Source organism: Serratia sp. Nf2 (assembly GCF_003028435.1).
In the GTDB taxonomy this organism is placed as follows: Bacteria; Pseudomonadota; Gammaproteobacteria; order Enterobacterales; family Enterobacteriaceae; genus Serratia; species Serratia marcescens_L.
Map to the genome: position 1 here is coordinate 512,318 of NZ_PYTW01000001.1, position 55,019 is coordinate 567,336.

The 55,019-nt window shown below is 60.3% G+C and carries 60 protein-coding genes and 1 riboswitch (2 of these 61 running past the window's edge); of the genes, 16 read left to right on the plus strand and 44 right to left on the minus strand.

Annotated elements, in window-relative coordinates; all coding sequences use genetic code 11:
- The 4 genes from C9411_RS02415 to mntP form a co-directional block, all read left to right on the plus strand.
- Positions 1-305 carry the 3' end of a PTS mannose/fructose/sorbose transporter subunit IIC gene (locus C9411_RS02415; RefSeq protein WP_033634888.1) on the plus strand. The gene continues 496 nt to the left of window position 1, outside the view, so 305 of the gene's 801 nt are visible here — the last part of the coding sequence; its start codon lies beyond the left edge, outside the window; the stop codon is at positions 303-305.
- A 15-nt stretch (positions 306-320) separates the two neighbouring features.
- Complete coding sequence (locus C9411_RS02420) at positions 321-1,163, plus strand: PTS mannose transporter subunit IID (RefSeq protein WP_033634889.1); 843 nt, start codon at positions 321-323, stop codon at positions 1,161-1,163.
- Positions 1,164-1,217: 54 nt separating this feature from the next.
- Entirely contained in the window at positions 1,218-1,676 is a 459-nt protein-coding gene (locus C9411_RS02425; protein WP_107226340.1) for a DUF986 family protein, read from the plus strand.
- 218 nt (positions 1,677-1,894) lie between these two features.
- Positions 1,895-2,082, plus strand: a riboswitch (yybP-ykoY riboswitch).
- A gap of 7 nt (positions 2,083-2,089) precedes the next feature.
- Positions 2,090-2,659: a manganese efflux pump MntP gene (gene mntP / locus C9411_RS02430; RefSeq protein WP_063990183.1), complete on the plus strand. Its 570-nt coding sequence runs from the start codon at positions 2,090-2,092 to the stop codon at positions 2,657-2,659.
- A 64-nt stretch (positions 2,660-2,723) separates the two neighbouring features.
- Here mntP and rlmA read toward each other — a convergent pair whose 3' ends face one another.
- Entirely contained in the window at positions 2,724-3,542 is an 819-nt protein-coding gene (gene rlmA / locus C9411_RS02435) for a 23S rRNA (guanine(745)-N(1))-methyltransferase (protein ID WP_107226341.1), read from the minus strand.
- Positions 3,543-3,703: 161 nt separating this feature from the next.
- Here rlmA and pgeF point away from each other — a divergent pair, with 161 nt between their 5' ends.
- Positions 3,704-4,420 carry a peptidoglycan editing factor PgeF gene (gene pgeF / locus C9411_RS02440; RefSeq protein WP_063990185.1) on the plus strand — a complete coding sequence of 239 codons (717 nt, stop codon included), beginning with the start codon at positions 3,704-3,706 and terminating at the stop codon, positions 4,418-4,420.
- A 52-nt stretch (positions 4,421-4,472) separates the two neighbouring features.
- On the opposite strand, the gene cspE is transcribed toward pgeF, so the two are convergent.
- The 3 genes from cspE to C9411_RS02455 form a co-directional block, all read right to left on the minus strand.
- A complete protein-coding gene (cspE, locus tag C9411_RS02445; RefSeq protein WP_002221949.1) occupies positions 4,473-4,682 on the minus strand; it encodes a transcription antiterminator/RNA stability regulator CspE in 210 nt (69 codons plus the stop codon).
- A gap of 41 nt (positions 4,683-4,723) precedes the next feature.
- Positions 4,724-4,840: a DUF2627 domain-containing protein gene (locus C9411_RS02450; RefSeq protein WP_002211058.1), complete on the minus strand. Its 117-nt coding sequence runs from the start codon at positions 4,838-4,840 to the stop codon at positions 4,724-4,726.
- 682 nt (positions 4,841-5,522) lie between these two features.
- Positions 5,523-6,557 (minus strand): MBL fold metallo-hydrolase, encoded by a 1,035-nt coding sequence (locus C9411_RS02455; protein WP_107226342.1) that lies wholly within the window; start codon positions 6,555-6,557, stop codon positions 5,523-5,525.
- Positions 6,558-6,777: 220 nt separating this feature from the next.
- On the opposite strand from C9411_RS02455, the gene C9411_RS02460 reads away from it, so the two are divergent.
- A complete protein-coding gene (locus tag C9411_RS02460; RefSeq protein WP_107226343.1) occupies positions 6,778-7,068 on the plus strand; it encodes a hypothetical protein in 291 nt (96 codons plus the stop codon).
- Between the two features lie 46 nt (positions 7,069-7,114).
- Here C9411_RS02460 and C9411_RS02465 read toward each other — a convergent pair whose 3' ends face one another.
- The 3 genes from C9411_RS02465 to C9411_RS02475 form a co-directional block, all read right to left on the minus strand.
- Positions 7,115-8,476: an amino acid permease gene (locus tag C9411_RS02465; protein ID WP_107226344.1), complete on the minus strand. Its 1,362-nt coding sequence runs from the start codon at positions 8,474-8,476 to the stop codon at positions 7,115-7,117.
- Between the two features lie 175 nt (positions 8,477-8,651).
- The gene (locus tag C9411_RS02470) at positions 8,652-8,888 is read right to left on the minus strand and encodes a DUF4060 family protein (protein WP_004927680.1); all 237 of its coding nucleotides are present in this window, start codon (positions 8,886-8,888) and stop codon (positions 8,652-8,654) included.
- Between the two features lie 74 nt (positions 8,889-8,962).
- Positions 8,963-9,265 carry a phage protein NinX family protein gene (locus tag C9411_RS02475; RefSeq protein WP_004927682.1) on the minus strand — a complete coding sequence of 101 codons (303 nt, stop codon included), beginning with the start codon at positions 9,263-9,265 and terminating at the stop codon, positions 8,963-8,965.
- A gap of 170 nt (positions 9,266-9,435) precedes the next feature.
- On the opposite strand from C9411_RS02475, the gene fos reads away from it, so the two are divergent.
- Positions 9,436-9,843, plus strand: coding sequence for a fosfomycin resistance glutathione transferase (gene fos / locus C9411_RS02480; RefSeq protein WP_063990189.1), 408 nt, complete (start codon positions 9,436-9,438; stop codon positions 9,841-9,843).
- Between the two features lie 39 nt (positions 9,844-9,882).
- Here fos and C9411_RS02485 read toward each other — a convergent pair whose 3' ends face one another.
- On the minus strand, positions 9,883-10,161 hold the full coding sequence (locus C9411_RS02485; RefSeq protein WP_107226345.1) for a YebO family protein: 279 nt from the start codon (positions 10,159-10,161) through the stop codon (positions 9,883-9,885).
- 81 nt (positions 10,162-10,242) lie between these two features.
- The gene (locus C9411_RS02490; RefSeq protein WP_004927688.1) at positions 10,243-10,401 is read right to left on the minus strand and encodes a PhoP/PhoQ regulator MgrB; all 159 of its coding nucleotides are present in this window, start codon (positions 10,399-10,401) and stop codon (positions 10,243-10,245) included.
- A 162-nt stretch (positions 10,402-10,563) separates the two neighbouring features.
- Here C9411_RS02490 and C9411_RS02495 point away from each other — a divergent pair, with 162 nt between their 5' ends.
- On the plus strand, positions 10,564-10,797 hold the full coding sequence (locus C9411_RS02495; RefSeq protein WP_038877047.1) for a YobH family protein: 234 nt from the start codon (positions 10,564-10,566) through the stop codon (positions 10,795-10,797).
- 40 nt (positions 10,798-10,837) lie between these two features.
- On the opposite strand, the gene C9411_RS02500 is transcribed toward C9411_RS02495, so the two are convergent.
- Positions 10,838-11,077 (minus strand): DUF2766 family protein, encoded by a 240-nt coding sequence (locus C9411_RS02500; RefSeq protein ID WP_004927692.1) that lies wholly within the window; start codon positions 11,075-11,077, stop codon positions 10,838-10,840.
- 182 nt (positions 11,078-11,259) lie between these two features.
- On the opposite strand from C9411_RS02500, the gene C9411_RS02505 reads away from it, so the two are divergent.
- Together C9411_RS02505 and C9411_RS02510 are read left to right on the plus strand one after the other, a co-directional pair.
- Complete coding sequence (locus C9411_RS02505; RefSeq protein WP_004927694.1) at positions 11,260-11,472, plus strand: YccJ family protein; 213 nt, start codon at positions 11,260-11,262, stop codon at positions 11,470-11,472.
- A 448-nt stretch (positions 11,473-11,920) separates the two neighbouring features.
- A complete protein-coding gene (locus C9411_RS02510; RefSeq protein WP_063990191.1) occupies positions 11,921-12,307 on the plus strand; it encodes a helix-turn-helix domain-containing protein in 387 nt (128 codons plus the stop codon).
- A 21-nt stretch (positions 12,308-12,328) separates the two neighbouring features.
- Here C9411_RS02510 and C9411_RS02515 read toward each other — a convergent pair whose 3' ends face one another.
- From C9411_RS02515 to lysM, 5 genes are all read right to left on the minus strand, one after another.
- Positions 12,329-12,676 carry a DUF1304 domain-containing protein gene (locus C9411_RS02515; protein WP_233221877.1) on the minus strand — a complete coding sequence of 116 codons (348 nt, stop codon included), beginning with the start codon at positions 12,674-12,676 and terminating at the stop codon, positions 12,329-12,331.
- Between the two features lie 435 nt (positions 12,677-13,111).
- On the minus strand, positions 13,112-14,053 hold the full coding sequence (locus tag C9411_RS02520; RefSeq protein WP_063990193.1) for a pirin family protein: 942 nt from the start codon (positions 14,051-14,053) through the stop codon (positions 13,112-13,114).
- Positions 14,054-14,158: 105 nt separating this feature from the next.
- A complete protein-coding gene (locus tag C9411_RS25775) occupies positions 14,159-14,323 on the minus strand; it encodes a hypothetical protein (RefSeq protein ID WP_162837923.1) in 165 nt (54 codons plus the stop codon).
- A 23-nt stretch (positions 14,324-14,346) separates the two neighbouring features.
- Positions 14,347-14,502, minus strand: coding sequence for a hypothetical protein (locus tag C9411_RS25780; RefSeq protein ID WP_016927390.1), 156 nt, complete (start codon positions 14,500-14,502; stop codon positions 14,347-14,349).
- Between the two features lie 265 nt (positions 14,503-14,767).
- Entirely contained in the window at positions 14,768-15,214 is a 447-nt protein-coding gene (lysM, locus tag C9411_RS02525) for a peptidoglycan-binding protein LysM (protein WP_107226346.1), read from the minus strand.
- A 228-nt stretch (positions 15,215-15,442) separates the two neighbouring features.
- On the opposite strand from lysM, the gene C9411_RS02530 reads away from it, so the two are divergent.
- Both C9411_RS02530 and C9411_RS02535 read left to right on the plus strand, forming a co-directional pair.
- Entirely contained in the window at positions 15,443-15,634 is a 192-nt protein-coding gene (locus tag C9411_RS02530; RefSeq protein ID WP_004934567.1) for a YebW family protein, read from the plus strand.
- A gap of 123 nt (positions 15,635-15,757) precedes the next feature.
- Positions 15,758-15,982 carry a biofilm development regulator YmgB/AriR family protein gene (locus tag C9411_RS02535; RefSeq protein ID WP_063990195.1) on the plus strand — a complete coding sequence of 75 codons (225 nt, stop codon included), beginning with the start codon at positions 15,758-15,760 and terminating at the stop codon, positions 15,980-15,982.
- 240 nt (positions 15,983-16,222) lie between these two features.
- On the opposite strand, the gene ompC is transcribed toward C9411_RS02535, so the two are convergent.
- The 6 genes from ompC to C9411_RS02565 all read right to left on the minus strand — a co-directional run bounded on the left by ompC (position 16,223) and on the right by C9411_RS02565 (position 24,034).
- Entirely contained in the window at positions 16,223-17,305 is a 1,083-nt protein-coding gene (gene ompC / locus C9411_RS02540; RefSeq protein WP_046687263.1) for a porin OmpC, read from the minus strand.
- Positions 17,306-17,873: 568 nt separating this feature from the next.
- A complete protein-coding gene (astE, locus tag C9411_RS02545) occupies positions 17,874-18,857 on the minus strand; it encodes a succinylglutamate desuccinylase (RefSeq protein ID WP_107226347.1) in 984 nt (327 codons plus the stop codon).
- A gap of 10 nt (positions 18,858-18,867) precedes the next feature.
- Positions 18,868-20,208 carry an N-succinylarginine dihydrolase gene (gene astB, locus C9411_RS02550; RefSeq protein WP_107226587.1) on the minus strand — a complete coding sequence of 447 codons (1,341 nt, stop codon included), beginning with the start codon at positions 20,206-20,208 and terminating at the stop codon, positions 18,868-18,870.
- A 52-nt stretch (positions 20,209-20,260) separates the two neighbouring features.
- Complete coding sequence (gene astD, locus C9411_RS02555) at positions 20,261-21,733, minus strand: succinylglutamate-semialdehyde dehydrogenase (RefSeq protein WP_107226588.1); 1,473 nt, start codon at positions 21,731-21,733, stop codon at positions 20,261-20,263.
- Entirely contained in the window at positions 21,733-22,767 is a 1,035-nt protein-coding gene (astA, locus tag C9411_RS02560; RefSeq protein WP_060421424.1) for an arginine N-succinyltransferase, read from the minus strand. The genes astD and astA overlap by 1 nt, the downstream gene beginning before the upstream one ends.
- A gap of 52 nt (positions 22,768-22,819) precedes the next feature.
- Positions 22,820-24,034, minus strand: coding sequence for an aspartate aminotransferase family protein (locus tag C9411_RS02565; protein WP_063990198.1), 1,215 nt, complete (start codon positions 24,032-24,034; stop codon positions 22,820-22,822).
- Positions 24,035-24,699: 665 nt separating this feature from the next.
- Here C9411_RS02565 and C9411_RS02570 point away from each other — a divergent pair.
- The gene (locus tag C9411_RS02570) at positions 24,700-25,674 is read left to right on the plus strand and encodes an alpha/beta hydrolase (protein WP_107226348.1); all 975 of its coding nucleotides are present in this window, start codon (positions 24,700-24,702) and stop codon (positions 25,672-25,674) included.
- 2 nt (positions 25,675-25,676) lie between these two features.
- Here the strand turns inward: C9411_RS02570 and C9411_RS02575 are convergent, their stop codons facing one another.
- The 6 genes from C9411_RS02575 to C9411_RS02600 form a co-directional block, all read right to left on the minus strand.
- Entirely contained in the window at positions 25,677-26,645 is a 969-nt protein-coding gene (locus C9411_RS02575; RefSeq protein ID WP_107226349.1) for an ABC transporter ATP-binding protein, read from the minus strand.
- A complete protein-coding gene (locus C9411_RS02580; protein ID WP_063990201.1) occupies positions 26,635-27,621 on the minus strand; it encodes an ABC transporter ATP-binding protein in 987 nt (328 codons plus the stop codon). Before C9411_RS02580 ends, C9411_RS02575 begins: the two co-directional genes overlap by 11 nt.
- Positions 27,618-28,568, minus strand: coding sequence for an oligopeptide ABC transporter permease (opp4C, locus tag C9411_RS02585; protein WP_063990202.1), 951 nt, complete (start codon positions 28,566-28,568; stop codon positions 27,618-27,620). Before opp4C ends, C9411_RS02580 begins: the two co-directional genes overlap by 4 nt.
- Before the next feature lie 4 nt (positions 28,569-28,572).
- Positions 28,573-29,529 carry an ABC transporter permease gene (locus C9411_RS02590; protein ID WP_048234726.1) on the minus strand — a complete coding sequence of 319 codons (957 nt, stop codon included), beginning with the start codon at positions 29,527-29,529 and terminating at the stop codon, positions 28,573-28,575.
- Between the two features lie 48 nt (positions 29,530-29,577).
- Positions 29,578-31,233 (minus strand): ABC transporter substrate-binding protein, encoded by a 1,656-nt coding sequence (locus C9411_RS02595; RefSeq protein WP_063990203.1) that lies wholly within the window; start codon positions 31,231-31,233, stop codon positions 29,578-29,580.
- 187 nt (positions 31,234-31,420) lie between these two features.
- On the minus strand, positions 31,421-32,839 hold the full coding sequence (locus tag C9411_RS02600) for a PLP-dependent aminotransferase family protein (RefSeq protein ID WP_107226590.1): 1,419 nt from the start codon (positions 32,837-32,839) through the stop codon (positions 31,421-31,423).
- A 144-nt stretch (positions 32,840-32,983) separates the two neighbouring features.
- Between C9411_RS02600 and C9411_RS02605 the strand changes: the two genes are divergently transcribed.
- Genes C9411_RS02605 through C9411_RS02615 form a run of 3 tightly spaced genes read left to right on the plus strand, consistent with a single transcriptional unit; the run spans position 32,984 to position 35,561 of the window.
- A complete protein-coding gene (locus C9411_RS02605) occupies positions 32,984-34,384 on the plus strand; it encodes a cytochrome ubiquinol oxidase subunit I (RefSeq protein WP_004934615.1) in 1,401 nt (466 codons plus the stop codon).
- 2 nt (positions 34,385-34,386) lie between these two features.
- Complete coding sequence (gene cydB / locus C9411_RS02610; protein ID WP_049202081.1) at positions 34,387-35,394, plus strand: cytochrome d ubiquinol oxidase subunit II; 1,008 nt, start codon at positions 34,387-34,389, stop codon at positions 35,392-35,394.
- Positions 35,395-35,408: 14 nt separating this feature from the next.
- Positions 35,409-35,561 (plus strand): DUF2474 domain-containing protein, encoded by a 153-nt coding sequence (locus tag C9411_RS02615; RefSeq protein ID WP_071605360.1) that lies wholly within the window; start codon positions 35,409-35,411, stop codon positions 35,559-35,561.
- Between the two features lie 9 nt (positions 35,562-35,570).
- Here C9411_RS02615 and C9411_RS02620 read toward each other — a convergent pair whose 3' ends face one another.
- The 17 genes from C9411_RS02620 to C9411_RS02700 form a co-directional block, all read right to left on the minus strand.
- A complete protein-coding gene (locus tag C9411_RS02620) occupies positions 35,571-35,837 on the minus strand; it encodes a hypothetical protein (RefSeq protein WP_055313318.1) in 267 nt (88 codons plus the stop codon).
- Positions 35,834-36,058 (minus strand): hypothetical protein, encoded by a 225-nt coding sequence (locus C9411_RS02625; RefSeq protein ID WP_025303190.1) that lies wholly within the window; start codon positions 36,056-36,058, stop codon positions 35,834-35,836. The genes C9411_RS02620 and C9411_RS02625 overlap by 4 nt, the downstream gene beginning before the upstream one ends.
- Positions 36,059-36,164: 106 nt before the next feature.
- Complete coding sequence (locus C9411_RS02630) at positions 36,165-37,250, minus strand: acyl-CoA desaturase (RefSeq protein ID WP_060424024.1); 1,086 nt, start codon at positions 37,248-37,250, stop codon at positions 36,165-36,167.
- On the minus strand, positions 37,247-38,329 hold the full coding sequence (locus tag C9411_RS02635; protein WP_107226350.1) for an acyl-CoA desaturase: 1,083 nt from the start codon (positions 38,327-38,329) through the stop codon (positions 37,247-37,249). The genes C9411_RS02630 and C9411_RS02635 overlap by 4 nt, the downstream gene beginning before the upstream one ends.
- Positions 38,322-39,455 carry a sterol desaturase family protein gene (locus C9411_RS02640; RefSeq protein WP_107226351.1) on the minus strand — a complete coding sequence of 378 codons (1,134 nt, stop codon included), beginning with the start codon at positions 39,453-39,455 and terminating at the stop codon, positions 38,322-38,324. Before C9411_RS02640 ends, C9411_RS02635 begins: the two co-directional genes overlap by 8 nt.
- On the minus strand, positions 39,452-40,069 hold the full coding sequence (locus C9411_RS02645; RefSeq protein WP_063990207.1) for a phosphatase PAP2 family protein: 618 nt from the start codon (positions 40,067-40,069) through the stop codon (positions 39,452-39,454). The genes C9411_RS02640 and C9411_RS02645 overlap by 4 nt, the downstream gene beginning before the upstream one ends.
- A complete protein-coding gene (locus tag C9411_RS02650; RefSeq protein ID WP_107226352.1) occupies positions 40,066-41,352 on the minus strand; it encodes a F390 synthetase-related protein in 1,287 nt (428 codons plus the stop codon). The genes C9411_RS02645 and C9411_RS02650 overlap by 4 nt, the downstream gene beginning before the upstream one ends.
- Entirely contained in the window at positions 41,349-42,155 is an 807-nt protein-coding gene (locus C9411_RS02655) for an MBL fold metallo-hydrolase (protein ID WP_107226353.1), read from the minus strand. The genes C9411_RS02650 and C9411_RS02655 overlap by 4 nt, the downstream gene beginning before the upstream one ends.
- A complete protein-coding gene (locus C9411_RS02660) occupies positions 42,148-43,164 on the minus strand; it encodes an NAD(P)-dependent oxidoreductase (protein WP_107226354.1) in 1,017 nt (338 codons plus the stop codon). The genes C9411_RS02655 and C9411_RS02660 overlap by 8 nt, the downstream gene beginning before the upstream one ends.
- Positions 43,161-44,168: a 3-oxoacyl-[acyl-carrier-protein] synthase III C-terminal domain-containing protein gene (locus tag C9411_RS02665; protein WP_107226355.1), complete on the minus strand. Its 1,008-nt coding sequence runs from the start codon at positions 44,166-44,168 to the stop codon at positions 43,161-43,163. Before C9411_RS02665 ends, C9411_RS02660 begins: the two co-directional genes overlap by 4 nt.
- A 273-nt stretch (positions 44,169-44,441) precedes the next feature.
- Positions 44,442-45,119 (minus strand): respiratory nitrate reductase subunit gamma, encoded by a 678-nt coding sequence (narI, locus tag C9411_RS02670; protein WP_025303199.1) that lies wholly within the window; start codon positions 45,117-45,119, stop codon positions 44,442-44,444.
- A 2-nt stretch (positions 45,120-45,121) separates the two neighbouring features.
- On the minus strand, positions 45,122-45,844 hold the full coding sequence (gene narJ / locus C9411_RS02675) for a nitrate reductase molybdenum cofactor assembly chaperone (protein WP_063990212.1): 723 nt from the start codon (positions 45,842-45,844) through the stop codon (positions 45,122-45,124).
- Entirely contained in the window at positions 45,841-47,385 is a 1,545-nt protein-coding gene (narH, locus tag C9411_RS02680; protein ID WP_033634924.1) for a nitrate reductase subunit beta, read from the minus strand. The genes narJ and narH overlap by 4 nt, the downstream gene beginning before the upstream one ends.
- Entirely contained in the window at positions 47,382-51,143 is a 3,762-nt protein-coding gene (locus C9411_RS02685) for a nitrate reductase subunit alpha (RefSeq protein ID WP_107226356.1), read from the minus strand. Before C9411_RS02685 ends, narH begins: the two co-directional genes overlap by 4 nt.
- Before the next feature lie 292 nt (positions 51,144-51,435).
- Entirely contained in the window at positions 51,436-53,295 is a 1,860-nt protein-coding gene (locus C9411_RS02690) for a carbohydrate binding domain-containing protein (RefSeq protein WP_107226357.1), read from the minus strand.
- A gap of 11 nt (positions 53,296-53,306) precedes the next feature.
- Positions 53,307-54,050, minus strand: coding sequence for a glycosyltransferase family 2 protein (locus tag C9411_RS02695; protein WP_063990215.1), 744 nt, complete (start codon positions 54,048-54,050; stop codon positions 53,307-53,309).
- Between the two features lie 7 nt (positions 54,051-54,057).
- Positions 54,058-55,019: the 3' portion of a glycosyltransferase family 4 protein gene (locus C9411_RS02700; protein ID WP_063990216.1), read on the minus strand. Its footprint extends 94 nt past the window's final position; the window shows 962 of its 1,056 coding nt (coding positions 95-1,056); the start codon falls outside the window, past its right edge; the stop codon is at positions 54,058-54,060.

A 55,019-nucleotide genomic window follows, 5' to 3' on the forward strand; every position in this document is an offset into this window, starting at 1 on the left:
GGGTACACGCCCTGCTCAACTCGATCCCGGAAGTGGTCACCAGCGGCCTGAACATCGCCGGCGGCATGATCGTGGTGGTCGGTTACGCGATGGTGATTAACATGATGCGTGCCGGCTACCTAATGCCGTTCTTCTACCTGGGTTTCGTGACCGCCGCCTTCACCAACTTCAACCTGGTGGCGCTCGGCGTCATCGGCGTGGTGATGGCCGTGCTGTACATCCAGCTTAGCCCGAAATACAACAAGTCTCAGGTTGTCCAGGCCGGCCCGGCTAATGCGAACGATCTCGATAACGAACTCGACTAGGAATAGGTGAGAGAAATGGTTGATACAACTGCTCAAAAGAAACTCACGCCGGCCGATATTCGCGGCGTATTCCTGCGCTCGAACCTGTTCCAGGGTTCGTGGAACTTCGAGCGCATGCAGGCGCTGGGTTTTTGCTTCTCGATGGTCCCGGTGATCCGTCGCCTGTATCCGGAAAACAATGACGATCGCAAACAGGCGATCAAGCGCCACCTCGAGTTCTTCAACACCCACCCTTACGTGGCGGCGCCGGTGCTCGGCGTAACCATGGCGATGGAAGAGCAACGCGCCAACGGCGCGCCGATCGACGACGGCGCGATCAACGGCATCAAGGTCGGTCTGATGGGGCCTTTGGCGGGCGTCGGTGACCCGATCTTCTGGGGCACCGTGCGGCCGGTATTCGCCGCGCTCGGCGCCGGCATCGCCATGAGCGGCAGCCTGCTCGGGCCGATCCTGTTCTTCGTGCTGTTCAACCTGGTGCGCCTGTTGACCCGCTACTACGGCGTGGCCTACGGTTACCGTAAAGGGGTGGATATCGTCAACGACATGGGCGGCGGCTTCCTGCAGAAATTGACGGAAGGGGCGTCCATTCTCGGCCTGTTTGTCATGGGCGCGTTGGTCAACAAGTGGACGCACGTGAATATCCCGCTGGTGGTGTCCAAGATCACCGACCAGACCGGGCATACCAACGTCACCACGGTGCAGACCATCCTCGACCAGCTGATGCCGGGCCTGGTGCCGTTGCTGCTGACCTTCGCCTGTATGTGGCTGCTGCGTAAAAAAGTCAATGCGCTGTGGATCATCATCGGCTTCTTCGTCATCGGTATCTTTGGCTATTGGATTGGCCTGCTGGGCCTGTAATCGTTCGAAACGGCCGGGGGGCAACCCCCGGCTTTTTTATGTGTGGAGCAAGAGATGTCACTGACCGACGCCGTACTGATGCTGTTTATCGCCCTGCTGTTGCTGTATTCGCTGTACGACGAATTCGGCATGGATCTGCTGAAAGGCAAAACGCGGCTCAAAGTGCCGCTCAAACGCCGTAACCGCCTCGACAGCCTGATTTTCGTCGGCCTGATCGTCATTCTGATTTACCGCAATGTCACCGACAGTGGTGCGGTATTAACCACCTATCTGCTTATTTCTTTGGCGCTGCTCGCTATCTATGTTTCTTATATTCGCGTGCCCAAGATGGTGTTTAAAACGCACGGATTTTTCTTCGCCAATGTGTTTGTCGAATATAACCGCATTAAAGCCATGAATTTATCGGAGGATGGCATTCTGGCCGTCGACCTGGAACAGCGCCGGCTGTTGGTTCAGGTGACGCACCTGGACGACCTGGAGAAGATTTACCACTTTTTCATTGATAATCAATAAATAAAGAAAAAATCATTTTACTTTCGCTCAAACCTTGCGCTGCCTGTGGATAATTAATCGGCAGCGCCATTTCCTTTCTGACTATTATTTCCGCAACATTGTTACCCACGTCTACATTATATTCCCATATCAACTTTGATTAATGAAAACGAGTCTCAATTAAGAGCGAACATGACTCCAGAATAAAGTTGTCGGTGGCGGAAATAATATGGTATGGTTGCGCCGTCATTGGGGAGTAGCCGGTTTCTGGAGAATAAAACGCCAGAAACGCCCGTATCAACATACTCGTTTCGCCGTATGAAACGTGGTGCGGGCAGCCAGGTAAGGTTGGCGAGACCATAGACACGTAACTCCGTCGTTAGGTTGGGGGTGGGTTACGTGTATATGGAGCCACCCGGCCGAGGCTATTTCACATGAACCTTTCAGCTACACTCATTCTCGCTTTCGGCATGTCCATGGATGCTTTTGCCGCTTCGATCGGCAAAGGTGCCAGCCTGCATCAACCCCGTTTCCGCGAAGCGATCCGTACCGGCCTGATCTTCGGCGTGGTTGAAGCGATCACCCCGCTCATCGGTTGGGCCATCGGTCTGTTCGCCAGCCAATACATCATGGAATGGGACCACTGGGTCGCCTTTTCCCTGCTGTTCATTCTCGGCATGCGCATGATCGTCGAAGGGGTGCGCAACAGGCCCGATGAGGAAGAGAAGGTCAAACGCCACGGCTTCTGGATCTTGGTGGCCACCGCTATCGCCACCAGCCTCGACGCCATGGCTATCGGCGTCGGTCTGGCCTTCCTGCAGGTCAATATCGTGCATACCGCCATGGCCATCGGCTGTGCCACCATGATCATGGCGACGCTGGGCATGATGATTGGCCGCTTTATCGGCCCGCTGCTGGGCAAACGCGCCGAGATCCTCGGCGGCGTGGTGCTGATAGGTATCGGCTTCAACATTCTGCTGGAGCATCTCGGCTACCTGGCCTGAGGCGCTCGCTCTGCAAAAAAACCTGCCGCGGCAGGTTTTTTTGTTTCTGGGCTCAGTGCGCCCGTTAAGCGCGGCGTCGGTACAGCGCCAACACGAAATCCGTTTCGCACACGAACTCGGCGCCATCCGCCAACCCCTGTTGCACCTCCGGCGTAGCGCGCCAGGCGAACGGCGTCATCTGCAGCAGGTTGGCGGCCTGCGCGCCCGGCAGGGTCATCGTGTAGGCTAACGCCTCTTTACGCTCACACTCAAATCCGGCGAACTGCTCGTCCTGTTCGGTATGCAGCTGCACCTGCTGGTAGACCTGTTCTTTCAACTGGTACAGATGACGCGGGCCCGGCGAGACCGTCACCACTACGCCACCCGGCTTCACCACCCGCGCCAGCTCCTGCGCCTTGCAAGGCGCATAAATGCGCAAGACTGCATCCAGCGCCCCATCGGCGAACGGCAGACGGTGGCTGGAGGCGACGCAGAACGAGACCGCAGGATAACGTTTGGCGGCGTAGCGGATCGCTACCTTGGCGACGTCCAGCCCATAGACCGCCATATTGCGTGCCTGCGCCAGCCGTGCGGCCACGGCGGCGGTGTAATACCCTTCCCCACAGCCTATATCCAACAACGCGCCTGCATCGGCCGCCAGCGCCAAATCCAGCCACTCGGCCACCTGCTGCTGCAGCGGCTGATAATAACCGCCGTCGAGAAACGCGCGCCGTGCCTGCATCATTTCCGCGCTGTCTCCCGGCTGCTTCGATCGTTTGTGCTGCACCGGCAGCAGATTGACGTAGCCTTCTTTGGCTTGATCGAACTGATGATTGCCGTCGCAACGCCAGTGTTGCGATGAAAAATGCAGCGGTTGATGACACAGAGGGCATTGATAAGACATGAATGGGCTTCCAAAGAGACAGGGCGCGGCTAGTCTAAAGAAGGCGTCGGCTCGATGCAAGGCGCATCCCCGCTCGCTTTCTCCGCCAACAACGCCTGGCCAAGCGGGGAAAAAGCTGGCTACACTGAGAGTCTGTTTTCTCACGCAGGTGAACATAACTTATGAGCGATCGTTCCGCGCTGCTCGATGCGGTGCCCCACATTCAGCACGGCTTCGGCAGCAAACTCGCGCTGCTGCCCGGGCATCTGCTGCCCTACAGCGCCACGCTGCCGGAAAAAAAACAGGTGCACGGCACCCGCATTGTCGACGTGCTGCAACCGGCGCAGGCGTGCGGCGAGGCCGATGGTTTCTATACTCGCCAGCCCGGCATTCTGCTCAGCGTACTGACGGCGGACTGTCTGCCGGTGCTGTTCAGCCGCCGTGACGGCGGCGCTATCGCGGCGGTACACGCCGGCTGGCGCGGGTTGCTGGACGGCATTCTGGAACAGATGGCAGCGCGCATTCGCCAGGACGGCGATGCCGCCGACTGGGTGGCCTCTATCGGCCCTGCCGCCGGCCCGTGCTGCTACGAAGTCGATGAAGCGCTGGTGGAAAATTTTAAACAACGCCTGCCGCTGCCCGCCACGCTGATCAGCCCGCATTACCGTCATCTCGATTTGGCCGCAATTGCCGAATACAAGCTGACGGCGCTCGGCTTCGCCGCCGTTGACCGCGCCGGCAGTTGCACCATCTGCACGCCGGACGTCGACCCACAGCGGCCACAGCGCTTCAAATACACCAGCTATCGCCGCAACAGCCACCGACGCGCGCAGGATCCGACGCATCCGGGGATCAAAGGCCGCAACCAGTACGCCGGCATCATCATCGCCGCCGGATGACGGAAACGAAAAAGCCCGCTCGAAGGCGGGCTTTTTGTACAGCTGACGCTGATTAGATAGCAGTAACGTTTACTGCAGATGGACCTTTCTGGCCATCTTGGATTTCGAACTCAACGTTCTGGCCTTCAGCCAGGGTTTTGAAGCCGTTACCCTGGATTGCAGAGAAGTGTACGAACACGTCTTTGCTGCCGTCAGCCGGGGTGATGAAACCGAAACCTTTAGACTCGTTGAACCACTTAACTTGACCTTTGATCTTTGCCATCTTGAGTATTTCCTTTGGATTGTTTAAACCGCCCGAGGGCGTTACATAGACAAACTAGAGTCGTTACTGCTTGAGGCACTAAGATAAGGATCGGCAGAGAAGCGGTATTCAACGCTAACGTCTTTACTCAGAACTTCTTTACTGAAAATGCCACACATATACAGAACTGTACCTCGTTTTACCCAGATGCGTTATCACATACTCTGTATGCGATGGCAAGCCATTTTTAATCACTGAACGACATGTCGCACATATTTGAAACGGTCGAGCGCCACATTTGCTTAAATAGGCCAAAAGATGTTGAAGCATCGGCTATTTTCTGCTTGCCAAAAACACGGCGCCAGACCCCGCATTCTGATAGCGTTTTAACAAAACTTTCATCGTTTTGACGCATCTCCTTCTCGGCATTTTCGCTTTTTCATCGCTTATAGCGTTAAAAAATTTGAATCTTTATGGAATGTCATATGCAACATTTGAATATCGATGAACGGGGGCCAATTTATTCAATGATCCTCCGCTCCTTTACCGCCGGAAAGCGCATTCATCGTCGGCCTTCAGCCCTGCCCCCTCAGGGTGTGAACCCTATCGCGTCGGAAGCCGGAGGTGACGTTGGTACAACAGGCAACGGTTGCATAAGCATGCAACGTCCTGGCACCGCTCCCGCTGGCCGGTTGTTTCATCCTAAATAATCCGAAAGCCATGACTCTGAATAGCCGGAATAACCTTGTGAATAGCAAAAGAGCAGCGCTGAATTAAATCCTGAAAATCGGGTGGTTATTTGAATCGCCACCCGTACTTATCAATTTTGCTAATTACTGCCACGCTTTCAAACCGTTGCTCTTATTCTTTCCCCTGCCCCACAGGGCGAAGAGAGAACGCTTGCGGTGAGTCCTGCAACGCGATGCGCTCGCCAATCTTTAGCGGGTGGAATTGATGCTGCTCCAACCCTGCCTCGTTCAGCGCCAGGTTCAGTTGCTGCGGCGGTTCGTCGAGCGATTCGTCCGCCAGTTCGAATACCCCCCAGTGGATGGGAATGGCACGCGGCTGATTCAGCTCGCGATACAGCGTCACCGACTGCTGCGGATCCATATGCTGTTCCTGCATGAACCAGCGCGGCGCATAGGCGCCAATGGGCAACGCCGCCACGTCGAACGGTCCCAGCCTTTGACCGATTTCCGCCAGCTGCGCCGAATAGCCACTGTCGCCGGAAAAATAAAACCGCAGCGCCGGATGATGGATCACCCAACCGCACCACAGCGAGCGATTGCGATCCCACAGCGTGCGCATGCTCCAGTGCCGCGCCGGCGTGGCATAGACCGTCAGTTCGCCCAGCGGCAGGCTCTGCCACCAGTCCAGTTCATGCACCTTCAGCCGATAGCGGCGGAACCAGCGCTTCAAGCCGAGCGGCACGATAAACTCGGCCTGTGGGAAGCGCCGCGCCAGCTGCCGCACCGTGCGCCTGTCGAGATGGTCATAGTGATTATGGGAGATCAGCACCACATCCACCGCCGGCAGTTGTCCCACCGTCAGCGGCGTCGGCGTTCTGCGCTTCGGGCCGTAGAAGCTCAGCGGCGATGCGCGTTCGGACAACACCGGGTCGATCAGAATATAGCGGCCGCCCAGCCGCAACAGCATTGACGCATGCCCCAGCCACCAGATGCTGTCATCGCTGCCGCTGAGATCGGCAGGTTGCCACCAGCGTTCGGTAAATTGCGCGTAGCCCTGCTGCGGCGGCTTGGGCAGCCCCTGCCGCTTGCGCTCATCCTGCCAACGCTGCAGGTCGCCCTCCTGGCGCTGCGAGGGTTCCGGGTTACGAAATCCCTCCGGCGTGTGATGCGCCTTGGCCGCGTCGTAATAACGGTTGATTCTTTTCATCCAGCCTTTTCTCCCGACCACTGCGCCCTGCACGGGCATGACTTTCAGTGTAACAAACCCGATGAAGCTCGCACTTTGTCAGCCGTGCGCTGCATCTCGGGACCTTTTGCCTTATGCTGTTGTCTCACTCCGGTGAGACAGCCAGGGCCGCCAAGAGCCCGTTAAGACTCTCTTAAGATCTTTGTGATTGACTTGTAGGGCATACAGAAAAGGAGAAGTTATGAGTCGTTCTACATCCCGCAAGCCAGGCTCAAGCCTGGGGCGCCGTATTCGCAGCGCGCTGCTGGCGCAGAAGCAATACTGGAAAATGTATTTCGCCATGAAGTTGCGCCGTCTGCGCGTACCTGCACCGCTGGTGGTGCTGGGCGGTTCGCTGCTCGGATTCTTCATGTTGACCCTGCTGATGCTCAGCGTGGTGGTCATCGATGTGATCAGCACCCTGCTGCTGCTGTGCCGGAAACTGCTGGGGCGCAGTCACGGTGAGGGACGCGCCTTTATGCCGCGCGGCTGACGAGAAGAGAAGCGGAGGCGCGGCATACGCCTCCGCAGCACACAGATTAACGCTTGGCGTCTTTGCGGCGCGTCAGCATAAACCCGCACCACAGTACCGCAATCCACACTGGCATCAGCAACACCGAAATGCGGATCCCTTCGCTGAAATACATAATCACCAGAATCAGGCCGAGGAACGCCAGACACAGGTAGTTGCCGAACGGATACCACAGCGCCTTAAAGCTGGGAATGACGCCCTGGCGGTTCTTCGCCGCGCGGAATTTCAGGTGCGCCAGGCAGATCATCACCCAGTTGATCACCAGCGTTGACACCACCAGCGCCATCAGCAGCTCAAACGCCTTACCGGGCATCAGGTAGTTAATCAGCACGCCAATCGAGGTAATCAACGCCGACAGCGCGATGGACAGCACCGGCACGCCGCGTTTATTCACGCGCGTCAGCGCCTGCGGCGCATTGCCCTGGCTGGCCAGCCCGAACAGCATGCGGCTGTTGGCGTAAACGCCACTGTTGTAGACCGACAGCGCGGCGGTCAATACCACCACGTTGAGCACGGTCGCCACCAGATTGCTGTTCAGCGCATGGAAGATCAGCACGAACGGACTGCCGCCCTCCACCACTTGCCCCCAAGGATAGAGCGACAGCAGCACGGTCAGTGAGCCGATATAGAAGATCAGAATGCGGTACACCACCTGATTGGTGGCTTTGGGAATGCTGCGACGCGGATCGGCGGCTTCCGCCGCGGTGATGCCGACCATTTCCAGCCCGCCGAACGAGAACATGATGACCGCCATCGCCATCACCAGTCCGGAGAAGCCGTGCGGCATAAAGCCGCCCTGCTGCCACAGGTTGGTGATGCTGGCCTGCGGGCCGCCGTTGCCGCTGGCCAACAGCCAGGCGCCGAACACGATCATGCCGACAATCGCCACCACTTTGATGATGGCGAACCAGAACTCGGTTTCGCCGTACAGACGCACGTTCACCAGGTTAATCAGGTTGATCAGCACGAAGAACAGCGCGGCGGAGGCCCAGGTGGGGATCTCCGGCCACCAGTACTGAATGTAGATGCCGACGGCGGTCAATTCCGCCATGCCGACCAGAATGAACATCGCCCAGTAGTTCCAGCCGGAAAGGAAGCCGGCGAAGTCGCCCCAATATTTATAGGCAAAGTGGCTGAAAGAGCCGGCGACCGGTTCTTCCACCACCATTTCGCCCAGCTGGCGCATGATTAAAAACGCGATAAAACCGCCGATGGCGTAGCCCAACAGCACGGCGGGGCCGGCCATTTTAATGGTTTGCGCAATGCCGAGAAATAAACCGGTTCCGATGGCGCCCCCGAGGGCAATAAGCTGTATGTGTCTGTTTTTTAAACCGCGTTTTAGCGGAGTATCCTGATGCTGACCGCCCATCTTATCCTCATATGGCGTACACCCTTGCCGCTATCGGCCAAGATTTCACCAATCAATAAATGTATCTGCGGGCGGCTTTTTAACACTTAACCCCGTGAGCATCAAGGAGAAGCGCCCCGAGACGGCAGGCCGGAGCGCGATTTTTTTACCGAGAGAAAGCGGATAAGGGCAGCGTTTAGCCAGGCATTCCGCACAGTTTGGTCAGGTTGCGCGCGCCGATCATCAGCGTGGCGACATAAGATTGGCTACGCGTGACCACTTCCACCGCCACGCGATCGTTTTGATATTTTATCAGGTAGGTCGAGGGCCAGCCCTGACGGCGCTGGCCGAAGCTTTCGGCATGACGATCGATCGCCGCATGGGCAATCACCAGATGAGACAAGTTTTTATCACCTTTGATAATGCGCTTCATAAACAGCCTCCGCCAACGACAGTTCTGTTATTAGAAAAAGGAGAAACTCTTACCAATTACCGGTATTGTTCGACTCAGTTAGCCTGTCGGCTCATCAGGAAGCAGATCATCGCCGCGCGCAGCGGGCTGGCGCTGTCCGCCTGCCATTCACCGCCCTGGGTGCTCATGCGTGCCTGCCACTGCGGGCTGTCGCTTTGGTTGTCGGGGTTCAGACTGATTTTGTTGGCGCAAATGATCGGCCAGGCATCGGAGGGATTCTTGCAGTAATCTTTACCTTTCACACCACCGTAGGGATACCACTTGTCCGGGTTCTCCCCGGTTAGCAGCGCGATGCTGCGGTTCACTTCGGCATCGCTTTCTTCGTACCATTTAATCATCGGCTTTATCCATCTTTCGTAAGGTTCGCGCTACATTACGATGTCTGTACGACAGTTTTATGACAGCGCCGCCGGTTTTCACATTATCTCTACTAATGCTTTGTCCCCTTTATCTTTCCTTAACGCCTGCGTACACTTTTCTCTCTGTTCAGCGCCCAGGAAATGCATGCATGTTGACCGGCCTCAATCACTTGACGCTTGCCGTCAGCGATCTCGATCGCAGCGTCGAATTTTATCGCCATCTGTTGGGGTTTACCCCGCACGCCCGCTGGCAAGGCGGCGCCTATCTCTCGTTGGGGGCGTTGTGGCTGTGCCTGTCGCTGGATGAATCGCGTACGCAACAACGCGAGCGTGATTACACTCATTACGCTTTCAGCGTAGCGCCGGAACACATTGAGCGGGTCAGCGAGCGGCTGCGCCAGAACGGCGTCAAAGAGTGGAAAAGCAATCGCAGCGAAGGCGAATCGCTCTATTTTCTCGATCCTGACGGGCATCAATTGGAGATCCATGCCGGCGATCTGGCCAGCCGCCTGGCGGCATGCCGGGAAAAACCGTATCAGGGCATGGTGTTTTACTGAGGCGCCCCGGCGGCGCTGCCGCCGGCCGGAGCATCATGCTCAACGTTCGGGGATAAAACCTTTGAAATCCAGCGCGGGGCTGAGATCGTCATCGTCAGCAGCATCGCCGCCATCAGCGCCAGCGCGGTGCGCCAGGCGTTTCAACAGCGCCGTTTGTTGGCGTTGTTGCTCGGCAATCTCCTGCAGCAGGCGAATCTGCTCGTTGGCGCGCACGCTGGCGCGGTTCACCAGGAACCAAACCCACAGCCCAACCAGCAACGCCACGGCGGCGAGAGCCAGCGACAACAGGCCGTTCTGGCCAAAACCTAAATCGTACATGGACAACCCTATCTACTGCGACATTCAGGCCGCCATCTTAACACTCGCGGCGACCGTGCGAACATCCCCGCCCAAAATTGCTTACCAGGGCACGAAGCGGGTCACCGAACAGATGCCCAACGCAAAATTTCCACCATCGTCGCAATAGCTGTCCAGCGCCAGCAGGTAGAAAAACAGGCAGGCAGCGACGGCCGTCATTATCACGAGGATTTTTTTTCGCAACAAATTTAGCAGCCTCATTGTTATCTGGGTAATCTATCGCGCATGTTATCACAACGAAGTTAAACGAAGTTTAACTTGTCGTTTAGATTTCTGGCTATCGCCCGGTTTTCAGACTGTTACCCTTGTTCTCGCAGGGGGGGCCGTGGCTAGATGCCCTCTCAGGGATAACGAGGAAGCACAATGAGCAGATTGATTAAGTGGGTACTGGTGTTGGCGGTCATTTACGGCGGCTTTTTGATCTCGGGCTACGGCGTGCTGATCGGTAGCAACAAAAACGTTGGCGGGTTGGGATTGCAATGCAAATACCTGACGGCGCGCAACGTGGCGATCGCCCAGTATGTGAATGGCGACAACGGTTTCATCGGCGTAGCCGACTGCCCGCTGTTCAAGAAAATCGAAACGGTGGTGGATTAACCGCCACCGCCCGACGCCGCCGCTCTGCGGCGGCCCCGCCTCAGTTACGGGTAAACTTCATTTCGATCAGCGCAATCGCCTTGTCAATCGCTCGGCGGGTCACCGGATCGGCGCCTGCAGGGTGCGTGGAGAAATCGATGCTTTTGAGCTGACCCGCCATCTTGTCGCGCACTTCGGTCGGCGCAATCACGTCGATAACGTCCAGAATCTGTTTGATGACCAGTTGGCAAGCGACCAGATCGGAAGCCAGTTCCTGCTCGTTGCTCAGCATGTCAGACATAATAACTTTCCCTCTTGATTCAAACGCCGCACAGAATAGCATGACGTCCGCGCCATTACCCGCTCTCCCCATTTTTTTCCCCCTTCTGCGCACCGCCGGGCAAAAGCCTGCGGCGGATTAGCCTATACTTGCAGCAAGACGGTGATAAAACCCCCCGCAGCCACAACCAACAGGAGAAAGTTATGGCGAATCACAATGTGAAATCCTGGGCGACAGTGCGTGAAACTTCGGTGGAAATCGCCGAAGCCATTTTTGAGCTGGCAGGAAACGACGAAGTGTTGGCGCAGAAAATCTGGGAAGAAGGCAGCGACGAAGCGCTGGAGAAGGCCTTTGCCAAAACCACCGCCGACCAGCTTTATTGGGGAGAGGAAACCGTCGAGCGGAAAAACGTTTGAGCGGTTACGCAACAAAAAGCCCGGGTTTCTGACCCAGGCTTTCCCGATTCGCGATCGCCCCGCTCAGCGGCGTGCAATGTCTTTTGCTCTCACGGTTCTTCACCTCCTACACCTTCCGCATTTTTCATGTTCATCACCGGCATCGCCATAAAAGCGCCGACGCCCACGATTACAACCAGAGTAATAATCACTGTCATTAACATGCGATCACCCCATCAACGTTGAGTTGTTACGGCTGACTCTGTTTTGGCGGTTACTTGCTGCGGCCTTCTTTGCGTCCCCCACCGCGGCGGCGACAGTCTCAGATTAGCCGTTTTTCCTTTCGGCTGACAAGCGGCGGTTAAACGGTTTTTCCGAATAATTTCCCCCCCGTCACCGGCGGCGTTTTTGTCCACGGCGGCAAGTTGTGTATACTTCACCGCTATGTAGGTCTCACACTGACGCACTGATGATACAAGAACACCACCTCTCGTTGGTCTGCGCCCTCAGCAAATGGGTCGAAACTCACCTCGGACGAGTGATCCATCTCGAAGAGCTGGCCGAATACTCCGGCTACTCGCTGTGGCACATGCAGAAGTTGTTCAAAGAAGCGACAGGGATTTCGCTCGGCAAATACATTCGCGAACGCCGTCTGGCCGGCGCGGTCTATCAACTGCGCAGCAGTGAAGCGTCGATCTTCGATATCGCCCTGGACTTTGGCTTCGGTTCACAGTCCCACTTCACCTACATGTTCAGAAAGCGTTTTAATATCACGCCCTATGATTTCCGCCAGGACTTGAGCGTCGATCTGCACATCGCTCCACCTTTGCACGTCATTCACCAAAAATCTGCCTGACGCCCGCCGCAAACCGACGGGTTAACGCGCCCCCCAAACCGCCAGTATCGCGATCGCGGCCGGCAGCGCCTGCACCCACAGAATTTTGCGGCTGGCGGTCAACCCGCCGAACACCCCGGCCGCCAACACACACCCGAGAAAGAACAGCTGCAGTGCCATATCCCCACGCCAATAGCTCCATACCAACCCCAACGCCAGAAAGCCGTTGTACAACCCTTGATTAGCGGCCAACACCCGCGTGGCTGCGGCGAACTCCGCCGTCGTGCCGAATGCGCGCCTGCCGAGTGGCGTACGCCACAGGAACATTTCCAGCACCAGGATATAAAGATGGAGCGCTGCGATGAGCAGCAGCAAGATATCGGCAAACAGCTTCATGAAGGTCCCTGTCATTTATTGAAGATGTCATTAATTATAAACGCTACCTCTCATCTCCCCATCGGCGGAGATAAAAAAAAACCCGCCGAAGCGGGTTTATGCAGGAGTCATTTTCTGAGGTTAGTTTAATACGGCGACCAACAATGCCGCGACAGAGACCCAAAACAGCGCCGTGGCAACCACGACATGGGACAGTCTTGCACGATAAAGTACCTGGCTCATAATGACCTCACTGACATCTGACTAACGGGAGACAACTTGACTTCCTGAGGATTATCCTAAACTTCTTCTCGTTGTCATTATTTGCGCCAGATCACTTTTCCGCCGAGAAACCTTATATTGTCGTAAAGCTGGAGCCGCGATCACATTAATTACGCCTTATTAGAGCGAAATAAGCCGAATAATCGCGGCGATTATAGCCGAACGCTATCAAACATCGCTCCAGGGCAGGCGCGGTGCGGTCATGCGCTCACCAGAATAACCGCTAACCGCCGGGAAACGCGGCGCCCCTTGTTCCCAATCATGCTGAGCCCGAGTAATTTCAGCCTTGGTATGGCCAACGAAATTCCACCAGATAAGGATCTCTTCGTTTAATGGCGCCCCACCGATTAATAATCCCCGGCTGCCCTTCTGTGCATTTAACTCAATAGAGTTATTCTTCATGCCCAAATAGGCGAACTCATCAGGTGAAAAGGTTTCACCATTAAGTTCAAATGCACCAATAAGGGGCAAAAAGCCGACTTCATCATCATCGCGCAACGGCAATTCGATTCTCGCCGCTTCCTCCCATTCCAGATCAATGGCGATTAATGGCGAAAGAGTAAACACCGGTGAACGGTAAGCGCCAAATTCCCCAACCAACAAACGGTGATTCACGCCGTTATTCTGCCATTGCGGCAAGTCAGGATAATGATCGAAGCGTGGCGCCATATTGGCATGTTCGGCCGGCAGCGCGATCCATAATTGCGCAGCATGCAATCGCCGTTGCTCACCCACCGACTGTTCCGTATGCGCAATGCCGTGCCCTGCGGTCATCAGGTTAACCTGACCCGGGCGAATCACCTGCTCACTGCCGAGGCTGTCTCGGTGCAGCACCTCCCCCTCTATCATCCAGGTGAACGTTTGCAGCCCGATGTGCGGATGCGGCCCCACATCCATGCCGGGCGAGGCGCCGTTGAATACCGTCGGCCCGGCGTGATCGAGAAAACACCAGGCGCCAACGGTGCGCCGCTCCCGAGTTGGCAACGCACGGTTGATCGGAATACCTCCCACTTCGGCGTTACGCACGGCAATACGTTGTATCTGGCGCACGCCGTCAACGACAGGGCACTCGCGTGAAGGTGAAGAGAGCGTAGGGCGTGACTGACTCATCGCAAAGACCTCCTGAATGGCGCCGATTGGCCAAGGGTAACCGCCCAAGCTTAACACAGGACAGTTCCCCGACAGAGCGGCGACGCTCAGGCGCGTTCGCGCGGATCAGGACGCTTTGATATAGCAGCTCTTGATGTCTATATCGTCGTGCGCGTGCCTGAGATCGGAGAAATAGGTCACGCCAAAGAGAATTGATACCACCAGCAGCACGGACACCAACAGGCCGATGATCGCCAGCAGTTTGGTTTCATCATGGAGATTAGGCTCCATTTTATCTCCCCTAGTTAATCGCGTCAGGTCACCCACAGCGTGACCGCCAGCGTAAAGATAATCAGTGAGCAGGACGCCACCGCCAACACGACGATCGCAAATTGCGCATCACCCAAGGTTTCTCGATAATTTTTATCCGTTGAGGCGTTACGCTGTTGTTTCACTAAATCGGTTTTCACTCGTTCAACTGCTGCATTGCTGTTTGACGGGGCAAAACATCCCCTCAGAATAAGGCGCCAACGTTGCCGCCTGGGTCGTTACGGCCTCAACCGGGGGATGACGCTATCAATTTTCCCTATCAGGGTCAACACCGCCCCTGCCGGCGAGCGAGCAGGGACACAGGGGAGATGTAACTGGCATAGGGAGCGCAGGGAAATAAGAGACGCCTATTACAGAGGACAAAAAAAAGCCCGGTACGTAACCGGGCTATGGCAGGCCAACGCGTTATTGCGGGATACGCAACACCTGCCCCGGATAAATCTTGTCCGGGCTCGACAGCATCGGCTTGTTGGCTTCGAAAATCTTGTTGTACAGATTGGCGTTGCCGTACATCTCTTTAGAGATCGCGCTCAGCGTATCGCCCTTCTTCACGGTATAGAAGCGGCTCTCGGCATCGGATTGCGCCACCGCCACCTTGTCTTCCACGCCGCTGATACCCGCCACGTTGCCAATCGCCACCAGAATCTTCTCTTTTAACTCCTGGCTGACGGCGTCGCCGGTCACTACGGCTTTACCATCGATCACCTGCACCTCGACTTTGTCGGTGCCCGGCAAGCCGCTCTTATCGAGATGCTCCTTGAGTTTGGCGCCTTGATCTTCGGCGGAGGCATTGCCGGTGACTGTGTCCCACAGTTTTTCTCCCGCTTCTTTGACGAAGTTAAACAAGCCCATATTCACTCCTTTTGATGGTTGCACTAATGCGTTTAAGTAAGGCTTGTTAAGCTTAGCATCGACAAAAGGATATGCCATCCGCTCACGGCGTCAGAAACGGTTAGAGTATTCCGAAAGTGTCGTCCGCGGCGTTTCAACGGTGATTAATCGTGCAATGATGCTGAAAAATCGCGCTTTTTTACCTACACTGTTGCAGACAAGGCAACTCGACGAAGGAGGCGTGCAACGATGTACGCATTGGTGATGTTTGTCTGTTATCTGGATGGTGGCTGCAGTGAAATGGTGGTCGACATATTGCGTGACGAGCCGCAATGCCTGGTCGCGATGAAGGAACAGAACTTGCGACACGCCGGCTGTTATCCCATGGAAGAGTTTATCGACGGTTTCTGGTTGCCAGCCAGCGAATATTCGGATTTTTAATTCCCTCCCCGCGCGATGCTGAGGAATTTCTGATTTCCTCGGAAACTTCGTCTTCCTCCGAGGCATAAGGCCGCTGTTTTGCTAAATTGCGTCTCCCGAAGAAGAGAGAGGCAGAGAAAGGTCATGCCAGCATCGGCTCATTCCAACGAGCAATATGAAACTCTGCTGCGCGACGTCAGCCTGGCGTTAGGCGACGCAGTGTTGCAGTTAATCCAAAACCATAAAAAAGTATCCGGTGGCAATATTCTTTCACAGCTGGTGAACGAAATAGAGCGTGAGCAGGATCAGCAACGTTTCGCCGCGCTGCGTTCCGCCATTGAGCTGGTCGGGTTGGCGCCCAAAAGCTGAGATCCCGATAAAACAAAGGCGGGACCTGCGTCCTGCCTGAGGTTAATGACAAACCTGATGGCATTGCCAGGTTTATCGAAGAGAACATTTAAAAAAGAAAAATCAATTCATTGATTTTCGGCGGCTCACCACAAAGAAGGAAAAAACACGCTTTCCCTCCTTTGTCAGCAAGCTAAGGCAGGGCTTACGCCCTGCCTGATTACCAATCCCGACACAGGATGAAGGTAATGAAATTGCCGCTTAGAAGCGATACGTCAAGCTGACGGCAACGATATCATCGTTGGCCAGTTTCAGTTTGTTATCGTCGCTCAGCTGGTTGATTTGATAATCGACGTAGGTGTACATATTTTTGTTGAAGTAGTAAGTCGCCCCCACTTCCACGTATTTCACCAGGTCGGCATCACCGATCCCTTCGATATCCTTGCCTTTGGACTGCACGTAGGCCACGGAAGGACGCAGGCCGTTCTCGAATTGATACTGGGCCACAACTTCGAAGTTTTGCGTTTTATTGGCGAAGCCGGAAGTGCCATTGACGCTGATCGGCGTCATGTTACGGGTTTCGGCATACATCGCAGCCAGGTAAACCTGGTTGGCGTCGTATTTCACCGCGGTGGTCCAGGCAGTGGCGCTGTCGCCCTTACCATACTGCAGCTCTTTCTGCTTGCTGGTGCGGTTGGAGTCAGAGAACGCCGCCGCTACGCCGATGCCGGAACCGCCGATGTCCTGGTAGTCCAGAGACAGGCCGTAACCGTCGCCGTTTTGCTTGGTCACGCTGCGGCCGTCGCCGTCGTTTTTACCCTGGTACTGCACCGCCAGGTTCAGGCCTTCCACCAAGCCGAAGAAATCACGGTTACGGTAGGTGGCCAAACCGTTGGAACGGGCGGTCATAAAGTTATCGGTATAGCTGTAGGAGTCGCCGCCGAACTCCGGCAGCATGTCGGTGTAAGCCTCGGCATCATAGACCACACCGTAGTTACGGCCGTAGTCGAAAGAACCGTAGTTGCCGAACTTCAGCCCCGCGAAGCCCAGACGCGTTTTGGTGCCGGCGGTGCCCTGCGCTTCGTCGTGATTGGCCTGGACGTTATATTCCCACTGGCCGTAACCGGTCAACTGGTCATTGATTTGCGTTTCGCCTTTGAAGCCCAGACGAACATAGGTCATATCGCCGTCGTTGGATTTACTGTCGCTGAAATAATGTTTGGCGTTAACACGGCCGTACAGGTCGAGTTTATTGCCATCCTTATTGTAGATTTCAGCCGCGTTGGCGAAGGAGGTGATCGCCCCGAGGGCGACAGCTAAGGCTAATACACTGCGTTTCATCATTTATTTTCCTAGATATTATAATTAGAACCCTGCCCGTCACGCCCAATTTATAATTTGGGCTGTGATTTTATCTTTTGGTATTTTATGAGCTCCCCTAATGCGGGGGTGATGTGACATTAGCATCATGAATCAAAACTTAAAATCAAAAAGTTCATGAAACAACGAGGAGAAAGCATGTTTATTTGTAAACAAATATTACAAAAAAGAAATCACCCAACCCATTGAATATAAGAATATTTTGTCACATAAGTTATAACCAAAATGGTGCATCGCACCAAAATAGTGCATTTGGGTTTCGTTTTGCGTGCTTTCTGAGCGATTCAAAAGTAACAACAAAATTAGCATGGTTATTAAAAACGTTACTTATTTCACATTTTTATCTTAACAAACTCACCAGGCAATTAAGGCCTTCAGCTAATCATCTGACGCTGCCTTTTATTCATTCGCATAAATGAATATCTTCGGAACGAATAAAATTCGCCTTACTGCAATTAAAATAGCGGGAAATAGCAGAGTAAAATAATGAAGGGAATAACGGCGGCGCGCTGACGGCGCCGCCGTGGATAAATCAATACAGCGTAGAGCGGGAAACCTCGTTCAACAACATACCGGCGCGCAGGCCCAGCGCCACATTGGGGTTAGGGAACAGTATCCACGCCCCCTCTGGGCCAACGCGATAGTCCTCCTGAGGCTGCTCGCACAGCAACATGCCCGGCTTCAGTTCGGTGAAATTGGCCGTGTCATCATCCAGGTACAGCTTGAAATCTTCGCTGTGCTTGATCAACGAGTGCATCACGCGGAAAACCCGAATCTCGTCGCCCGCACGCGCCGGCAATGCCCCCTCGCTGACCGCCGCCCGCAGAGCGCGATCGATGGCGGCGAACTGCTGCAGATCGTTGCTGCCGAACGGCCGCGCTTTGCCCAGCTCGAGCGTACAGCTCGCCGCATTGAGATGTTCACTGGAGTAATGGCTAAAAGTCCCGCCCGGTGCGCTGTGCACCACCAGCGCATCCAAATCGGCGGCATCCAACAGCTTTAACATCGGCTCACTGTACGGGCGTTTCTGGAAAGGCAAAATGCCGAAGCGTGGCAACCGCGATTCACGGATGGCGGTGTGCAAATCGTAATGGAAGCGCGCCGCCTGTTCCCCATCGAAAAAGGCGGCAAGCGCACGCTCCAGCTGCTGCGCGCGCACGGTTTCGCCGCTGGCGGCGAAGTTGAGGTAGCGGCCGCCGAACATGCGGTTCATATCGCTGTGCAGATAACGCTTGCCGGCCCGCATCGCCGCCGGGTTGCCCAGCACCACCAACAGCCGCACCCTCAGCGGCAACCGGCCGGCCAGCAGATCACCGACCAACTGATTGAGCAGTTCGATCGGCGCGGTTTCGTTGCCGTGCACGCCCGCCGACATCACCATCGCCTGGCGGTAAGGCTGCCGCGGCGTGAGCTCCAGCACCCCTTCCCCCTGCCAGCGCCAGCGCAGCAATGGCGTTTCACCCTGCCATTCGACAGGTTCGTTCCCTTCCAGCGTCAGGGGCAGTAGATCGATCATGCCGCCTCCCTTAGCGTTGGAATGGATAGATGGAACCAAGTCCGAGGATCGACGTCAGCGAATCCAGCGCCTCGCGCCCTTCGCGCAGCAGCAGCGGATCGGCCAGGTCATCCTGCGTCAGGCGATCGCGGTAATGGCGATCGACCCACTCGTTCAACGTTGTGAACAGCCGCTCGTTCATCATCACGCGCGGATTCACCGCCCGCAGCTCCTGCTCGTTAAGCGCCACCCGCAGCCGCAGGCAGGCCGGGCCGCCGCCGTTGCGCATGCTTTCGCGCAGGTCAAACACGCGGATTTCATCGATCGGGCCACCGCTGCCGACCATGTCGTTCAGATAACGCCACACGCCGGCGTGCTGGCGCGACTCTTCCGGCACCACGATCATCATTTTGCCGTTCGGCTTGGTAAGAATTTGGCTGTTGAACAGGTAGGTCGCCACCGCGTCCGCCACCGAGACGCGCTCCGTCGGCACTTCTATCGCCACCAGCTCGCTGTCCAGCATCGCCATCTTGCGGCGCACTTCATCCAGCGCCTGTTGCTGGCGGTAAAACGCCTGCTGATGGTGGAACAGCACGTTCTGGTTGCTGACCGCAATCACGTCGTTATGGAACACGCCCTGATCGATCACCGCCGGGTTTTGCTGCACAAAGACCGTATGCTGCTCGTCCAACTGGTGCAGGCGAGCGATCGCCTCGCCGGCTTCGCGCGTCTGGCGCGCCGGATAACGCGCCGGTGCCGTTTCGCCGCCGAACTCCTGCCGACCGTAGACAAACACCTGCACGCTGCGCCTGGCGTAGTCGCCGCCCAAACGGTTGTGGTTGGCCGCCCCTTCGTCACCGAACAACGCCACCTGCGGCAGCGCCTCGTGGTGGGCGAAATGCCGATCGTCGCTGAACATCGCCCGCAATACGGCGGTGGTGGTTTCCGCTTCAATGGCGCGGTGGAATTTGTTATTCAGGTTGGCGGCGGTGAAATGCACCTTGCCGTCGGCGCTGTCCGCCGAGGGCGACACGGTGGCCGCATTGGCGGTCCACATGCACGACGCCGAGCTGAGCGCCGACAGCAGGCGCGGCGACTGACGCATCGCCTGTGCCAGCACCGCCTCATCGCTGCCGCTGAAGCCCAGGCGACGCAGCATCGGCAAATGCGGCCGTTCCTGCGGCGGCAATACCCCTTGCTGGAAACCGAGATCGGCCAGCGCCTTCATTTTCAGCAAGCCTTGTTTCGCCGCCAGCTTCGGGTTCGATACGCTGTTTTGATGCTGCGTCGACGCCTCGTTGCCGAACGACAGCCCGGCATAGTGGTGCGTCAGCCCCACCAAACCGTCGAAATTGACTTCATATCCTGACATGTTCATCCCCTGGGGATAGCGTGCGGCGGCGCCATCGCGCCGCCGCAGACGATTAACGGAACGACAAGCCCGGCGAGAGCGTCGCCGGCAGCGACAGGCTTTCGCTTTCCAGCGACGCCATCGGCCAGGCGCAATAGTCCGCCGCATAGAAGGCGCTTGGGCGATGGTTGCCGGAGGCGCCCACGCCACCAAACGGCGCCGCGCTGGACGCCCCGGTCAGCGGCTTATTCCAGTTGACGATGCCGGCGCGCGCTTCCAGCAGCAGTCGCTCGAACAGCTCGCGCTGCGGCGATACCAGCCCCACCGACAGGCCGTAGCGCGTCCGGTTGGCCAGCTGCAGCGCCTCGTCGAAATCGCGGTAACGCACGATGGTGGTCAACGGCCCGAAGTACTCTTCGTCCGGTACGCCGGCCACGCCGGTCAGATCGACGATGCCCGGGCTGAGCAGCGAGCTGCCCGGCTCCAGCAGGCGCAGGGTCAGCAGTGACTTGCCGCCCAGCGCCAGCAAGTGCTGCTGCGCTTTCAGCATGTTTTCCGCCGCGGCTGCCGACACCACCCCGCCCATGAACGGCTGCGGTTCGGCATCCCAGCGGCCGACCCGCAGTTCACCCGCCACCTGGACCAGACGCGCGATAAAGGCATCGCCTTCCGCCCCCTGCTTCACCAGAATGCGACGCGAACAGGTGCAGCGTTGGCCGGCGGAGATAAACGCCGATTGGATAGCCAGGTTGACCGCCGCATCGCGATCGTCGAAACCGTCGACGATCAGCGCATTGTTGCCGCCCATCTCCAGCGCCAGGATCTTTTCAGGCTGCCCGGCCAATTGGCGATGCAGGTGATAGCCGGTGCCGGCGCTGCCGGTGAACAGCAGGCCATCGATATCCGCACTGGCCGCCAGCGCTTCGCCGGTTTCGCGGCCGCCTTGCACCAGATTGATCACCCCGTCCGGCAGGCCGGCCTGCAGCCACAGCTTCAGGGTCTCCTCGGCGGTCAGCGGCGTCAGCTCGCTCGGTTTGAATACCACGCAGTTACCGGCCAACAGCGCCGGCACGATATGGCCGTTCGGCAGGTGGCCAGGGAAGTTGTAAGGCCCGAACACTGCCAGCACGCCGTGCGGGCGATGGCGCAGCACCGAAGCGCCGTCGGCCATCGCCGTCTGGCTAAAGCCGGTACGCGTCTGATAGGCCTGCAGCGAAATACCCACCTTGCCGATCATCGCCTGAATTTCGGTCAGCGTTTCCCAGCGCGGTTTGCCGGTCTCGCGGCTGATGGTTTCCGCCAGTGACTGCTTGTGTTCTTCCAGCAAAGCGGCGAAGCGTTTTACCAGCTGTTCGCGCTGCTCGAACGGCGTACGTGCCCAGGCCGGGAACGCGGCGCGTGCGGCCTCGCAGGCGGCGGCGACGTCGTCGGTATCGGCGGCGTTAGCGTGCCACAGCAGCTGGTTACCAACCGGATCGGCCTTGCCGAACTCGGCGCCGCGGCCTTGCCGCCAGACGCCGTTAATCAACAGTGCAGGATGGGACATCATGCTTTCTCCTGTGCAATAAGGGGGAGCACCCGCACCGGGCTGCCCTGCTCGACGCCCAGCGCCGCAGCGGTGGCGGCGTTGATATGCAGGCGGTCGTCATACAGTTCGGCATTGACCAACAGTGCGCGGTAGTGCTGATAGTTGTCGTTGGCCACCAGATGCACCGGCGCATCGGCGCGCATCGGCGTGTCATCCAGCACCACTTTCACCAGGCGGCTCTGCTTCACCGCGCGGATGTGGTCGATCTCGGCTTCCAGCGTCGGGCCGCCGTCGAAAATATCGACGTAGCCCTGATAGCTCAGGCCTTCCGCCTCCAGCAATCGGCGCGCCGGCAGGGTTTGCGGATGCACCTCGCCGATCACTTTCTGCGCGTCTTCGGCCAGGAAATCGACATACAACGGGTGTTTCGGCATCAGCTCGGCGATAAACGCCTTTTGCCCGGTGCCGCTCAGGTAGTCCGCCTTGGCGAACTCGATGGAGAAGAAATGACGCCCGACGCTCTCCCAGAACGGCGATCGGCCGTTTTCATCGGAGAAACCGCGCATCTCGGCGATCAGGCGCCGGGAGAAACGCTCGCGGAACGCGGCAATAAACAGGAAACGCACTTTCGACAGCAGCTTGCCGTTCTCGCCGTGACGATAATCCGGATCGAGGAACAGCGTGCACAGCTCCGAATGGCCGGTGTGGTCGTTGCTGAGGAACAGCGTCGGCACCGATTTATAGACGTTCAGCTGTTTGGAAGCGTGCACCTGCGTGCCGACGCGGAAACTGTACCAGGGTTCCGCCAGGCCGACGGCCACTTCGATCGCGCAGACCCCGACCACCTGACGGCGCTCGCTGTCTTCCAACACGAACAAATAACACTGGTCACTTTGCGGAAGTTCGCCTTGCCAGGTTTTTAACGCCCGCTCAATGCGTGCCGACAGGGTATCTTCATTTTGCGGCAGTGAAGTGAGACCGATGCCGGATTTACCGGCCAGCGTCAATAAATCCGCCAGATCGCGACGCTCTATAGGGCGAATAATCATCATAATGCGAACCTCTTCTGAATCAGGCTGCGCCGGTGAAGGCGCAGCCCGCTGATTAGCTGCAAATGCGCGCCACGGCGCGCGCGAATCGCGCCAGCCCCTCTTTCACATCCTGCTCAGGGATGATCAGCGACGGCGTGAAACGCACCACGTCCGGACCGGCGATCAGCGCGATAACGCCTTCTTCGTTCGCCAGTTGGGTGATCTGCTTCGCTTTGCCGGCATAGTCTTTCGTCAATTGGCAGCCGATCAGCAAACCGCCGCCGCGGATCTCGGCGAAGATCGGGTACTGGCGGTTGATGTCGTTCAATCCGTCGATAAACCACTGGTGACGCTGTTTGACGCCTTCCAGCACTTCCGGGGTGTTGATGATGGAGAACACTTCCCCCGCCACCGCCGTCGCCAGTGGGTTGCCGCCGTAGGTAGTGCCATGGGTGCCGACGCCCAGCGTTTTCGCCAGCGCATCGGTGGTCAGCATGGCACCGATAGGGAAGCCGCCGCCCAGCGCTTTGGCGGTGGTCAGCACGTCCGGCACCACGCCGTACTGCATGTAGGCATACAGATGGCCGGTGCGGCCGACGCCGGTTTGCACTTCATCGAAGATCAGCAGCGCATTATGACGATCGCACAGCTCACGCAGCCCCTGCAGGAAACTGGCTTCCGCCGGCAGCACGCCGCCTTCGCCCTGGATCGGCTCGACGATCACCGCACAGGTGCGATCGTTGATAAGCTCGGCCGCCGCGGCCAGATCGTTATACGGCGTATGGGTGATCCCGCCCGGCAGCGGCGCAAAATCCTGCGAATATTTTGGCTGGCCGCCGGCGGACACGGTAAACAGCGTGCGGCCGTGGAACGCGTTGTTGAACGCCACAATCTGATCTTTACCGGCGCCGTGCTGGTCGTGCGCATGTTTGCGCGCCAGTTTCAGCGCCGCTTCGTTGGCTTCAGCGCCCGAGTTACAGAAGAACACCTTGTCGGCGAAGGTGGCGTCGATCAGCTTTTTAGCCAGGCGCAGCACCGGTTCGTTGGTATAGCCATTGCCCAGATGCCACAGTTTGCCCGCCTGCTCCACCAGCGCCGCCTTGACCGCCGGGTGCGCATGCCCCAACGCGTTAACCGCGATGCCGCCGGCGAAATCGATGTAAGACTTACCCTGCTGATCCCACACCTGCGAGCCTTCTCCCCGCACCAGAATAAAATCGGCAGGGGCATAAACCGGGACCATCCAGTCATCGAAAGACTGGCGGGTAACTGCGATTGGCTGTTCCATAGTGACCTCATAATCTCAGCAAAGGCTGAATTTTGACTGTAAGGGCCGTTCAAGCCCGGTTAGGCCGCCACAATGCAAAAAAACCGTTGTTCAAAACCGACTTTTGCGGCGGAGAAAATGCTGTCCCTTACCGCTGATTTAGAAACAAATCTGTTACATAAAATCGGTTTTTCACTATTTATGGCGTATATCCGGTCCCTGAGCGGGAAGTAAATGTTAACGAGCAGTTAAAATACATGTCGTTTGATAAAGAGTGTAGAGCAGCTATCGTGCCAAAACGGGATTTTTGCCGGATTTTGCCATTTTTTTCGTTAAAACAACGGCTTATAATGAATATTTATTCATTTTCTATGCATTGGTAATGCATAAATTAAAAAATAAGGCCTAAAATCATCATTGCGCGCGAAATCCTATTCAATTACGAAAAACTTCAGGATTTCTGATCGGGCTCGCAAAAAAAATTTCACCCCATTTGCTCGCTATCACACTTTTTGCCCCTATCGGGTGCAGCGGTGCGCCAGAAAGGTGCAACGCGGCAGCGACGCAGAGATCTCCCCCGCCATGCTCCCGAAAAAGGACCGCGCTAACCGCGGCTCCTGCTTTGTGCGCCAGCGACTACACTGTGATCCTGACCGCCCCTTCTCTTCTGCGCACAAGGAGTCACCATGCCCAAGAAAACCGTCGATCTCAGCCAGCCGCACGCCCAGCACGACATCCGCGCGTTTCTCGACGCGCTGAATGCCGGCGGCGGTAAACCCATGGAGCAGATGAAGCCCAAAGAAGCGCGCCGGGTTTTGGAGGACGCGCAACGCAGCGTCGAGGTGCCGCTGCGCGAGGTCGAGATCAGCGAGAAGAGCATTCACGTAGAAGGTCAGGATATTCTGCTGCAGCTGGTGCGGCCGGCCAGGGTCAAAGAGGCGCTGCCGGTATTCATGTTCTTCCACGGCGGTGGCTGGGTGCTGGGCGATTTTCCCACCCATGAACGGTTGGTGCGCGATCTGGTGCACAGTTCAGGCGCGGCGGCGGTGTTCGTCAACTATCCCCGCTCACCGGAGGTGCGCTACCCTGAGGCGATCAATCTGGCTTACGCCGCCACCGAATGGGTGGCCGAGTACGGCGAGAAGATCAACGTCGATGGTTCACGGCTGGCAGTGGTCGGCAACAGCGCCGGCGGCAATATGGCGGCGGTGGTCAGCCTGATGGCCAAAGAGAAAGGCATACCGGTGCTGCGTTGCCAGATCCTGCTGTGGCCCGTCACCCGCGCCCAGTTTGATACCGACTCCTATCATCAGTTCGCCGAAGGCCATTTCCTGACCCGCAACATGATGAAGTGGTTTTGGGACAGCTACGCGCCCGATAAGGCGCAGCGCAAAGACATCTACGCTTCGCCGCTCAACGCCACGCCGGAACAGCTGCGGGGTTTGCCGCCGGCGCTGGTGCAAACCGCCGAGCTGGACGTGCTGCGCGATGAGGGCGAAGCCTACGCGCGTCTGCTCGATGCCGCCGGCGTCGAGGTCACCGCCACCCGCTATAACGGGCTGATCCACGACTACGGCCTGTTGAATCCGCTCGCCCACGTCCCGGCGGTGCATTCGGCGATCCATCAGGCCGGACGCGCGTTGAAGCATTACCTGTCCTGACGCTAGCCGACCACGTGGCACGCCACCTGATGACCGGGCGCCACGCTGCGCAGGTGCGGCGCCTGTTCGCGGCACTGCACCGTGGCCAGCGGGCAGCGAGGATGGAAACGGCAGCCGTGCGGCGGGTTGGCGGGATTCGGCGGTTCGCCGCTTGCCGCCCGCGGCGGCAAGCGATACGCATCCAGCGTCGGCACCGCCGCCAGCAAGGCCTGCGTGTAGGGATGCAGCGGCCGGCGAAATAACGCATCGCGGTCGGCGCTCTCGACGATTTGCCCCAGGTACATCACCGCCACGTCCTGACACAGATGCTCTACCACGCCGAGATCGTGCGAAATAAACAGCAGCGTCACCCCCTGCCGTTCCTGCAAATCGGAAAACAGATTGATGATCTGCGCCTGAATCGACACGTCGAGCGCCGATATCGGTTCGTCGGCGACGATAAACTCCGGCTGCAGGATCAGCGCGCGCGCGATGCCGATACGCTGGCGCTGGCCGCCGGAAAACTCATGCGGAAACCGCCCGTAATGCTGTGGAGACAGCCCGCAGATCGACAGGGTATCGAGCACCCGCTCGCGCAGTTCCGCCTTGCTCGCCAGGCCGTGCTGCAACAGCGCTTCGCCGATGGCGTCGCCCACGCGCAGACGCGGATTCAGCGAGCTGTACGGATCCTGAAACACCAGCTGCATTTTCGGCCGCAGGGCGCGCAACGCCTCTTTGCTCAGGCTATCCAACGCCTGCCCTTTGAACATCACCTCACCGGCGGTTTTGTCGTGCAGGCCAAGCAGCGTGCGGCCGACGGTGGTTTTGCCGCTGCCGGACTCGCCCACCAGCCCGAAAATGCGGCCCTTGCGAATGCTGAAGCTGACGTCGTCCACCGCCTTCAGCTGGCCGGTGGTTCGCCCGAACAGCCCATCGCGCAGCGGGAAATATTTCTTTAATCCTTTCACTTCCACCAGAGGTTCAGTCGACATGGGGGCGCCCTCCGGCGTTGAGGAAACAGGCGGACTGGCGCTGTGGTGTGCCGTACAGCGGCGGGATGCCATCGCGGCAGCGAGCGGAGGCCTGCGCACAACGCTCGGCAAACGCACAGTGTTCAGGCAAGCGCGCCAGATCCGGCACCTGGCCGGGAATGGAATACAGGCGGCGGAGCCGCTGGCCCGGCACCGGCCGCGAGGCGATCAGCCCCTGAGTATAAGGATGCCGCGGCTCGGCCAACACTTCCCGCGTCGTGCCCTGCTCGACGACGCGCCCGGCGTACATCACCGCCAACCGATCCGCCATCTGGGCGATCACTCCAAGATCGTGGGTGATCAAAATCATCGCCATGTTGTGTCGCCGGCTCTGCTCGCGCAGCAACGCCAGGATCTGCGCCTGTACCGTGACGTCGAGCGCCGTGGTCGGCTCATCGGCGATCAGCAGCGCCGGACGGCATCCGATCGCCATGGCGATCATCACACGCTGCAGCATGCCACCGGACAGTTGATGCGGGTAGCAGCGCATCAGCGCCTCCGCACGCGCCAACCCCACTTCCGCCAGCCGTTGCACCGCCTGACCCCAGGCCGCTTTCGGCGACAGGGCCAGGTGGCGAATCAGCGGCTCCACCAACTGTTCGCCGAGGGTCAACACCGGATTGAGCGCGCTCATCGGTTCCTGAAAGATCATCGCCAGCCGGTTGCCGCGCAGATCGGCCATCTTTGATGCCCGCAGCGACAGCAGGTTCTGCCCTTCAAAGCGAATTTCACCGCCGTCTACCTGCGCCAGCGGCTGCGGCAACAGCCCCATCAGCGCCATGGCGGTCACGCTTTTGCCGCAGCCCGACTCGCCGACGATCCCCAGCGTTTGCCCGGCCAGCAGTTCCAGGCTGACCTGCTGCACCGCCCGCACCGGCCCTTGCTCTCCCTGAAACGACACCGACAGTCGATCGAACGCCACCAGCGGTTGACTCATCGTGTTACCCCGTTCATTTTCGGATCGAGCGCGTCCCGCAGGCCGTCGCCCAAGATATTGATCGCCACCACGGTGACGAAAATCGCCAGCCCCGGCGGCATCCACAGCCAGGGGCGGCGCTGAAAGTCGATCAGGCTGTTGGCGGCATCCATCATGTTGCCCCACGATGGCGTCGGCGGCACCACGCCCAGCCCGAGGTAGCTCAACGCCGATTCGCTGAGGATGGCGTTAGCCACCGCCATGGTGGCCACCACCACCAAAATCGGCACGGTGTTGGGCAGCAGATGGCCGAAAAGACGCCGACGGGTGGAGAGCCCCAGCACCTCGGTGGCCAGCATGAAATCCCGCTCGCGCAGCGACAGGATCTGGCCGCGCACCAGCCGCGCCAGCGACGGCCAGCCCAGCAGGCTCAGCATGATCATCACCATGTAGATGCGGTAGTCCGGCGAGACATCGAGCTCGGTCAGCATCGCCCCCATGATAATCAGCAGCGGCAGGCCGGGAATGGTCATCAGCAGATCGGCGAAGCGCATGATCAGCCGATCCGCCACGCCGCCCAGATAACCGGCAAGCGCACCCAGCACATAGCCCAGCGTCACCGACAGCAGCATCGACACCAGGCCGATGGTCAGCGATATCCGCCCCGCCAGCAGCAGCCGGGTGCAGATATCGCGGCCGAGAAAGTCGGTGCCCAACCAGTGCGCGCCGCTCGGTGCCTGATTGATATTCAGCACATCGCCGGCGTCGTCGCGCCACGGCGACAGCGACGGCCCAATCAGGCACAGCAGCGCCAACAGCATCAGCAATGCCAGCGATATCATCGCCGGCCGGTGGCGACGCAGCCGTCGCCAGGCCTGCGCGGCGGGCGGCGGCGACAGTTGCGCCAGTGCCGGCAGCTGCGCCTGGCGCCAGCGGCGACGGCGACCGAAAAACAACGTGGCCAACATAGCGTTACCTCAAGCGAATGCGCGGATCGGCGTAGGCGTACAGAATGTCCGCCAGCAGATTGCCGAGGATGGTCAGGGCCGCCAGAAACAGCGTGAACCCCATCAGTACCGGGTAATCACGCGCCGCCAGCGAATCGATATGGATATGCCCGGCGCCCGGCCAATTGAAGATTTTTTCGGTGATCAGCGCGCCGGAGAACAATCCCGGCAGCTCGAACCCCAGCAGGGTGACGATCGGCAGCAGCGCATTGCGCAGCGCGTGTTTGAGGATCACCGTTTTCTCCCTGAGCCCCTTGGCGCGCGCGGTGCGGATATAGTCCATGCGGATCACGTCCAGCATGCTGGCGCGGAAATAGCGCGTCAGGCTGCCGGCCTGCAACATCACCAGCGCCAGCACCGGCAGCAGCAGATGCGCCGCCACTTCCAGCGCCCAGGCCAGCCCGCTCGCCTCGCTGCCGGTGCGCAGCATGCCGCCCGCCGGTAACCAGTGCAGATCGACGGCGAACCATTTGATCAGCAGCAGACACAGAAAGAACGTCGGAAACGACATGGCGGCGAACACCGCCACGGTGATCAGATGATCGAACAGCGAATAGGGTTTCATCGCCGAGATCACCCCCACCGCCAGCGCAATGCCCCAATACAGCACCATCGCCACCGCCGCCAGCAGGAACGAGTTCCAGATGTATTGGTTAAGCAGCGTGCTGACCGGGATCTGATACTGCAGCGAAAAACCGAGATCGCCCTGCAGCAGCCGGCCGAGCCAGTGCAGGTAGCGGCTGAACAACGGCTGATCCAACCCGTACAGCGCCCGCAGCTCGGCAGCGCGTTGCGCGGTCAGGTTGATGTTGCCGTCGATAAAGTCGCCGGGCGCCAGGGCGAAGATGCAAAAAATCAGCAAGGAAGCCAACAGCAGCATCGGGATAGTCTGCAACAGACGGCGCAGGATAAAATTTCTCATCGCGATTTCCATCGCCGCCGCCCGGAGTGGCGCGGCGGCGTCAGGGCGTTACGGCGCCGGTTTGACGTTCGGCAGGCTGCCGACCAAGCCGTTGTAGATATCCGGTTTAAAGCCGGTGACGCGCGCGCTGCTGGCGCTCAAAATCTCGCGGTTGCCGAGCAGGATCACCGGCGGATCGTCCGCCAGCGCTTGATACAGCTGGTGGTACAGCGGCTTGCGCTGCGCGATATCCAGCGTGGCGTTGGCCCTGGCGATCAGCGCGTCTACCTGCGGGTTGTGATAACCGGTTTCGCTCTCGCTGCTGATGAAATCGCGCACGCCATCGTGCGGATCGTTCAGCGTACTGGTGCTGAGGGACGCCAGGTCGTAATTGCTCGCCTTGCGTTGCGCCAGCAGCGCATTGAAATCCAGTACCTGTGGCTTGAGCACCACGCCGAGTCGGCGATAGTTATCCTTGGCGATCGGCACCAGTGCATCGTTGATCAGCTTTTTGGTCACCAGCAGCGTCAGCTCCAGTTTTTTACCGTCTTTTTGCCGAATGCCGTCCGCGCCCACTCGCCAACCGGCCTCGTCCAACAGCTTCCCGGCCTTGTCGAGATCGTAAGCGTAGGGATTGATGCCGTTCGCGTCATAAGCCCAAGAGATCGGCGAGATCGGTTGGTTGGCGACCTTGCCGTAACCCTGGTACACCACGGCGATCAGCCTTTGCCGATCCAGGCCGTAGATCAGCGCCTGACGCACCCGTTTGTCCTGCAGCGCCGGACGTCTGAGGTTGAAGTCGATGCGGCTGTAATCGCTTGAGCTGTAAAGGTTGATATTGGCGAAGCCGAGCAGTTTGAGCTGTTCGATATCGTCCGGCTTGGCGGTAAAAGCGTCGTAGTCGGTCTCACCGGTCTGGAACAGCTGGAAGTTGGTGGCCGGGTTGGTGACGCGGTAGATAAAGCGCGCCATCGGCGGCGCACCGAGGTAGAAGTTCGGGTTGGCGTGGAAGCGGATCTCCTGCCCCGGCACGTACTTGTCGTAAATATAGGGGCCGTTGCCGAGCGGCTTGCCGTTGAAGGCGCGTACGCCGTCAAGCTTGCCGCGCTGATAGTCTTTGCCGTAGTAAGCCCGCGACAGCACCGGGCCGCCGATCAGCTGCAGCGTAGTCGCGCCCGGTTGGGTGGTGACGATCTGAATGGTGCGATCGTCGATCACCTTCAGGCCGCTGATGCCGGCGGCGGTGCCGTTTTTATACTCGGCGCCACCCTGGATGTGCGCCGGCGTAATGTCGGTGTCGCCGTCATAGGCCGGATCGTGCAGCAGCGTCAGGGTAAAGGCGATATCGTCGGCCTTCAGCGGCGAGCCGTCGCTGTAGACCAGATTCGGCCGCAGCTTGATGGTGTAGGTCAGATTATCGGGGCTGACCTGCCAGGACTCCGCCAATCGCCCTTCCGGCTTGCCCTGGCTGTCCAGGCCGATCAGGCGGCTGAAGATCACGTCGGTCACGTTCTCGTCCCAGCCGTTGGTGAACAGATACGGGTTGAAAATCCCCTGCGGCTCTGAGATGCCTGCCACCACGGTGTCTTTGCGCAGCTTGGCGGCGGCCGGTACCTGAGCGGCGTCGCTGGCCGGCGTGATGCCTTCGCCCAGCGTTTCCGCCTGCGCGCCGGCGCTCAGCCCCAGCGCGCAGACCAACGCCAGCGGCGTCAGCCGATATCGCAACAGTTTGTTTAACCTATTTTTTATTCTGCTCACCCACAGCCCCTCGTCTTCCCGTTGATAAAAATGTGACAAAATTTATCGCAGAGTAATGGGCGGCTGGAGGGCTGTCTAACAACGAAACCGGCATTCCATTGCCGAAAAAAGCATTATGAATTTTTCTGGGGCGAAGCGCCGCGCAAAACGCGGTTCAGCCTGCCGCCGCCAGCCCCCGGATAAGTTTGGCTAAGGTTTTGATCGCCTCTTCAAAGCGGTCGTTCCATTCAAAAGAGGCGTTGAGGCGGAAGCAGTGGTTGAAATGGTCGCCGGTGGTGAACATGCGCCCCGGCGCGATGCTGATGCCCCGGGAAAGGGCCCGCCGGTACAGTTCCATCGACGACAGCGCCGGATCCAGCTCCAGCCACAGGAAGTAACCGCCGTCGGGCTGGCTGACCTTCACCGTCGGCGGGAAATGATGGGCAATCGCCTGACGCATCGCGCTTTGGCGCTGGGCCAGCAGGCGCCGCAGCCGCCGCAGATGGGTATCGTAGCCACCGTGCAGCAGATAATCCGCCAGCGCCATCTGGGTCGGCACGCTGGTGGAAACGGTGCTCATCAGCTGCAAACGCTGGATCTGCTGCGCATAACGCCCCGCCGCCACCCAGCCGACGCGAAAACCCGGCGCCAGGCATTTGGAAAACGACGAGCAGTGCAGGATCTGGCCGCCGCTGTCGAGCGCCTTGGCCGGCAGCGGCCGTTCCGCGCTGAAGTACAGCTCACCGTAAACGTCATCTTCAATCAGCGAAATCTGTCGGTCGCGCAACAGCGTCACCAGACGCTGCTTGTTGGCCTCCGGCAGGGTGGCGCCCTGCGGGTTTTGGAAGTGAGTCATCAGCCAGCAGGCTTTGATCGGATACTGTTCCACCGCCTGCTGCAGCGCGTCCAGATCGATACCGTCCTGCGGATGCGTGGCGATCGCCACCGCCTTTAACCGCAGGCGTTCCAGCGCCTGCAGCGCGCCGTAAAACGCCGGCGACTCGATCGCCACATAGTCGCCCGGCTGGGTCACCGCCTGCAGGCTGAGGCTGAGCGACTCCATCGCCCCGGCGGTGATGACGATTTCGTCCGGCGCGACCTGCATGCCGCTCAGCGCATAGCGTTGGGCGATGTGCCGCCGCAGCGCGTCGTTGCCCGGCGGCAGGTTGGCCAGCGAACTGTGCGGCGTGAACTTGCGCGCTACGCTGCTCAGCGCCCGCGCCAGCTTCGGCTGGGCGAACAGCGTGGCGTCGGGAAAGGCCGAACCGAAAGGCACGATATCCGGATCCTTGCAGGCCTGCAGCACGTCGAAAATAAAGGCGTTGATGTCCACCTGCTCGCTCAGCAACAGCTTCTCGCCACGCGAAGGCTGGGGCAGCGGCTGCGGACGCGCCGCCACGTAGTAGCCCGACTGCGGGCGGGCGACGATCCACCCCTGGCTCTCCAGCAGTTGATAGGACTGCACCACCGTCATCAGGCTCAGTCCGGCGCGTTTGCCGCTCTCGCGCAGCGAAGGCAGTTTGTCGCCCGCCCGCCACACCCGGTTCTGGATCTGTTCTCTAATCTGCTGCGCAAGCTGCTCGTATCGGGTCATAACCATTAACTGTTATATGAAAAAGTAAAATAACTGTCACTATTATAGTCACTGTACTCCGTGCTTAACTTAACGCCAAGTATTTCACATAAAAATGACAGCTATACTCAAGAGGTTAATTTATGTTCAACCCTAGGAGGCGCCATGCTGGGTCTTGATGCACTGGAACTCGCCAGAATACAGTTCGCCTTCACCGTGTCTTTCCATATCATCTTCCCCGCCATCACCATCGGTTTAGCCAGCTATCTGGCGGTGCTGGAAGGGTTATGGTTGAAAACGCACAATGAAGCCTACCGTGAGCTTTACCACTTCTGGTCAAAGATTTTCGCCGTTAACTTCGGTATGGGCGTGGTGTCCGGGCTGGTGATGGCCTATCAGTTCGGCACCAATTGGAGCTTCTTCTCCGAGTTCGCCGGCAGCATTACCGGGCCGCTGCTGACCTATGAAGTGCTGACCGCCTTCTTCCTCGAAGCCGGTTTCCTCGGCGTGATGCTGTTCGGCTGGAACCGCGTCGGCCCCGGCCTGCACTTCTTCGCTACCTGCATGGTGGCGCTCGGCACGCTGATCTCCACCTTCTGGATCCTGGCCTCCAACAGCTGGATGCAGACGCCGCAGGGGCATGAAATCATCAACGGCCAGGTGGTACCGGTCGACTGGCTGAAGGTCATCTTTAACCCGTCCTTCCCGTACCGCCTGTTGCACATGTCCACCGCCGCCTTCCTCTCCTCGGCGTTCTTCGTCGGCGCGTCGGCCGCCTGGCATCTGCTGCGCGGCCGCGACACCCCGGCAATGCGCAAGATGCTGTCGATGGCGATGTGGATGGCGCTGATCGTCGCGCCGGTGCAGGCGCTGATCGGCGATGCGCACGGCCTGAATACGCTGAAACACCAGCCGGCGAAGATCGCCGCCATCGAAGGTCACTGGGAAAACCCGCCGGGCGAAGCCACGCCGCTGATCCTGGTCGGTTGGCCGGACATGCAGCGCGAAGAGACCCGCTTCAAGCTGGAGGTGCCGTACCTCGGCAGCCTGATCCTAACCCACAGCCTGACCGAGCAGGTGCCGGCGCTCAAATCCTTCCCGCCGGAAGATCGCCCCAACTCCACCGTGGTGTTCTGGTCGTTCCGCATCATGGTCGGGCTGGGCATGCTGATGATTCTGGCCGGGGTGTGGAGCCTGTGGCTGCGCTGGCGCGGCGGGCTGTATCAGTCGCGTCCGTTCCTGTACTTCATTTTGTGGATGGGTCCTTCCGGATTGCTGGCGCTGCTGGCGGGCTGGTTCACCACTGAGATCGGCCGCCAGCCGTGGGTGGTGTACGGCCTGCTGCGCACCAAGGACGCGGTCTCCGCGCACGGCGACCTGCACATGAGCATCAGCCTGCTGGCGTTCATCATCGTCTACTGCTCGGTGTTCGGCGTGGGGTATTCCTACATGATGCGCCTGATCCGCAAAGGGCCACAGCCGCATGAACACCAAGAAGACAATACCGAGGGCCGGCCGGCGCGTCCGCTGTCCGCGGTCAACGACACTCTGGACGACAGGAGCTGAACATGGGTATCGATCTTCCGCTGATTTGGTTTGTCATCATCGTGTTCAGCACCATGATGTACGTGGTGATGGACGGTTTCGACCTGGGCATCGGCATCCTGTTTCCGTGGGTGAAAGAGAGCGGCGACCGCGATCTGATGATGAATACCGTCGCCCCGGTGTGGGACGGCAATGAAACCTGGCTGGTGCTGGGCGGCGCCGCGCTGTTCGGCGCCTTCCCGCTGGCCTACTCGGTGATCCTCGACGCGCTGGCGATCCCGCTGACGCTGATGCTGATCGGGCTGATTTTCCGCGGCGTGGCCTTCGAGTTTCGCTTCAAGGCGAAGCCGGAGAAACGCCATATCTGGGACAAGGCGTTCATCTGGGGCTCAATCTTCGCCACCTTCAGCCAGGGTGTGGTGGTAGGCGCCGTGATCAATGGCTTCCCGGTCGAAGGCCGCACCTACGCCGGCGGCGCGCTGGACTGGCTGACGCCGTTCGCGCTGTTCTGCGGGCTGGGGCTGGTAGTGACCTACGCCCTGCTCGGCTGTACCTGGCTGGTGATGAAAACCGCCGGTGATCTGCAGGCGCGCATGTATCACCTGGCGACACCGCTGCTGGCGATCCTGTTGCTGGTGCTGGCCGCGGTCAGTATCTGGACGCCGATCGCGCATCCGGAAATCGCCGCCCGCTGGTTTACGCTGCCGAACCTGTTCTGGCTGCTGCCGGTGCCGGTGCTGGTGCTGCTCAGCGCCTGGGGGATTCAACGCGGGGTAAAACGCGGCGCGCACTACTCGCCGTTCATGCTGACGCTGCTGCTGGTGTTCCTTGGCCTTAGCGGGCTTGGCATCAGCATCTGGCCGCACCTGATCCCGCCGGCCATCAGCCTGTGGGACGCCGCCGCCCCGCCGCAGAGCCTCGGTTTTATGCTGGTGGGCGCGCTGTTCATCATCCCGATCATTCTGGTCTACACCTTCTGGAGCTACTACGTGTTCCGCGGCAAGATCAGCCATGAACACGGCTATCACTGAGGAGGGAGGACGCTATGCAAGATAAAACGGCAACCGCTGCGCCGGCGCCCTGGTGGAAACGCATCGGTTGGCTGGTGATCATCTGGAGCGCCAGCGTGCTGGGGCTGTTCGTGGTCGCCTCGCTGTTCCGCCTGCTGATGACCGCGGCGGGCATGAAGTCGCATTGACGCGGCGCCTTATCTGGCCGCGCTGTTGGGAAAGTAGAAGGAAACCACCAGCGTGACCAGCGGCAAGGCGCCGATCTTCACCAGCTCGAACGCTTGTCTCAGCGCTTCATTTTTCTCCCAATACGCGTGGGCGGCGAATACGCCCACGCTGACCGCAAATATCCCGCACAGCACCTGGCGCGCCAGGCGCAGCCGCTCCATTTCGTCGAAGACCAAGACCTGCTCCAGATAAACCTGGCTGGCCTCATCGTGCAAATTACGGCTTTCGATGTTCATGGGAAGATCTCCACGACCCGCCCCACCGCTTCAAGCTGTTCACCCTTCTCCCGTACAATGCCAAGAGAAGTACCATCCTGTTTCATCCAGTACTTATCGGCAAGGGTAATCAGTGCAAACGCCATTTTGATTACCTCGGTTTTTTCCATCCCGTGACGCCGGGCAATATCGTTCAGATCATCATCAATTTTGTTCGATAACCGAATCGGCAAGCTGCGCATAGTCCACCTCCTGTGGCCGTTGATTCACAGGGGGAAAGTCTACTGGAAGGGCAAATATCGTTCAATTAGTGAACTGCGTAACGCCTCGCACAATCCACATGCAACGCTAATGCGGTTTGCGCCCCATCGCGCTGAGGAAGCGCTGCTGCAGGCGCAACAGCTCCTCCAGCTCCAGCAGGCGGTAATCGATGCCGAAACGCGGCGCCACCTCGCCGATGATGCGGCTCAGCGCCGGGTAATGGCGGTGGCTCCAGTGCGGGAACAGATGATGCGTCAAATGCAGGTTCGCCCCGCCGAGCCAGTATCCCAGCCAGCGCGGCCGAGTCAGCCAGTCGAAGGTGGTGGCGAACACGTGGTGATACCAGCCGTGCGGCATCGCACCCTGCGCCGGCGCCTGGTAAAAATTGGCCTTGGCCCAGTGGGTGCCGATGATCAACATCACGAACAGCAAGGAAGAAAGCATCTGGCTCAGCAAATAGACCAGCAGGATTTGCCCGATGCCGATGGCCGGCGGCAGCAGCCAGCACGGGATCGCCAGCGCCAGCAGCAGGTGCGCCGCCTTGCCCGCCAGAAATCCGCACCAGCCGCGCACGCCCTGCTGCGCCATGCGCGCCGCCACGCGGGTGCGGCCCGCCCGGTCCAGCCAGTCGAACAGCCAGATGTAGTACGGGAACGTCAGCGCCGCCACCAGCGGCCAATAGTAACGCTGGGCGCGCATAAAGGGCCGCCAGCGCTGGAACGGCGTTTGCCGCAGCACGCCATTGGCGTCGATGTCAGGATCGTAATGTTCGATATTGTTATGGGCATGGTGAAACAGCACGTGGCGCACGCGCCAGCAGTCGGGATCCAGCCCCAGCGGGACGCTCACCAGGGCGTTCAGCCAGCGGTTGGCCCAGGGCCGACGGAAAAACGCGTTATGCGAGGCGTCGTGCACCACGTTCACCGTCAGGAACATGCCAATAAAGATAAAGCCGAAATAACAGGCGAAAAACGCCCAGCCGTTTTGCTGCTGCAGGCTCAACCCGTAACACAGGCCGCACAGCGCCAACAGCAGCGCCACCTTCGCCAGCATGCCGCCGTCGGCGAAGCGGTGATCGCCGTTGGCCGCCAAATAATGCTGGGCGGCCTGCATCAGCGCGCGATGTAGCCCGCCGTCATCGCGCCGATAGGCTAACGGGCGCAGCGGCTTCATGGCTGCCCCATTCGGCGCAAGAAGCGCTGTTGCTGCGCCAGCAGTTCGCGATAGCCGATGCAGCGGTACGCCATGCCGTGCCGCTGTGCGACCTCCGCCACCGCGGCGGCCAGCGCCGGGTAGTGGCGGTGATTCCAGCCGGGAAACAGGTGATGGGTCAGGTGATAGTTCAGCCCGCCGGTCAGGTGCTCCAGCCAGCGCGGCTCGGGCTGCCAGTCGCAGGCGGTGGCGAAATTGTGCCGGTACCAACCGTGCGGCATGTTGTCCCCCGCCGGTGCCGGGTAAAACTCGGCCTGCGCCCAGTGGGTGCCCAGCAGCAGGAACACCACCAGCAGCGAGGCAAACATCTGGCTGAGCGCGTAAGCCAACAGCACCCAGCCCCAACCGATGCCGTGCAGGTGGCACAGGATCAGCGGCACCACCAGCACCAGCGCCACATGGAGCAATTTGCACAGCACGAACAGCGCCCAACCGCCGCGCCCCGCCAGCACGCGTTTTTCCCGCAGCGGCGTTTTATCGAGCCGATCGGACCAATCGAAAATCCACGCGATGTAGGGTAGCGAGAGCGCGGCGATCAGCGGCCAGTACAGATGCTGATAGCGCATATGCGGCCGCCAGCGCTGGAACGGCGTCTGGCGGAAAAAGCCGTTCTCTTCGGTGTCCAGATCGTAGTGTTCGACGTTGGCGTAAACGTGGTGGTAATCCACGTGCCGCGTGCGCCAGTAGTCCGGATCGACGCCCAGCGGCAGCGTCACCAACCGCCCCACCAGGCGATTGGCCCAGGGCGCGCGCAAGAAGGCGTTATGCGAAGCATCGTGATTGACGTTGACGTTGAGCAGCATGCCCATAGCCACGAACAGGAAATAGCAGAGGAAAAACGCCCAGGATTGATGCTGCATCAGGCTCAGTGCATAAAACCCGATGCACAGCGCCAGCAACAGCGCGGCCTTGGCCAACCGCGCGGTATCGGCATAGCGATGATCGCCCGCCAGGCAGGCGTGCGCCGCGCGCTTGAGATCGCGATGAAACGCCTGCTCGCCATCGGTGGGGAAACGCAGCGGTGGTAATGAGTCAGCCATGCGGTTCCTCCACGGCGGCCGGTGCGGCCACTCGCCCCCAGCCCAGCGCGACGCACAGGGCATGCAGCGCCACGGCGGCCATGGCGATATGCCAATAGCGCTGCGGCCAGCCAAGATAGCCGATAAACAGCAGCGGCATGCCCAGCGCGATCAGCAGCCAGACGGCGCTCGCCCACGGTCGCCCTTCCGTCATGCCGCCCAGCGCTACCGATCCCAACGCCAACAGCACCAGCAGCGCCATTTGCGGCCAGCTGATGTCGCCGTAACCGTAACCGTATTGGTAGACGTAGCCGACCACCAGCGTGAACAACAGCATGGCGCCGCTGAAGACGCAGAGCGCCGAACGGCGGTCGCGCAGCCTGCCCTGCGCCGGGCGCCATGTCAGGCGCAAATAGCGCAGGAACGGCAGATTACTCGCCCAGAAAGGGTTGGCGGACGGCCGATCGCCGCTGACGCCGTAGCTGAACGGCCTGGTCGGTAACGCCGGGCAGAACGTGCCGAACAGTTTGTCCCAGAAGATAAAGCTGCCGCCGAAGTTCTTATTGGAATACGCCATGTCCTTGACGTGGTGCACCCGGTGGTGCGCCGGCGTGACCAGGATTTTTTCCAGCACGCCGAGCTTCGGCGTCAGCGCATTGTGGTTAAACAGCTGAATGCTGTAGTGAAAAATCGACACCGTGACGAACACAGACAGCGGCACGCCCGCCAGCGCCAGCAGCAAAAAGAACGGGATCGACGTCAGCGACGAATACCAGGAGTTGCGCACCCCCAGCGACAGATTGAAGTGCTCGCCCTGATGGTGCACCACGTGTACCGCCCACAGCACGCGAAAGCGGTGGTGCAGGCGGTGCAGCCAGTAGAAACCGAAGTCCCACGCCAGCAGGGCGAACAGCCACATCAGCAGCGGCGGCCAGGCGTCCAGCAGCCCCAGGCTGAAATGCGCGGCCACGTAGCCGTAGCAGGTGATCTCCAGCCCGCGGAACAGCCACAGCATGATATGGCCGGAGTTCAGATTGAACACCAGATCGTGCCAGTTGACCGGCTCACGGCGCCCCCACTGCAGCGCCACCGCCTCGGCCACCACGATGAACAGCATGAACACTATCGGCAACGCCAGATCGCTCATCCCATTTCTCCTTTAACTACGCGCCTGCGCAGAGTCTTGATGCGCAGGGCCAGCCCGCCGGCGCAAAGCGCCAGCAAGGCGCCACCTGCCAAATCGACAAACAAATGGCGACGCAGCTGCAGAATGGAGAACGCGATCGCCACACCCCACAGCATCCACAGCGCCGTCCGCATTTTGCGCTCGCCGTCGCTCAGCGCCCACACCGCCAGCACCGTCAGCGCCATGTGCAACGAAGGCAGGCAGTTCTGCGGCGAATCCACCTGCGTTAACGCCGCCAGCAGCTGCGCGCTGATCCCAACGCCCTCGTTCTGCGGATAGGCCATGGTGGTCGGCCACAGCAGGTAAACGGCCCCGGCGCCCAGCGCCGTCAGCTGCATCGCCAGCGTCAGCCATTTGATTCGCCGCAGCGGCGCCAGTAAATAGCCCGCCGGGACGATGAGGAAGAACGACAGGTAGAGCCAAATGGCCGCCGGGTTGAACGGGATCGCCCGGTCAAGCGCCGACGGCGGCAACAGGGTTCCCGCCCCCTGCAGGCGATCGGTCACGCTATACACCACCCCGACCGTCCCCCAGCCGAGCAACATGTGCCCTAGCCTGAACAGCGTATTTTTCATGCTTCCTCCGCCTGGCGCACGATGCGCCGCCGCTTGCGATCGAACTGCGGCAAAACCGCCTGCGCCGTCAACCGCCATTCGAGCCGAACGGTGGCGATGCCCTGGCGAGCGAACAGCGCGATCAGCTGCGCCTGGCAGTGCGCCAACGCCGCCGGGCTGCAATCGGCGATCAGCTCCAGCCGGTGCTCGCCGCGCTGGATCAGGCGGTAATCGCTGGCCAGCGGCAACGCATTGGCGATCGTCCGGCTGCAGGCATCGGCGAATACCGCCTGCGGCTGCCGCTGCGCATCGGGCAGCATCAGCTGATCGTCGCGCCGCCCTTCGATACGCGCAATCGCCCGCGTCGGCTGCCCGCACGGACAGGGTTCCTTGCGCAGCACCAGCACATCGTCCAGCCGATAACGCACGATCGGCTGCGTGCTGCGGGTGAAATCAGTGATCAACGGCGTGAAACGCTGCTCGTCGATCCACTGCGGTTCGATATGCAAAAACTCTTCGTTCAGATGCAGCGTACCGTGCGCGCAGGTCGCGGCCAGGAACCCCTCGGTAGCCTGATACACTTCGCCAACCGCCGGAAATACCTGCATCAGCAGGCGGCGATCCTGTTCTTCCAACACCTCGGCGACCGAAATCACTTTTTTGACCGGCAGCGTCACCTGCCCGGCCAGCACCGCCAGCGCCAAGGCGCGCAGCACCTGCGCCGGCGCCACGATGATGCTGGGCGCCTGCCGTTCCAGCGCGGGCAGATGCTCGCTGAACGGCGCCAGCAAATCGTAAAACGCCAGGCTCAGCCAACGGTTGTTCACGCTGTGATAGAGGTTATTGTCCGCCCGCAGAAACAGGGCGACACGCTCACCGGCCAGCAGCCCGTCCGGCAGCATCTTCGCCAGCATGCCGCCGGCCCACACCTGCTGTTCGCGCGGGCTGACGACAAACACGCCGCGCTGCCCGGAAGTGCCGGACGACAACCCGACGCTGTAGCGGCCGATCTTCGGCGTGAAATCGCGATCCGCCTCGCTACGCTGCGCGCAGGCCAGCACCGCCTCCCGGCTCAGGCCGGCGGTATTCATCCGGTCGAACTGCGCCATCATCAGCGCCTTGTCCATCTGCGGCCATTCGGCGAACGGCCGGTGGCTGAACCGCTGAAAATAGGGGCTCTGGCTCAGCACCCGACGGGCAAAGCCCACGAGCTGCCGGGCCTGATGCGCCTCCAGCGCCGCACGATCGCCAAAGCGCAGGCGCCGGGCGCGGAAATAGTGCCAAAGGGTCATGAAGGGGATCACAGGTCCCCCTCGTGGCACAGCAAAATGTTGACTTGCCCGCCCGCCCACAGCTGGTTGAGCCGCTCCAGCGTGCGGGTATACGCCGCCGCGTCGTCCATTACCAGATTAGCCAGGCGCGAAGGCCCGCGCAGCGTCTGGTAACTCTGCGGCGACCAGGCGGCGTCGCTGGCCAACAGCGTCCAGCCGGTGTCGGTGAGGATAAAGGCGCCGATATGGCCGGCCGCATGCCCCGGCAGCGGCACCAGCACGATCTGCCCTTCACTGCCCGGCAGCGCGTAACCGCGATCGAACGGCGCCAGCAGCGCGGGCAACGCCACCGAGGGAAAAGCTTCCATAAACTGCAGGCGGCTCTCGAAATCTGCCGGGATCAGACCGGGAATAAAGGCGCGCTTGAGCGCCGCGAAACCGCGCAGCCCGCGGGTTTGCTGCCAGCCTTCGCCGGAGCAAATAAAATCGAGGTAGCTGAAATCCTGCAGCCCGGCGATGTGGTCCGCGTGAAAATGCGAGACGATCAGCGCCTGAATGTCGCCTTCGGCGTAACCGGCGTCGCGCAGCTGATGCACCAACGACTCAGCGGGGTCGAAGTAGACCGGCGTCATGCGGCGGTAAAGGCTGAACAGCCCCGATTGCGTGTGCTGCTGAAAATAATGCGCGTAGCCGGTATCCCACAGCCAGCGGCGCTCCCCCACCTCCAGCAGATAGGCGCGCGCCGGGAATTTACACACCCGGAACCCGGCGCCGCGCAGCGCCATGCAGCCGATATGCGTGCAATAGCCCACTTCAAATACGGTGACCTTAGCCATGCTGTCCGCCTCCTTGCTGCCGCAGCCACTCGCCGGTCAGGCGGATCCCCTCCGCCATCGAGTAACGCGGCCGATAGCCCAGCTCTTCGATCGCGCGGGTCTGGCTCAGCGTCATGTCGAAATGCACCGCCGCCACGCTGTAGCGCGTCAGCAGCGGCTCCTTGCCGCTCAGGCTTGCCCACAGCTCCATGCCGCCGGCCAGCGTATGCAGCAGCGGATACGGCACGGCCTGCAGCCGGTAGCGCAGCCCCAGCGCCTGACGCAGCAGCGCATCCAGCATCTCCGCCAGCCGCTGCGGTTGGTGGTTGGTGATGTTGTACACGGCACCGGACGGCAATCCGCGCTGCCGGCTGGCCAGCGTCATGGCGTGTACCACGTTGGGAGCAAAGGTCAGATCCAGCAACGCCTGCCCGCCGCCGGGCAGCCGCAGCACGCCGCGATCGCGTTCGAGCTGTTGCAACAGCCGCGGCACGATCACCCGATCGTACGGGCCAAACAGGCCGCGCGGCCGCAGTATAATGTAGGTGGTTTGCGGGTAGATCTTCGCCTGCGCCAACAGCCGCTGTTCGGCCGCATATTTGCTGGCGGCATAGTGATTGGCGAAGCGCCGGGCGCGATAACCCTCATCAAGATCGTAATGCGGCTGAAAATCGAAGTAGATTGCCGGCGTGGAGATATGCACGAAGCGCCGCACGCCGCAGCGTCCGGCCGCCTCCGCCAGCTTCTCCGTCGCCGCGGCGTTGGTGCGGTGAAACTCTGCTTTACCGCCCCAGGGCGATGACTTGGCCGCACAGTGCCACACCCACTCGCAGTCGATCACCAGCTCCCGGCACTGCTGCGGCGTGGCCTGCGCCAGATCGAGCGCGCAAAACTCGGCGCCCAACTGACGCAGCGTTTCGCCAACCCGCTCATCGCGGCCGGTGGCGCGCACCTGATGCCCGGCCTCCAGCAACCACTCCGCCGCGTTGCGCCCCAGCCCGCTGGTCGCCCCGGTCACCAGCACCCTCATGGCAGCAACACCATGCCGGCCAGCGCCAGCCCGGCGGCGGTGCCGATCAGCATCACCGGCTGGCCGGGGTTAAATCGCCCGGTGGTCACGGCGGCATGCAGCGCGGTCGGGATAGAGGCCGCCACCTGGTTGCCGTGATGGCGGTAGATGTCCACCAGCGCCTCGCTGGAGACGTGCAGCCGTTTGCGCATATGTTCGAGCGACAAATGGCTGGCCTGGTGCGGCACCACGGTGGCGATCTGCGCCAGGGTCAAGCCGCTGGCGCTCAGCAGCCGGTCGAGGTAGCCCTCAATCAGCGCCGACGCCTGACGGAACAGCGGCTTGCCCTGCATATGAAACAGGAAGTCTTGCTCGCACATGCCGGCGCGCGGGTTGCGGCGCGTGCCGCCGGCGCGGATCTCGCACAGTTCGCTGCCGGCGGGATAGGTTTCCACCAGGCTGGCGAGGATGCCGCCGGTGCCGTCACCGCGCTCCACGATGGCGCAGGCGGCGCCGTCGCCGAAGATCAGCGACGACTCTTCGTGCTGCCAATCGATGCCGCGCGAAGCGAGATCCGCCGAGACGATGGCGATACGCCGATACGTCCCGGCGTTCAACAGCCCCGCCGCCACCTGCAGCGCAGAGATAAAGCTGACGCAGCTGCTGTTGATGTCGAAGCCCGGCGTACCCGGTGCCAGCCCGGCGACCTTGAGAATATGCGCGGCGGTGCACGGCAGCGCCTGCACAGATATCGCCGAGGCGGAGATCAAAAGGTCAATGGAGGCTGCCGGCATGACGCTGCGGGCCAGCGCGTCTTGCAGCGCGGCAGCGGCGAGCTCGGCCTGGCTGGCGTCGTCGGCGGCGTGATAGCGGTAAACGATGCCCGAGCGTTTTTCAACGTAGCCGGCCGGTTTCCCCAGGCGAGCATCGAGCGTAGAGGAGGCCACGCGGTTGGGCGGCAACGCGGCCCCGGTGGCGATGATTTTCAGAGGCAACAGCTCGGGTGAGCGACATTGTGTGGTCATTATTGTTATTGATTAACCTGACTATCCATAAAGCGATTCTCCCGCACGGCGTTAAGGCCATGCGGATCATCCCCGGTTTTTATGTCCCAAAAGGCCTTTCATCAAGGCGGTATCTCTTGTTATCGGCTACCACGGGCCGACATCCGTCGGCGGAAGCATAAGCGTAACATTACTGAGATATTCAGTTTACGGCAAGGCGGCGAGAATGGGCAGGTGGCGGGAGAATTATCGGAATAGCGCCGCCGCTGGCGATCGGCGGCGGCGGGGTCAGGCTCAGCGGCGGTTGCGCACCAGCTGGTAACGGCGGGTCAGGTACTCGACCGGCGCACTCCAGATATGCACCAGGCGGCAGAACGGGAACAGCACGAACAGCGTCATGCCCAGCACCATGTGCAGTTTGAAGATAATCGCCACGCCCTCCAGGTGCGCAGAGGCGCCGGCGTGGAAGGTCACCACCGCCTGCGCCCAGGCCACCAGCTTCATCATTTCGCTGCCGTCCATATGCTGGGCGGAGAACGGAATGGTCAGCAGACCGAGGCACACCTGCACCACCAGCAACGTCAGGATCATGATGTCGGCGAAGCTGCTGGTGGCGCGCACCCGCGGGTTGGTCAACCGGCGCTTCAGCAACAGCGCGCCGCCGATCAGCGTCATCAGGCCGCAGGCGCCGCCGGCGATCATCGCCAGCTTCTGCTTCACATCGATCGGCAGGAAGGCCTCATACATCCAGTGCGGCGTCAGCATGCCGAGGAAGTGGCCTGCGAAGATGCCGATAATGCCGATGTGAAACAGGTTGGACGCCAGCCGCATGCCCTTTTTATCCAGCATCTGGCTGGAGCCGGCGCGCCAGCTGTACTGCCCGTAGTCATAACGCAACCAGCTGCCGATCAGGAACACCGCGCCGGCCAGATAAGGGTAGATATCGAAGAAGAACTGATTCAAAAATTGCATGATTAGCGTCCTTTGGTTCCGGTTAACGCATCCGTCAAGTCCAGATACTGTGGCGCCACCGCGCCGGCGAAGCGCCGCTGGTGCGCCGTCTGCTGGGCGGAGGCGCAGCCCTGTTCGCCGAGAAACTTGACCTGCTCCTCTTCCCACACCGCATCCAGCGCCTGCGGCGTATCGTCGCGCGCCTCCTGCGCCACCTGGGTCTCCAGCGTCTGGGCCTGCACCTCGCTGCCGGACAGCGCCAACAGCAGATCGAACAGCACCGCGTACGGGCTTTCGCGCTGTTGCAGGCGCGCGCCCAGCAGCGCCAGGATCGGCGCGATGTCCTGCAGCCCTTCCCGTGCCTGCGCCGCGCTGCGGCTGGCCAGATATTCCAGGTACAGCGGCAGGAAATCCGGCAGCTCGCGGCTGTCGATCTCGAGCCCGGCGGCGCGGTACTGCGCCATCAGATCGACCATCGCCTGGCCGCGATCGCGCGACTCGCCGTGCACGTGCTCAAACAGCAGCAGCGAGGTGGCGCGGCCGCGATCGAACAGCTCGCAATAGTCGGCTTGCACGTCCAGCAGCGGGCGTGCACACAGGCGGCGGATAAACAGAATCAGCTGCGCGCTGTGGTGCAGATCCAGCTCGCTGGCCGGCTCCAGCGCCTCGATCAGCGCCTGCTGATGGTCAAACAGGACCTGCTCCGGGTAATCCAGCAGGCGGGCGATCACTTTCAGGCTGATCATGAGGCGTCCTCCGGCCGCGCGGTTTTCGCGGTCACGTCGATGGCGTCGATGCGGCGGCTGTTGAACAGGTTGAACTTGCCGTCGCTGCCGTGGCAGCCGTCGCCGAAGCTGAAGCCGCAACCCTTGCTTTCCGGGAAGGCTTCGCGCGCCAGCTCGCGGTGGCTCGACGGCACCACAAAGCGATCTTCATAGTTGGCGATCGCCAGGTAGCGGTACATCTCCTGCGCCTGCGCTTCGCTCAGGCCAACCTGCTCCAGCGCGCTGGTGTCCACCACGCCGTCGACGGTTTCCGCCCGTTTGTAATGGCGCATCGCCAGCATGCGTTTCAGCGCCAGCAACACCGGTTCGGTATCGCCGGCGGTCAGCAGGTTCGCCAGATACTGCACCGGAATGCGCAGGCTCTCGACGTCCGGCAGTACGCCGCTGTGCGCCAACTCGCCGGCGTCGGCGGCGGACTGAATCGGCGACAACGGCGGCACGTACCACACCATCGGCAGCGTGCGGTATTCCGGGTGCAGCGGCAGCGCCAGCTTCCAATCCATCGCCATTTTGTACACCGGCGACTGCTGGGCAGCTTCAATGACGCCCTGCGGCACGCCGTCCGCCAGCGCCTGAGCAATCACCTTGGGATCATGCGGATCGAGGAAGATATCGAGCTGGCTCTGGTACAGATCCTTGTCGTTCTCCACCGCCGCCGCCTGCTCGATGCGGTCGGCATCGTACAGCAGCACGCCGAGGTAGCGAATGCGGCCCACGCAGGTCTCCGAACACACCGTCGGCTGCCCGGCTTCGATGCGCGGGTAGCAGAAGATGCACTTCTCGGACTTGCCGCTCTTCCAGTTGAAGTAGATTTTCTTGTACGGACAGCCGGTCAGGCACATGCGCCAACCGCGGCACTTGTCCTGGTCGATCAGCACGATGCCGTCTTCGCCGCGCTTGTAGATCGCCCCGCTCGGGCAGGTGGCGACACAGGCCGGGTTGAGGCAGTGCTCGCACAGGCGCGGCAGGTACATCATGAAGGTGTTTTCGAATTGGCCGTACATCGCCTTCTGCAGGTTGTCGAAATTCTTGTCCTGCGAGCGTTTTTCGAATTCCCCGCCGAGGATCTCCTCCCAGTTCGGGCCGCTTTCGATCTTGTTCATGCGCTGGCCGGTGATCAGCGAGCGCGGGCGCGCCACCGGCTGGTGCTTGCCCTGTTTGGCGGTGTGCAGATGCTGGTAGTCGTAATCGAACGGCTCGTAGTAGTCGTCCAGCGCCGGCACGTCCGGGTTGGCGAAGATTTTCGCCAGCACGCCGACGCGGTTGCCCATGCGCGGCTCCAGCTTGCCGTTGATTTTACGGATCCAGCCGCCCTTCCATTTTTCCTGATCTTCCCAGGCGTGCGGATACCCGACGCCGGGCTTGCTTTCCACGTTATTGAACCAGGCGTATTCCATACCCTCGCGGCTGGTCCAGACGTTTTTGCAGGTGACCGAACAGGTGTGGCAACCGATGCACTTGTCCAGATTCAGCACCATGCCGACTTGCGAACGAATTTTCATTTGCTGTTCTCCTGCTGACTGCCCTGCGCGTAGTCGTTGCCTTCGTCGTCCAACCAATCAATGCGGTTCATCTTGCGCACCACCACGAACTCGTCGCGGTTGGAGCCGACGGTGCCGTAGTAGTTGAAGCCGTAGGCCAGCTGCGCATAGCCGCCGATCATGTGGGTCGGCTTCGGACAGGCGCGGGTCACCGAGTTGTGGATGCCGCCACGCTGGCTGGTGATCTCCGAGCCCGGCAGGTTCACGATGCGCTCCTGCGCGTGGTACATCATGGTCATACCGGCCGGGATACGCTGGCTGACCACCGCGCGCGCCGTCAGCGCGCCGTTGGCGTTGAAGGCCTCGATCCAGTCGTTGTCCGCGATGCCCAGATCTTTGGCGTCGTCTTCGCTCAGCCAGACGATCGGGCCGCCGCGCGACAGCGTCAGCATCAACAGGTTGTCGCTGTAGGTGGAGTGAATCCCCCACTTCTGGTGCGGCGTCAGGAAGTTCAGCGCCTTCTCCTTGTTGCCGTTCGGCTTGCTGTTGAGCAACGGCTGGGCGGCGCGGGTGTCGATCGGCGGCCGGTATACCAGCAGGCTTTCACCGAAGGCGCGCATCCACTCGTGGTCCTGATACAGCTGTTGACGGCCGCTGAGGGTGCGCCACGGGATCAGCTCGTGCACGTTGGTGTAACAGGCGTTGTAGGAAACGTGTTCGTCTTCCAGACCGGACCAGGTCGGGCTGGAGATGATTTTGCGCGGCTGCGCCTGAATATCGCGGAAGCGAATTTTCTCGTCTTCCTTGTTCAGCGCCAGATGCCGGTGATCGCGGCCGGTGACGTTGCTCAGGGCCTCCCAGGCTTTTACCGCCACCTGGCCGTTGGTTTCCGGCGCCAGCGACAGGATCACTTCCGCCGCGTCTATTGCGCTCTCAATCTTCGGCCGCCCCGCCGCCGGACCGTCGGCCTTGACGTAGTTAAGCTGCTTGAGGAAGTCGACCTCGGTTTGGGTGTTCCAGCTGATGCCCTTGCCGCCGTTGCCCAGTTTGTCCAGCAGCGGCCCCAGCGAAGTGAAGCGCTCGTAGGTGGCCGGGTAATCGCGTTCCACAGCGATGATGTGTGGCGCGGTTTTGCCCGGGATCAGATCGCACTCGCCTTTCTTCCAGTCCTGCACGCCGTAAGGCTGTGCCAGTTCGGCGGCGGAATCGTGCTGGATAGGCAGCGTCACCACGTCGGTTTCCTGGCCCAGATGGCCAACGCACACCTCGGAGAAGGCCTTGGCGATGCCCTTGTAGATCTCCCAGTCGCTCTTCGAATCCCAGGCCGGATCGACCGCCGCCGACAGCGGATGGATGAACGGGTGCATGTCGGAGGTGTTCATGTCGTCTTTTTCGTACCAGGTGGCGGTCGGCAGCACCACGTCGGAGTACAGGCAGGTGCTCGACATGCGGAAATCGAGCGTCACCACCAGATCCAGCTTGCCTTCGCCGCCCTGCTCGCGCCATTCCACTTCCTGCGGCTTCACGCCGCCCTGCTGGCCGAGATCTTTCCCCTGGATGCCGTTTTCGGTGCCCAACAGGTATTTGAGCATGTACTCATGGCCCTTGCCGGAGGAGCCCAGCAGGTTGGAGCGCCAGACGAACAGGTTGCGCGGGAAGTTCTGCGGATTGTCCGGCTGCTCGGCGGCGAAGCCCAGCGTGCCGTTCTTCAGGCTGTCGACGGTGAACTCGACCGGCGACTGGCCGGCGGCGCGGGCCTGCTCCGCCAGGCGCAGCGGGTTGGTGCCCAGCTGCGGCGCCGACGGCAGCCAGCCCATGCGCTCGGCGCGCACGTTGAAGTCGATCAGGCTGCCGCCGAAGCGCGACTTGTCCGCCAGCGGCGACAGCAGCTCGTCGGTGCCGACGGTTTCATAGCGCCATTGGCTGGAATGGTTGTAGAAGAACGAGGTGCTGTTCATATGGCGCGGTGGGCGCTGCCAGTCGAGGCCGAACGCCAGCGGCAGCCAGCCGGTTTGCGGCCGCAGTTTTTCCTGGCCGACGTAGTGCGCCCAGCCGCCGCCGCTCTGGCCGACGCAACCACAGAAGATCAGCATGTTGATCAAGCCGCGGTAGGTCATGTCCATGTGATACCAGTGGTTGACGCCGGCGCCGACGATGATCATCGAACGGCCGTGAGTCTTCTCGGCGTTTTCCGCGAACTCGCGGGCAATGCGGATGATGTTGTGGCGCGACACACCGGTGATCTGCTCGGCCCAGGCCGGGCTGTAGGCCTTGACCTCGTCATAGTCGGCGGCGCAGTTGGCGTCGCCCAGCCCGCGCTCGAGGCCGTAATTAGCCAGCGTCAGGTCGTACACGCTGGTCACCAGCGCTTCGCTGCCGTCCGCCAGCTGCAGGCGTTTCACCGGCAGTTTGTGCAGCAGGATCTCGTCCAGCGCCACGCTGTTGAAATGCTCACTGTCGGCGCCGCCGAAGTACGGGAAGCCCACCTCGGCAACGTCGTCATGCATGCCCAACAGGCTGAGCTGCAGCTCGACTTCCTGTTGCGACTTGCCCTCGCGCTGTTCCAGGTTCCACTTGCCCTTCTCGCCCCAGCGGAAGCCGATGGAGCCCTGCGGCGCCACCAGATCGCCGCTGCGGCTGTCGATAGCGACGGTTTTCCACTCGGGATTGTTTTCCTGGCCCAGTCCGTCCACCAGATCGGCGGCGCGCAGCAGGCGGCCGGCGGCGTAATGGCCGCCTTCACGCGCTTCCAGCAGCACCAGCATCGGCATATCGGTATAGCGGCGCACATAGTCGCGGAAGTAGCCGACTTCGCGATCGAGATGGAACTCTTTCAGCATCACGTGGCCCATCGCCAGCGCCATCGCGCTGTCGGTGCCCTGCTTCGGATTCAGCCAGTGGTCACACAGCTTGGCGACTTCGGCATAGTCCGGCGTCACCGCCACGGTTTTGGTGCCCTTGTAACGCACTTCGGTAAAGAAGTGGGCGTCCGGAGTGCGCGTCTGCGGCACGTTGGAGCCCCAGGCGATAATGTAGGAGGAGTTGTACCAGTCGGCGGATTCCGGCACGTCGGTCTGCTCGCCCCAGGTCATCGGCGAGGCCGGCGGCAGATCGCAATACCAGTCGTAGAAGCTCAGGCAGGCGCCGCCGATCAGCGACAGATAGCGGGCGCCGGCGGCGTAGGACACCATCGACATCGCCGGGATCGGCGAGAAGCCGATGATACGGTCCGGGCCGAAGGTTTTGGCGGTATAGACGTTGGCGGCGGCGATCAGTTCATTGACCTCCTGCCAGCTGGATCGGACGAAGCCGCCGCGGCCGCGCGCCACCTTGTAGCTTTTGGCTTTTTCCGCATCGCCGACGATAGAACCCCAGGCCGCGACCGGATCGCTGTGCTGCGCTTTCGCCTCGCGCCACAGCTTGAGCAGACGCTTGCGCATCAGCGGGTATTTCAGCCGGTTGGCGCTGTACAGGTACCAGGAGTAGCTGGCGCCGCGCGGGCAGCCGCGCGGTTCATGGTTGGGCAGATCGGGCCGGGTGCGCGGGTAGTCGGTTTGCTGGGTTTCCCAGGTCACCAGACCATTCTTCACGTAAATCTTCCAACTGCAGGAACCGGTACAGTTTACGCCGTGGGTGGAACGCACCACTTTGTCGTGCTGCCAACGGCTGCGGTAGCCGTCTTCCCAGTCGCGGTTGGTGTTCAAGGTCTGGCCGTGCTCGCCAGAAAAAGGCTCCGCCAACTGCTTGAAATAGCGGAAACGGTCTAAAAATTTGCTCATCCGGAATGCTCCTGAAGGCTCTTGTCGTTATAAGAAGACATGCTCAATCTGCCGCCAGCCTACTGACGGCCAACCGGCGGCAAATTGATTGCGATCAAGAGAAAGCGGGAGGCGACGCGCGCGCCGGGTGAGAAATACCACCAAAGTATAGGTGCGGAAAATTAATTTAATCCATTGAATTATAACGAATAAAAAAGGAAATCAAGAGGAGAGCGGGCAGGTAGGAGACAAGACGGGGTATTTGGGGGTAGGACGCGGGAGAAACCTCCCGCGTGACGATAACTCGGCGCTTTCAGCGTTGGAGCCACAGCGTCGCGGTGCCCACGGCGGGCAACGCCAGCGTGATCTCCGCCCCCCCTTCCTGCTGCCGCCAGCCCGCCGGAAGGCGCAATCGGGTGCTTCCCTTTCGATAGTAAGGATTGGCTACCAGCAGCAAGGCGCGATCGCCCAGAACAAACATCCGCGCCGACATTTGCGGATCGCTTCCTGCCAGCGGCATCGATTTTCCCGTCAGCAGATACGGGGTGAAAGCGGCGATTTGCTGCGACACGGCAGCCACACCACGCCAGGCGGCGTCAAACTCCCGTTGGTCGAAGCGGCCGGTTTTGCGCTTGTAAAACAGATCGGTATAAGAATAAAACAGCAGCCCCTTGGCGCCGCCGATCAACGCCTGCCAGGCCTGATTGCGGATTTCTGCCTCTGACGGCGGATGTGGCCTGCGGCGGGCGTCATAAGCGGCGTGATCCATGATTTGCATCACCACCCAGGCCCCGCGCGCCTGGCGGGCGGCCTGCACCGTGAGTTCGGTATAACGCGTGGTGCGCGTCAGATCGCTATCGTTCCCCACCGGATAAGGATCGGTCGCCAAAATGTCGCTGCTGTTAAAGTAGGCGTCCAACTCCCCGGTTTTGTTCAACACCTGGAAGGTGGGATGATCGCCATCAAGCCGCTTTATTTGCAGGTTTTTTTCCTCGATCTTATCGAGATATTCCGGCCCCAGCTCATCGTTGATGTACCAGGCGAGCAGGTTGGGCTGAGCGCGCAAGCGCTGCACGTACCAGGCCGTCATCGCCGCGTAGTCGCCACCGCGGACGGCCGGCGCGAAACGGCTGCCGCGGTACTGATCTTTGACGGAGTAAATGACCAGCAGCCCGCGCTTGCGTGCGTTGCGGAAAAAGGCGTAAGGATCTTTCTTTTCCCCGTAATCATAGTTCAGCACCGTGTTGAATCCCGCCGATGCGATGCGCGCCAAATGCTCATCGGTCGCCACGTTGGCGTAAATGCCCAACGGGAAAAGCCGTTGACCGTCGCGCAGGGTAAAGCCTTCGCTGTCGATCGCCACTTTGGCCGCAGGCTGCCCGACACGAAAAGACAGCTCGCTGCCCTGTGCCGGCTGGGATTGCTGCCCGGTGACCTGCTGACGCAGGCGGTATTCCCCCTGGGCCAGGCCGGTCGGCAGTGGGTATTCGATACGGCGCTGCCCTTCAACCTGATAACGGTCGCGGCTACGGTGAACAACCTGCCCCTCGGCATTGAGCAATTCGCTGTCGACCTGCAAACGCTGCGGCTGCGAAGTGACGACCAGCGTGTCGACCCTCCCCTGCGCCGACGCGCCGAGCTGATACAACGCCGGCGTAGGCGCTCGAGCACACGCATAGGCGTCGTCAAACCAGGCGGTACCGGTGCTCCCCTTGCGCAGATAAACGCCAAAAGTGATTCGCGCCGCCTGCGGCGGTACGGTATAGCTGGCGCTCACCTGCCGCCAGCCGCTGTCGCCGGTCACCCCAGCCGGATAGCTGCCTTCCAGAAAGCGCCCCTGCGCATCAAAGCTCTGCAAATAGACCCCGGCGCCGCCGTCGCGGCTTTGCCCGCGTACGTCCTGGGTCTTGAGCCAGACGCCGAAATCGATCGTCTGCCCAGGCACAACCTGCAGCGACTGGTTGAAGGTACGGTACTGCGCGGCATCTGCATTGTCATAACGCAGACTGCCACTGCCGCTGTGCGTATCGCCGTCGGCCTGCGCGCCCTGCGCTCGCCAGCCGCTGAGACCCTGCTCAAAGCCGGGGTTGGTCAACAGATTAGGTTGGCAGCTCTGCGCCAGAGCCGAAACGCCCCACAAGGCGCAACAGCCCAGAGCCACCCTCTGATACATCCCCCTCATGGTCATTTCCTTTTCACCACGGCATTGAACAGATAGGTGGCGAACAGATAGCAGGATTTCTGGTAAGACAGCCCCAAATGCTGACGGTAAATCCGCCATTGCCAGTCCGCGGCGCGGATTTTGTTGCCCGACAGCGAATGGGTAGACAATCGGTAACAGGCCAGCGGTTCGGGAATGCAGTAGGCCAGGCCGTTACGCGCCTTCTGCAGCACCGCCAGCCACATCAAATAGTCCTCATGGCCCACTTTTTGCTGATACACCTTACCGATGCGCTTTTGGTTGTAGATACCGGTGAGATTGCCGATCCAGTTGCTTTTCAACATGTCCTGATAGCCGATAAGCTCATCCGCGCCACGGGTGTTTTTGATCAATTTCAGGTCGTCTTCGAAGGTGTAATAATGGGAACACACCACGTCGTAGCGGCGGGTTTGCAAAATGCTCGCCTGGCGCGACAGCTTGTTGGGCAGCCATACGTCATCGCTGTCGCAGAAGGCGATATAGTCGCCGCTCGCCGCCTCAATGCCGATGTTACGCGTTTCCGCCACGCCCTGGTTGTGCTCATTGCGTATGTAGGTGAGACGATCGTGGATAAACGGCCGCACCACCTCGGCAGTATCGTCGGTGGACGCATCATCGATCACATACAGGTGATAATCGGTAAATCGCTGGTTCAGCACGCCTAGAATCGACTCTTTAATAGAGTTCGCCGCATTGTAGGCCGGCATGATTACGGATATCTTTTCCATTTTGTCCTCACTCGGTGAGCTGTTGCCACTGGGGATAAATACGTTCGGGAGAAAAACGACGAGACTTTTCTAACGCGGCGATAGAAAAGTGCTCACGCAAACCCGGATCGAGCATCAGTTTGATCACCCCTTCGCTGAAGGCGGCGGCGTCGTCATCGGGCACCAGATAGCCGTTGACGCCATCGTCTATCAACTCGGCCGGGCCAGTCTTGCAGTCGTAGGCCACCAGCGGCAGGCCAAAACTCATGGCTTCGATCAGCACCATCGGCAGTCCCTCATAGCGAGAAGTCATCAGATACAGGCTGGCCTGGCGATAATAGGCCGCCACGTCGGCGGTGGCCGGCAGCAGGCTCACCTGCCGCTCCAACCCGGCATCTTCAATCTGTCGCTGCAATGCGTCGCGCTCCGGACCGTCGCCAATAATCAGCAGTCGCCAATCCGGCACCTGCGCCACCACGCCTCGCCACAACGCGATCAGACGATCGAAGCCTTTCTGATTGCTCAATCGCCCCACCGCCAGCGCCACCTTTTTCTGCAGCGCCGGCGTCGGCGCCTGCGCGCCGAACGGCGAAACGTTCTCGATCACCCGACACTTCCCGGCCCCCACCCAGCGAGCGATGGCGTCGCTATCTTGCCGCGTCAGGAAAATCACGCGATCGCCCAGCCGGTAAACCAGCAACTTCAACCACTTAAATACGCGCGGATACTGGTGAAAGCTGACGTGCTCACTCAACAGCAGCCGGCTGCGGGCACAGAACAAACGCAGAAAAGGCGTCATCACCACCGACAGTTTCCCCATGGAAACGGTAATGATCACGTCCGCGCGTTCACGCCGCAGCGCCAACGCCAACCGCCATGGCCAGAACAGCGAATCGCCGCCGCCGCAGCGCAGCCGGACGTCGCTCGCCAGCGGAAAGAAACTCCGCTCGCCAAACAGCGAAAATACCGCCACCTCGTAACCCGGCAGAT

Excerpts from the sequence above, each read along its gene's own strand:
- ompC (WP_046687263.1), bottom strand. The coding sequence starts at position 17,305 with ATGATGAAACGCAGTGTATTAGCCTTAGCTGTCGCCCTCGGGGCGATC.
- astA (WP_060421424.1), bottom strand. The coding sequence starts at position 22,767 with ATGATGATTATTCGCCCTATAGAGCGTCGCGATCTGGCGGATTTATTG.
- C9411_RS02495 (WP_038877047.1), top strand. The coding sequence starts at position 10,564 with ATGAGCAGATTGATTAAGTGGGTACTGGTGTTGGCGGTCATTTACGGC.
- C9411_RS02465 (WP_107226344.1), bottom strand. The coding sequence starts at position 8,476 with ATGGGCGGTCAGCATCAGGATACTCCGCTAAAACGCGGTTTAAAAAAC.
- C9411_RS02640 (WP_107226351.1), bottom strand. The coding sequence starts at position 39,455 with ATGAGCGATCTGGCGTTGCCGATAGTGTTCATGCTGTTCATCGTGGTG.
- astE (WP_107226347.1), bottom strand. The coding sequence starts at position 18,857 with ATGATCGATCTACTGCCCCTGACGCTGGAAGGGAACGAACCTGTCGAA.
- C9411_RS02630 (WP_060424024.1), bottom strand. The coding sequence starts at position 37,250 with ATGAAGCCGCTGCGCCCGTTAGCCTATCGGCGCGATGACGGCGGGCTA.
- cspE (WP_002221949.1), bottom strand. The coding sequence starts at position 4,682 with ATGGCAAAGATCAAAGGTCAAGTTAAGTGGTTCAACGAGTCTAAAGGT.
- C9411_RS02505 (WP_004927694.1), top strand. The coding sequence starts at position 11,260 with ATGGCGAATCACAATGTGAAATCCTGGGCGACAGTGCGTGAAACTTCG.
- mntP (WP_063990183.1), top strand. The coding sequence starts at position 2,090 with ATGAACCTTTCAGCTACACTCATTCTCGCTTTCGGCATGTCCATGGAT.
- C9411_RS02615 (WP_071605360.1), top strand. The coding sequence starts at position 35,409 with ATGCAAGATAAAACGGCAACCGCTGCGCCGGCGCCCTGGTGGAAACGC.
- C9411_RS02570 (WP_107226348.1), top strand. The coding sequence starts at position 24,700 with ATGCCCAAGAAAACCGTCGATCTCAGCCAGCCGCACGCCCAGCACGAC.
- C9411_RS02625 (WP_025303190.1), bottom strand. The coding sequence starts at position 36,058 with ATGCGCAGCTTGCCGATTCGGTTATCGAACAAAATTGATGATGATCTG.
- narJ (WP_063990212.1), bottom strand. The coding sequence starts at position 45,844 with ATGATCAGCCTGAAAGTGATCGCCCGCCTGCTGGATTACCCGGAGCAG.
- opp4C (WP_063990202.1), bottom strand. The coding sequence starts at position 28,568 with ATGTTGGCCACGTTGTTTTTCGGTCGCCGTCGCCGCTGGCGCCAGGCG.
- C9411_RS02690 (WP_107226357.1), bottom strand. The coding sequence starts at position 53,295 with ATGTATCAGAGGGTGGCTCTGGGCTGTTGCGCCTTGTGGGGCGTTTCG.
- C9411_RS02510 (WP_063990191.1), top strand. The coding sequence starts at position 11,921 with ATGATACAAGAACACCACCTCTCGTTGGTCTGCGCCCTCAGCAAATGG.
- C9411_RS02485 (WP_107226345.1), bottom strand. The coding sequence starts at position 10,161 with ATGTACGATTTAGGTTTTGGCCAGAACGGCCTGTTGTCGCTGGCTCTC.
- astB (WP_107226587.1), bottom strand. The coding sequence starts at position 20,208 with ATGTCAGGATATGAAGTCAATTTCGACGGTTTGGTGGGGCTGACGCAC.
- pgeF (WP_063990185.1), top strand. The coding sequence starts at position 3,704 with ATGAGCGATCGTTCCGCGCTGCTCGATGCGGTGCCCCACATTCAGCAC.
- C9411_RS02605 (WP_004934615.1), top strand. The coding sequence starts at position 32,984 with ATGCTGGGTCTTGATGCACTGGAACTCGCCAGAATACAGTTCGCCTTC.
- C9411_RS02590 (WP_048234726.1), bottom strand. The coding sequence starts at position 29,529 with ATGAGAAATTTTATCCTGCGCCGTCTGTTGCAGACTATCCCGATGCTG.
- C9411_RS02695 (WP_063990215.1), bottom strand. The coding sequence starts at position 54,050 with ATGGAAAAGATATCCGTAATCATGCCGGCCTACAATGCGGCGAACTCT.
- lysM (WP_107226346.1), bottom strand. The coding sequence starts at position 15,214 with ATGGGCTTGTTTAACTTCGTCAAAGAAGCGGGAGAAAAACTGTGGGAC.
- C9411_RS02635 (WP_107226350.1), bottom strand. The coding sequence starts at position 38,329 with ATGGCTGACTCATTACCACCGCTGCGTTTCCCCACCGATGGCGAGCAG.
- C9411_RS02655 (WP_107226353.1), bottom strand. The coding sequence starts at position 42,155 with ATGGCTAAGGTCACCGTATTTGAAGTGGGCTATTGCACGCATATCGGC.
- C9411_RS02520 (WP_063990193.1), bottom strand. The coding sequence starts at position 14,053 with ATGAGTCAGTCACGCCCTACGCTCTCTTCACCTTCACGCGAGTGCCCT.
- C9411_RS02470 (WP_004927680.1), bottom strand. The coding sequence starts at position 8,888 with ATGAAGCGCATTATCAAAGGTGATAAAAACTTGTCTCATCTGGTGATT.
- narI (WP_025303199.1), bottom strand. The coding sequence starts at position 45,119 with ATGCAATTTTTGAATCAGTTCTTCTTCGATATCTACCCTTATCTGGCC.
- C9411_RS02565 (WP_063990198.1), bottom strand. The coding sequence starts at position 24,034 with ATGGAACAGCCAATCGCAGTTACCCGCCAGTCTTTCGATGACTGGATG.
- C9411_RS02600 (WP_107226590.1), bottom strand. The coding sequence starts at position 32,839 with ATGACCCGATACGAGCAGCTTGCGCAGCAGATTAGAGAACAGATCCAG.
- C9411_RS02530 (WP_004934567.1), top strand. The coding sequence starts at position 15,443 with ATGTACGCATTGGTGATGTTTGTCTGTTATCTGGATGGTGGCTGCAGT.
- rlmA (WP_107226341.1), bottom strand. The coding sequence starts at position 3,542 with ATGTCTTATCAATGCCCTCTGTGTCATCAACCGCTGCATTTTTCATCG.
- C9411_RS02575 (WP_107226349.1), bottom strand. The coding sequence starts at position 26,645 with ATGTCGACTGAACCTCTGGTGGAAGTGAAAGGATTAAAGAAATATTTC.
- astD (WP_107226588.1), bottom strand. The coding sequence starts at position 21,733 with ATGTCCCATCCTGCACTGTTGATTAACGGCGTCTGGCGGCAAGGCCGC.
- C9411_RS02490 (WP_004927688.1), bottom strand. The coding sequence starts at position 10,401 with ATGAGGCTGCTAAATTTGTTGCGAAAAAAAATCCTCGTGATAATGACG.
- fos (WP_063990189.1), top strand. The coding sequence starts at position 9,436 with ATGTTGACCGGCCTCAATCACTTGACGCTTGCCGTCAGCGATCTCGAT.
- C9411_RS02450 (WP_002211058.1), bottom strand. The coding sequence starts at position 4,840 with ATGTGTGGCATTTTCAGTAAAGAAGTTCTGAGTAAAGACGTTAGCGTT.
- C9411_RS02425 (WP_107226340.1), top strand. The coding sequence starts at position 1,218 with ATGTCACTGACCGACGCCGTACTGATGCTGTTTATCGCCCTGCTGTTG.
- C9411_RS02535 (WP_063990195.1), top strand. The coding sequence starts at position 15,758 with ATGCCAGCATCGGCTCATTCCAACGAGCAATATGAAACTCTGCTGCGC.
- C9411_RS02665 (WP_107226355.1), bottom strand. The coding sequence starts at position 44,168 with ATGACCACACAATGTCGCTCACCCGAGCTGTTGCCTCTGAAAATCATC.
- C9411_RS02455 (WP_107226342.1), bottom strand. The coding sequence starts at position 6,557 with ATGAAAAGAATCAACCGTTATTACGACGCGGCCAAGGCGCATCACACG.
- C9411_RS02620 (WP_055313318.1), bottom strand. The coding sequence starts at position 35,837 with ATGAACATCGAAAGCCGTAATTTGCACGATGAGGCCAGCCAGGTTTAT.
- narH (WP_033634924.1), bottom strand. The coding sequence starts at position 47,385 with ATGAAAATTCGTTCGCAAGTCGGCATGGTGCTGAATCTGGACAAGTGC.
- C9411_RS02475 (WP_004927682.1), bottom strand. The coding sequence starts at position 9,265 with ATGATTAAATGGTACGAAGAAAGCGATGCCGAAGTGAACCGCAGCATC.
- C9411_RS02460 (WP_107226343.1), top strand. The coding sequence starts at position 6,778 with ATGAGTCGTTCTACATCCCGCAAGCCAGGCTCAAGCCTGGGGCGCCGT.
- C9411_RS02500 (WP_004927692.1), bottom strand. The coding sequence starts at position 11,077 with ATGTCTGACATGCTGAGCAACGAGCAGGAACTGGCTTCCGATCTGGTC.
- cydB (WP_049202081.1), top strand. The coding sequence starts at position 34,387 with ATGGGTATCGATCTTCCGCTGATTTGGTTTGTCATCATCGTGTTCAGC.
- C9411_RS02685 (WP_107226356.1), bottom strand. The coding sequence starts at position 51,143 with ATGAGCAAATTTTTAGACCGTTTCCGCTATTTCAAGCAGTTGGCGGAG.
- C9411_RS02660 (WP_107226354.1), bottom strand. The coding sequence starts at position 43,164 with ATGAGGGTGCTGGTGACCGGGGCGACCAGCGGGCTGGGGCGCAACGCG.
- C9411_RS25775 (WP_162837923.1), bottom strand. The coding sequence starts at position 14,323 with ATGGAGCCTAATCTCCATGATGAAACCAAACTGCTGGCGATCATCGGC.
- C9411_RS02420 (WP_033634889.1), top strand. The coding sequence starts at position 321 with ATGGTTGATACAACTGCTCAAAAGAAACTCACGCCGGCCGATATTCGC.
- C9411_RS02645 (WP_063990207.1), bottom strand. The coding sequence starts at position 40,069 with ATGAAAAATACGCTGTTCAGGCTAGGGCACATGTTGCTCGGCTGGGGG.
- C9411_RS02580 (WP_063990201.1), bottom strand. The coding sequence starts at position 27,621 with ATGAGTCAACCGCTGGTGGCGTTCGATCGACTGTCGGTGTCGTTTCAG.